This window comes from Nocardia jiangxiensis NBRC 101359 (genome assembly GCF_000308615.1).
In the GTDB taxonomy this organism is placed as follows: domain Bacteria; phylum Actinomycetota; class Actinomycetes; order Mycobacteriales; family Mycobacteriaceae; genus Nocardia; species Nocardia jiangxiensis.
Genome location: NZ_BAGB01000047.1, coordinates 454,975 through 511,766, shown reverse-complemented (window position 1 = coordinate 511,766; position 56,792 = coordinate 454,975). Strand labels below are relative to the sequence as shown.

General features: G+C 67.7%; 57 protein-coding genes (2 of these 57 only partly in view). 34 read left to right on the top strand and 23 right to left on the bottom strand.

The annotated features are described in order from the left end of the window. The 3 genes in view from ON40_RS22870 to ON40_RS22860 are tightly spaced (at most 53 nt apart) and all read right to left on the bottom strand, a layout consistent with a single transcriptional unit that may run on beyond the window. Positions 1-233 carry the beginning of a DUF2293 domain-containing protein gene (locus tag ON40_RS22870; protein ID WP_040825809.1) on the bottom strand. The gene continues 802 nt to the left of window position 1, outside the view, so only the first 233 of its 1,035 coding nucleotides appear in the window; it begins with the start codon at positions 231-233; its stop codon lies off the left edge, out of view. A 53-nt stretch (positions 234-286) separates the two neighbouring features. Continuing rightward, entirely contained in the window at positions 287-1,417 is a 1,131-nt protein-coding gene (locus ON40_RS22865) for an Rv3169 family protein (protein WP_051193413.1), read from the bottom strand. A 5-nt stretch (positions 1,418-1,422) separates the two neighbouring features. Continuing rightward, the gene (locus ON40_RS22860; protein ID WP_040825807.1) at positions 1,423-2,559 is read right to left on the bottom strand and encodes a phosphotransferase family protein; all 1,137 of its coding nucleotides are present in this window, start codon (positions 2,557-2,559) and stop codon (positions 1,423-1,425) included. A gap of 287 nt (positions 2,560-2,846) precedes the next feature. Here ON40_RS22860 and ON40_RS22855 point away from each other — a divergent pair, with 287 nt between their 5' ends. From ON40_RS22855 to ON40_RS22825, 7 genes are all read left to right on the top strand, one after another. Continuing rightward, complete coding sequence (locus ON40_RS22855; RefSeq protein WP_245567942.1) at positions 2,847-4,199, top strand: DoxX family protein; 1,353 nt, start codon at positions 2,847-2,849, stop codon at positions 4,197-4,199. Between the two features lie 119 nt (positions 4,200-4,318). Then, the gene (locus ON40_RS22850; protein ID WP_040826059.1) at positions 4,319-4,726 is read left to right on the top strand and encodes a PPOX class F420-dependent oxidoreductase; all 408 of its coding nucleotides are present in this window, start codon (positions 4,319-4,321) and stop codon (positions 4,724-4,726) included. Between the two features lie 64 nt (positions 4,727-4,790). Beyond that, entirely contained in the window at positions 4,791-6,056 is a 1,266-nt protein-coding gene (cobA, locus tag ON40_RS22845; protein ID WP_040825805.1) for a uroporphyrinogen-III C-methyltransferase, read from the top strand. A gap of 393 nt (positions 6,057-6,449) precedes the next feature. After that, a complete protein-coding gene (locus tag ON40_RS22840) occupies positions 6,450-7,043 on the top strand; it encodes a hypothetical protein (protein ID WP_245567941.1) in 594 nt (197 codons plus the stop codon). Between the two features lie 300 nt (positions 7,044-7,343). Then, positions 7,344-8,801: an aldehyde dehydrogenase family protein gene (locus ON40_RS22835; protein ID WP_040825803.1), complete on the top strand. Its 1,458-nt coding sequence runs from the start codon at positions 7,344-7,346 to the stop codon at positions 8,799-8,801. A 225-nt stretch (positions 8,802-9,026) separates the two neighbouring features. Further along, positions 9,027-10,475, top strand: a complete 1,449-nt coding sequence (locus tag ON40_RS22830) for an MFS transporter (protein WP_245567940.1) — start codon at positions 9,027-9,029, stop codon at positions 10,473-10,475. Between the two features lie 173 nt (positions 10,476-10,648). Next, positions 10,649-11,365 carry a Uma2 family endonuclease gene (locus tag ON40_RS22825; protein ID WP_157186379.1) on the top strand — a complete coding sequence of 239 codons (717 nt, stop codon included), beginning with the start codon at positions 10,649-10,651 and terminating at the stop codon, positions 11,363-11,365. An 18-nt stretch (positions 11,366-11,383) separates the two neighbouring features. Here ON40_RS22825 and ON40_RS22820 read toward each other — a convergent pair whose 3' ends face one another. From ON40_RS22820 to ON40_RS22810, 3 genes are read right to left on the bottom strand one after another with little or no spacing between them, the layout of a single operon-like run. After that, positions 11,384-12,379, bottom strand: a complete 996-nt coding sequence (locus ON40_RS22820; protein ID WP_245567939.1) for an SMP-30/gluconolactonase/LRE family protein — start codon at positions 12,377-12,379, stop codon at positions 11,384-11,386. Positions 12,380-12,439: 60 nt separating this feature from the next. Next, positions 12,440-13,867, bottom strand: a complete 1,428-nt coding sequence (locus ON40_RS22815; protein ID WP_040825799.1) for an aspartate aminotransferase family protein — start codon at positions 13,865-13,867, stop codon at positions 12,440-12,442. 24 nt (positions 13,868-13,891) lie between these two features. Next, on the bottom strand, positions 13,892-15,382 hold the full coding sequence (locus tag ON40_RS22810) for a CoA-acylating methylmalonate-semialdehyde dehydrogenase (protein ID WP_040825797.1): 1,491 nt from the start codon (positions 15,380-15,382) through the stop codon (positions 13,892-13,894). Positions 15,383-15,491: 109 nt separating this feature from the next. On the opposite strand from ON40_RS22810, the gene ON40_RS22805 reads away from it, so the two are divergent. Further along, positions 15,492-17,090, top strand: a complete 1,599-nt coding sequence (locus tag ON40_RS22805) for a PucR family transcriptional regulator (RefSeq protein ID WP_040826055.1) — start codon at positions 15,492-15,494, stop codon at positions 17,088-17,090. A 42-nt stretch (positions 17,091-17,132) separates the two neighbouring features. Then, positions 17,133-17,591 (top strand): nucleoside deaminase, encoded by a 459-nt coding sequence (locus tag ON40_RS22800; RefSeq protein WP_040825795.1) that lies wholly within the window; start codon positions 17,133-17,135, stop codon positions 17,589-17,591. Positions 17,592-18,018: 427 nt separating this feature from the next. Here ON40_RS22800 and ON40_RS22795 read toward each other — a convergent pair whose 3' ends face one another. From ON40_RS22795 to yaaA, 3 genes are all read right to left on the bottom strand, one after another. Continuing rightward, on the bottom strand, positions 18,019-18,750 hold the full coding sequence (locus ON40_RS22795) for a DUF7873 family protein (protein WP_040826054.1): 732 nt from the start codon (positions 18,748-18,750) through the stop codon (positions 18,019-18,021). Positions 18,751-18,919: 169 nt separating this feature from the next. Next, positions 18,920-20,353, bottom strand: coding sequence for a three-helix bundle dimerization domain-containing protein (locus ON40_RS22790; RefSeq protein WP_245567938.1), 1,434 nt, complete (start codon positions 20,351-20,353; stop codon positions 18,920-18,922). A gap of 207 nt (positions 20,354-20,560) precedes the next feature. Next, entirely contained in the window at positions 20,561-21,304 is a 744-nt protein-coding gene (yaaA, locus tag ON40_RS22785) for a peroxide stress protein YaaA (protein ID WP_040825793.1), read from the bottom strand. A 92-nt stretch (positions 21,305-21,396) separates the two neighbouring features. Between yaaA and ON40_RS22780 the strand changes: the two genes are divergently transcribed. Continuing rightward, on the top strand, positions 21,397-23,154 hold the full coding sequence (locus tag ON40_RS22780; RefSeq protein WP_040826052.1) for a proline--tRNA ligase: 1,758 nt from the start codon (positions 21,397-21,399) through the stop codon (positions 23,152-23,154). A 55-nt stretch (positions 23,155-23,209) separates the two neighbouring features. Here ON40_RS22780 and ON40_RS22775 read toward each other — a convergent pair whose 3' ends face one another. Then, positions 23,210-23,653, bottom strand: coding sequence for a ferritin-like domain-containing protein (locus ON40_RS22775; RefSeq protein WP_040825791.1), 444 nt, complete (start codon positions 23,651-23,653; stop codon positions 23,210-23,212). Positions 23,654-23,771: 118 nt separating this feature from the next. Here ON40_RS22775 and ON40_RS50065 point away from each other — a divergent pair, with 118 nt between their 5' ends. Then, complete coding sequence (locus ON40_RS50065) at positions 23,772-23,978, top strand: zinc ribbon domain-containing protein (protein WP_245567937.1); 207 nt, start codon at positions 23,772-23,774, stop codon at positions 23,976-23,978. 34 nt (positions 23,979-24,012) lie between these two features. Here ON40_RS50065 and ON40_RS22770 read toward each other — a convergent pair whose 3' ends face one another. Then, positions 24,013-24,570 carry a hypothetical protein gene (locus ON40_RS22770; protein WP_245567936.1) on the bottom strand — a complete coding sequence of 186 codons (558 nt, stop codon included), beginning with the start codon at positions 24,568-24,570 and terminating at the stop codon, positions 24,013-24,015. Between the two features lie 340 nt (positions 24,571-24,910). Between ON40_RS22770 and rimP the strand changes: the two genes are divergently transcribed. From rimP to truB, 11 genes are all read left to right on the top strand, one after another. Further along, positions 24,911-25,522, top strand: a complete 612-nt coding sequence (rimP, locus tag ON40_RS22765; protein WP_040825789.1) for a ribosome maturation factor RimP — start codon at positions 24,911-24,913, stop codon at positions 25,520-25,522. Continuing rightward, positions 25,519-26,547 carry a transcription termination factor NusA gene (nusA, locus tag ON40_RS22760; protein ID WP_040825787.1) on the top strand — a complete coding sequence of 343 codons (1,029 nt, stop codon included), beginning with the start codon at positions 25,519-25,521 and terminating at the stop codon, positions 26,545-26,547. The genes rimP and nusA overlap by 4 nt, the downstream gene beginning before the upstream one ends. A 64-nt stretch (positions 26,548-26,611) precedes the next feature. Further along, positions 26,612-26,941 carry a YlxR family protein gene (locus ON40_RS50060; RefSeq protein WP_083895838.1) on the top strand — a complete coding sequence of 110 codons (330 nt, stop codon included), beginning with the start codon at positions 26,612-26,614 and terminating at the stop codon, positions 26,939-26,941. Between the two features lie 112 nt (positions 26,942-27,053). Then, a complete protein-coding gene (infB, locus tag ON40_RS22750; protein ID WP_040825783.1) occupies positions 27,054-30,029 on the top strand; it encodes a translation initiation factor IF-2 in 2,976 nt (991 codons plus the stop codon). A 118-nt stretch (positions 30,030-30,147) separates the two neighbouring features. Then, positions 30,148-30,438, top strand: coding sequence for a DUF503 domain-containing protein (locus ON40_RS22745; RefSeq protein WP_040825781.1), 291 nt, complete (start codon positions 30,148-30,150; stop codon positions 30,436-30,438). Between the two features lie 46 nt (positions 30,439-30,484). Beyond that, positions 30,485-30,928: a 30S ribosome-binding factor RbfA gene (gene rbfA / locus ON40_RS22740; protein ID WP_040825779.1), complete on the top strand. Its 444-nt coding sequence runs from the start codon at positions 30,485-30,487 to the stop codon at positions 30,926-30,928. Between the two features lie 102 nt (positions 30,929-31,030). Then, positions 31,031-32,041: a DHH family phosphoesterase gene (locus ON40_RS22735; protein WP_040826050.1), complete on the top strand. Its 1,011-nt coding sequence runs from the start codon at positions 31,031-31,033 to the stop codon at positions 32,039-32,041. A 203-nt stretch (positions 32,042-32,244) separates the two neighbouring features. Beyond that, the gene (locus ON40_RS22730; protein WP_040826049.1) at positions 32,245-33,591 is read left to right on the top strand and encodes an MATE family efflux transporter; all 1,347 of its coding nucleotides are present in this window, start codon (positions 32,245-32,247) and stop codon (positions 33,589-33,591) included. Positions 33,592-33,685: 94 nt separating this feature from the next. Then, the gene (locus ON40_RS22725; protein WP_085997765.1) at positions 33,686-34,645 is read left to right on the top strand and encodes a metallophosphoesterase family protein; all 960 of its coding nucleotides are present in this window, start codon (positions 33,686-33,688) and stop codon (positions 34,643-34,645) included. A 232-nt stretch (positions 34,646-34,877) separates the two neighbouring features. Beyond that, entirely contained in the window at positions 34,878-35,543 is a 666-nt protein-coding gene (gene npt / locus ON40_RS22720) for a 4'-phosphopantetheinyl transferase Npt (RefSeq protein WP_040826048.1), read from the top strand. Next, the gene (gene truB / locus ON40_RS22715) at positions 35,543-36,466 is read left to right on the top strand and encodes a tRNA pseudouridine(55) synthase TruB (RefSeq protein WP_040825774.1); all 924 of its coding nucleotides are present in this window, start codon (positions 35,543-35,545) and stop codon (positions 36,464-36,466) included. The genes npt and truB overlap by 1 nt, the downstream gene beginning before the upstream one ends. Before the next feature lie 146 nt (positions 36,467-36,612). On the opposite strand, the gene ON40_RS22710 is transcribed toward truB, so the two are convergent. The 3 genes from ON40_RS22710 to ON40_RS22700 are packed head-to-tail and all read right to left on the bottom strand — an operon-like array spanning position 36,613 to position 38,819. After that, entirely contained in the window at positions 36,613-37,305 is a 693-nt protein-coding gene (locus ON40_RS22710; protein ID WP_040825772.1) for a GntR family transcriptional regulator, read from the bottom strand. Beyond that, positions 37,292-38,065: a maleate cis-trans isomerase family protein gene (locus ON40_RS22705; RefSeq protein ID WP_083895837.1), complete on the bottom strand. Its 774-nt coding sequence runs from the start codon at positions 38,063-38,065 to the stop codon at positions 37,292-37,294. Before ON40_RS22705 ends, ON40_RS22710 begins: the two co-directional genes overlap by 14 nt. 13 nt (positions 38,066-38,078) lie before the next feature. Beyond that, positions 38,079-38,819 (bottom strand): maleate cis-trans isomerase family protein, encoded by a 741-nt coding sequence (locus ON40_RS22700; RefSeq protein ID WP_040825770.1) that lies wholly within the window; start codon positions 38,817-38,819, stop codon positions 38,079-38,081. Positions 38,820-38,905: 86 nt separating this feature from the next. On the opposite strand from ON40_RS22700, the gene ON40_RS22695 reads away from it, so the two are divergent. Both ON40_RS22695 and ON40_RS22690 read left to right on the top strand, forming a co-directional pair. Further along, positions 38,906-39,871, top strand: a complete 966-nt coding sequence (locus tag ON40_RS22695) for a D-2-hydroxyacid dehydrogenase (protein ID WP_040825768.1) — start codon at positions 38,906-38,908, stop codon at positions 39,869-39,871. Positions 39,872-39,897: 26 nt separating this feature from the next. Continuing rightward, complete coding sequence (locus ON40_RS22690) at positions 39,898-41,283, top strand: amidase (RefSeq protein WP_218008839.1); 1,386 nt, start codon at positions 39,898-39,900, stop codon at positions 41,281-41,283. Between the two features lie 66 nt (positions 41,284-41,349). On the opposite strand, the gene ON40_RS22685 is transcribed toward ON40_RS22690, so the two are convergent. Continuing rightward, positions 41,350-41,847 carry a DUF3830 family protein gene (locus ON40_RS22685; RefSeq protein ID WP_040825764.1) on the bottom strand — a complete coding sequence of 166 codons (498 nt, stop codon included), beginning with the start codon at positions 41,845-41,847 and terminating at the stop codon, positions 41,350-41,352. A gap of 8 nt (positions 41,848-41,855) precedes the next feature. Beyond that, positions 41,856-43,097 carry an aspartate aminotransferase family protein gene (locus ON40_RS22680; RefSeq protein WP_040825762.1) on the bottom strand — a complete coding sequence of 414 codons (1,242 nt, stop codon included), beginning with the start codon at positions 43,095-43,097 and terminating at the stop codon, positions 41,856-41,858. Between the two features lie 178 nt (positions 43,098-43,275). On the opposite strand from ON40_RS22680, the gene ON40_RS22675 reads away from it, so the two are divergent. After that, positions 43,276-44,685, top strand: a complete 1,410-nt coding sequence (locus ON40_RS22675) for an NAD-dependent succinate-semialdehyde dehydrogenase (RefSeq protein ID WP_245567951.1) — start codon at positions 43,276-43,278, stop codon at positions 44,683-44,685. Positions 44,686-44,737: 52 nt separating this feature from the next. Then, complete coding sequence (locus ON40_RS22670; protein ID WP_040825760.1) at positions 44,738-45,796, top strand: tartrate dehydrogenase; 1,059 nt, start codon at positions 44,738-44,740, stop codon at positions 45,794-45,796. Between the two features lie 30 nt (positions 45,797-45,826). Here the strand turns inward: ON40_RS22670 and ON40_RS22665 are convergent, their stop codons facing one another. Together ON40_RS22665 and ON40_RS22660 are read right to left on the bottom strand one after the other, a co-directional pair. Next, entirely contained in the window at positions 45,827-46,225 is a 399-nt protein-coding gene (locus tag ON40_RS22665) for a nitroreductase family deazaflavin-dependent oxidoreductase (protein ID WP_040825758.1), read from the bottom strand. 449 nt (positions 46,226-46,674) lie between these two features. Next, positions 46,675-46,992, bottom strand: a complete 318-nt coding sequence (locus ON40_RS22660) for a hypothetical protein (RefSeq protein WP_157186378.1) — start codon at positions 46,990-46,992, stop codon at positions 46,675-46,677. 95 nt (positions 46,993-47,087) lie between these two features. Here ON40_RS22660 and ON40_RS22650 point away from each other — a divergent pair, with 95 nt between their 5' ends. Then, positions 47,088-47,315 (top strand): hypothetical protein, encoded by a 228-nt coding sequence (locus ON40_RS22650; protein WP_040825752.1) that lies wholly within the window; start codon positions 47,088-47,090, stop codon positions 47,313-47,315. Between the two features lie 43 nt (positions 47,316-47,358). Next, positions 47,359-47,535 carry a hypothetical protein gene (locus ON40_RS22645; protein ID WP_169541892.1) on the top strand — a complete coding sequence of 59 codons (177 nt, stop codon included), beginning with the start codon at positions 47,359-47,361 and terminating at the stop codon, positions 47,533-47,535. Here the strand turns inward: ON40_RS22645 and ON40_RS22640 are convergent. Next, on the bottom strand, positions 47,529-47,726 hold the full coding sequence (locus ON40_RS22640) for a hypothetical protein (RefSeq protein WP_040825748.1): 198 nt from the start codon (positions 47,724-47,726) through the stop codon (positions 47,529-47,531). The genes ON40_RS22645 and ON40_RS22640 overlap by 7 nt on opposite strands. A gap of 55 nt (positions 47,727-47,781) precedes the next feature. Further along, positions 47,782-48,435, bottom strand: coding sequence for a metal-dependent transcriptional regulator (locus tag ON40_RS22635; RefSeq protein ID WP_051193441.1), 654 nt, complete (start codon positions 48,433-48,435; stop codon positions 47,782-47,784). Between the two features lie 289 nt (positions 48,436-48,724). On the opposite strand from ON40_RS22635, the gene ON40_RS22630 reads away from it, so the two are divergent. After that, the gene (locus tag ON40_RS22630) at positions 48,725-49,693 is read left to right on the top strand and encodes a bifunctional riboflavin kinase/FAD synthetase (protein WP_083895835.1); all 969 of its coding nucleotides are present in this window, start codon (positions 48,725-48,727) and stop codon (positions 49,691-49,693) included. Positions 49,694-49,729: 36 nt separating this feature from the next. Here the strand turns inward: ON40_RS22630 and ON40_RS22625 are convergent, their stop codons facing one another. Then, complete coding sequence (locus ON40_RS22625) at positions 49,730-50,548, bottom strand: alpha/beta fold hydrolase (RefSeq protein ID WP_040826044.1); 819 nt, start codon at positions 50,546-50,548, stop codon at positions 49,730-49,732. 233 nt (positions 50,549-50,781) lie between these two features. Here ON40_RS22625 and rpsO point away from each other — a divergent pair, with 233 nt between their 5' ends. The 5 genes from rpsO to ON40_RS52005 all read left to right on the top strand — a co-directional run bounded on the left by rpsO (position 50,782) and on the right by ON40_RS52005 (position 56,105). Further along, positions 50,782-51,051 (top strand): 30S ribosomal protein S15, encoded by a 270-nt coding sequence (gene rpsO / locus ON40_RS22620; protein WP_040825746.1) that lies wholly within the window; start codon positions 50,782-50,784, stop codon positions 51,049-51,051. A 418-nt stretch (positions 51,052-51,469) separates the two neighbouring features. Further along, positions 51,470-53,740, top strand: coding sequence for a polyribonucleotide nucleotidyltransferase (locus tag ON40_RS22615; RefSeq protein WP_040825745.1), 2,271 nt, complete (start codon positions 51,470-51,472; stop codon positions 53,738-53,740). A 52-nt stretch (positions 53,741-53,792) separates the two neighbouring features. Next, positions 53,793-55,136 (top strand): M16 family metallopeptidase, encoded by a 1,344-nt coding sequence (locus ON40_RS22610; RefSeq protein ID WP_051193440.1) that lies wholly within the window; start codon positions 53,793-53,795, stop codon positions 55,134-55,136. Between the two features lie 212 nt (positions 55,137-55,348). Beyond that, entirely contained in the window at positions 55,349-55,471 is a 123-nt protein-coding gene (locus tag ON40_RS50055) for an Lsr2 dimerization domain-containing protein (RefSeq protein WP_083895834.1), read from the top strand. A gap of 136 nt (positions 55,472-55,607) precedes the next feature. Further along, positions 55,608-56,105 (top strand): hypothetical protein, encoded by a 498-nt coding sequence (locus tag ON40_RS52005; RefSeq protein ID WP_157186375.1) that lies wholly within the window; start codon positions 55,608-55,610, stop codon positions 56,103-56,105. A 135-nt stretch (positions 56,106-56,240) separates the two neighbouring features. On the opposite strand, the gene ON40_RS52000 is transcribed toward ON40_RS52005, so the two are convergent. Together ON40_RS52000 and ON40_RS51995 are read right to left on the bottom strand one after the other, a co-directional pair. Further along, positions 56,241-56,384, bottom strand: coding sequence for a hypothetical protein (locus tag ON40_RS52000; protein ID WP_157186374.1), 144 nt, complete (start codon positions 56,382-56,384; stop codon positions 56,241-56,243). Positions 56,385-56,693: 309 nt separating this feature from the next. Beyond that, positions 56,694-56,792, bottom strand: the end of a protein-coding gene (locus ON40_RS51995) for a hypothetical protein (protein ID WP_157186373.1). The gene runs 189 nt beyond the window's last position; 99 of the gene's 288 nt are visible here — the last part of the coding sequence; the start codon falls outside the window, past its right edge — the gene reads right to left on this strand; its stop codon occupies positions 56,694-56,696.

Sequence of the window (56,792 nt, the reverse complement as noted above, 5' to 3'; positions counted from 1 at the left end):
GTCAGGCCGCTCTCTCGCGCCCACTCCCCGAGCAGATCCGCGACATCACGCAGCCGCGCCCCGTCCACCGGCGCCAGCTTCACCAGCGAGGGCGCCCGCCCCTGCCGCCAGCGCTCGACGTGCGCCGAGGTCAGCCAGCCCAAACCCACCAGCACATCGACCGTGGACACGTACTTGTGCTGGGCCAGTGCCGCTTCCGCGGCCGTGACCACCCGACGCCGGAGTTTGGACATGGATGGAACCATAGAACACGGCCACGACAGCGCCCGCGCTCCGTCGCCTCCGGTCAGGGAGCCACGGACGTCCAATCGGCGAAACCGGTCGGGTCGTGCCGCCCCAGGCTGGCGTGTTCGAACATGCCCCAGCCCTCGGCGTCACCGCACCGGGCGCGGGCGACGTGATCGATCACACCCCACGGAATGCGCCCGGCGACAGCGGGATCGGTCAGGTCGTAACTACTGGAGGAGGACCAGTCCGCACCTTTCCAGACGCCGTGCTGCCAATCCGGATCGCCGCCGTAGCCGCAGCCGATGTGCAGCGCCATGAACGTCTGCGGCTCGATGTGCACCTCCACCGGTTTGCCGTCCGAGGCGGTCATCTCCAGCCGCGCGGCAACGGGAATTCTTGTGCCGGAACGATAGTCGATGTGCACGCGCGGCCAGCCGAGTTGCTCGACCCGACCGTCGGCCCAGATCCGGGTGGCATCGTTGAGGGTGCGGAATCCGTCCGGATTCTCCTGCACGATGACGACGATGGCGAAGTCCTCGAAGCGCAGCGGCACATACATCCACCAGAAGCCGCCCGGTCCGGATGCGCCTGCGCGCCCCGCCGGTTCGGTCTCCCCGACCGGGCGGATACCCCACGACCGGTCCCGGCTGCCGGTCCAGACCTGCGGATCCACGGTCAGATCGGTCCCGTCCACGTGCAGCGTGCCCGCCCACGAACCCACCTGGGCGAATCGGGACGCATCGATGATCGGCCGGTTCCCGGCCAGGATGAGATGCGGCTGTTCCAGCACCGCGGGAAAGGCTCCGGTCCAGGTCAGGTCGAAGCCGAGATCCTCGTGCTCGCAGACGATCCGGATGCGATCGAGTGGTTCGAGCACCTCGACGCGGTAGCCGCCGACCCGCTGGTCCAGGCCGCGTTCGGTGAGTTCGGTCGAAAAGCGCACGGCCCGTTGAGTTTCGCCGCGTCGCACGGCCGCGTACGCGTCGATGACGCCCAGGTTCGGATAAACGCCCAGACCCGTCACCAGGAAGGTGCCACCGTCCCGGTCGTGGCCGTTGAAATAGCTGCGGTCGTAGAAGTTCCGGTCGCTGGTGCCGACTCTGGCCAGCGACAACGGGGTCTGATGGATCGGATATTCGTCCAGCGGTGCGGGGGTCGGGCCGACGCCGCGGCCGTCGGATTCGCTCATACCTGTCAATCCCATTCGTAGGTGCCGTCGAGCAGAGCCTCGAGACTTCTGCGGTGCATGATGTAGTCGTCCCGGTCGGGGGTGTCGGTGTCCTCGCCGAAGTGGATCATCCGGCGCTTGACCCGGGCCATCACCACCCCATGCCGCAGTGCCGCGTAGACCAGGTAGAAGTCCAGGTCGCGCAGGCGATATCCGGCGGCCCGCTCGTAGTGCGCGACCACATCCTCCCGGCGCAGGAAATCCGGCAGTCCCGGCTGGCCGAATTGCGTTGCCAGATCCTGGAAGAACCGGTGGATGAAGATCACCCACGCCACATCGAGCTCGCGTGGGCCCAGTGCGGCCATCTCCCAGTCCAGCACGGCGACCGGATCGAACTCCTGGTAGATGATGTTGCCCGGCCGGGAATCGCCCCAGCTGAGCACGTCGGGGCCGGGATCGAGCGGCCAGTGCTGCTCGAGCCAGTCGAATGCGCGCTCCAGCAACGGGATCGGGTAGCCGTCGTCCGCGAGGGCCCAGCGGTACCAGGCGCGGGTGGCATCGACGTGCCGGCGCAGCGAGTCGCCGGATTCGGCCAGCTCCGGGAACTTCGCCGCCGGATCGGCGATGTCGTGGATTTCGGCGATGATGTCGATGGTGTTGCGGGTCAGCAGCATTCGCTGCTCCGCAGTGGCGTCGAACAGCCAGCCGATGAATACGTACGGCGGATTGTCCTCGGGGATGCGGCCCTCCACCTGCTGCATCACGAAAAACGGTGCGCCGAGCACGGATTCGTCCTTCTCGAACCAGCACAGTGGCGGCACGGGCACCGAACTGTGTTCGGCCACGCCCGCCATCACCGCGTATTGCCTTGCCAGATCGTAGGTTTCGAAGACCGGAAAGGAGTCGTTCTCCGGCGCCATGCGGGCAACATAGGAGCCGGTGAGCGTTTTCCGGTCCTTCTGCCAGGAGGCGTCGAACAGGACCGACGAACTCGACATCCCACCGGCCTGCGGACGGCGCAGATCGGTGAGCGTCGGTGCGTCGTCGCAGCCGACCTTGTCACCGAGCCATCCGGTCAGGCGTTCGGCGAGGTCGTAGAGATCCCGGGCGCTGGTGGTGAGCTGTCGCCGCTGTTCGGGATCTGGATCGGAATCGTCCGACATGATCGGGTCCTCCTGGCTTCTGGAACTGCCTGCGTGGGGTGCTTCGGACCGGTTCGGGAGGTCCGTGGCGACACGATGGAGGGAATGTAACGCGTTCTATTCGCCGCTCGTGGTGGAATCCGAGAGACGTTATTCGCCGATTCCGATGACCGGGACGGAGGTTGCCGGGATCGGGGGCAGCCTGCCTGGAATGCGGGTTGCGGCGTGTGTCGAGAGGGCCGGAAGATCGGTGGGAGGATCCGGCGGAAGTCGGTTTCGGGTGCGCTGGTTCGAGCGGGAGGTCGAGCATGAGCGACGGTGTCAAGGAGCGGGACGACATATCGGAGATCCGGTCGGGGGACGATGCTGTGACGGCGTGGAACCCGTTCACCCGCATCGTCTTCCGGTTCCTGCTGATCTACTTCGGGCTGTTCTGCCTGATGGTCCCGCAGATCACGATCGCCTTCACGGGCTGGTTCCGCACCTGGTTGCCGAGCCGGACGGGAGCATGGCAGCAGAAGCTGCTGGATCCGGTGCTCGGCTGGGTGGGGCGCACGGTGTTCGGTGCGCACGACGTGCGGATCTACCCGAGCGGGAGCGGCGATCAGGCGATCTACTGGGTGCAGTTGTTCTGCGTGCTGGTCGTGGCGCTCGTCGCGACGGTGGTGTGGTCACTACTGGACCGGCGTCGGCTCGGATACCGCACGCTCGCGGGCTGGGCGCTGCTGGTCCTGCGGCTGTTTCTGGGCGGGCAGATGCTCCTGTACGGATTCGTCAAGGTGATTCCGACGCAGATGGCCGCACCGTCGTTGGGCACGCTGCTCGAACCGTACGGGCAGTTCACGCCGATGGCGGTGCTGTGGAATCAGGTGGGGTCCTCCCAGCCGTACGAGATGTCGCTCGGACTGGCCGAGGTGCTGGCCGGGCTGCTGCTGTTCATCCCGCGCACCGCCGTGCTGGGCGCGATGCTGAGCCTGGTGGACCTGGCCCAGGTGTTCCTGCTCAACATGACCTTCGACGTGCCGGTCAAGATTCTGTCCGCCCATCTGCTGCTGGCGAGTCTGATCCTGCTCGCACCGGAGGCGCGGCGGCTGTTCACCGTGTTGCTGCTCGGCCGCGCTGCCGGACCCTCGACCACGCCGTATCCGTTCCACACCCCGCGATCCCGGCGGATCGCAGCGCTGGTTCAGGTACTCCTGGGGATCTGGGTGGTGATCGGTCTGTGTCACCTGCAGTGGCTGACCTGGCACCAGTACGGCGGCGGCCGGGAGAAGCCGCCGCTGTACGGCATCTGGACCGTCACGCGGTTCACCCGGGACGGACAGGACGTGCCACCGCTGGTCACCGATGCCGATCGCTGGAATCGGGTCATCTTCGACTATCCGGGCGTGCTCGAATTCCAGCACATGGACGGCGCCCTGGAGGGCCTGCCGGCCACGGTCGATCCGGCGGCGCACCGGATCACGATCAAGGCCGTGCCGAACAATCCCGGGCCCACGGGCGTCCTGACCTTCCAGCAGCCCGCGTCCGACCGTGCGGTGCTGACCGGTGAATTGAACGGCCACCCGGTGAGCATCGCGCTCGAACACCTCGACGCGGACCGATTGCCGTTGCGCCGCACCGGATTCCGCTGGGTCCAGAACAATCCGCGGCACCCCTAGTGCAGCGAGCCGACGGGGCCGAGTCCGCCCGGAGGTCCCGGCCGCGATCCGCCCGGTTCGGCGCGCAGACGACACAGCGTCCGGGAATTCCGTTGCGGCGCGCCGGGTTCGCACTCGATATGACAGCCGACTTCTCCGAGAATCTGAAAAAACTCCTGGACGACACCGCCGTCTTCGCGACCCTGGCGACCGTCGGCCGGGACGGACAGCCGCACCTCACCGTGATCTGGCTCGAACGTGACGGTGACGAACTGGTCTACTCCACGACCGTCGATCGGCAGCAGTACAAGAACATCGTGCGCGACCCGCGGGTGACGGTCATGATCGTGCCGCCGGGCGACCCGTACGTCTACGCCGAGATCCGCGGCAGCGTCACCGTGACTCCCGATACCGCCCGGGAGCTGCCGGATCGGTTGTCGCACAAGTACACCGGCAAGCCTTACGCGGAGTTCAACCCCGCTTCGGTCAACGACGGTGAGCGGGTGATCGTGCGCGTCGCCCCGACGGCGGTGCGTGGACGTCTCTGAGCGCCGCCGCCGGGGTCGTGGGTGGTTGCCGGGTTCGCATGCGCGGGCCGTAGGCTCGAAACTTGTGCCGAACACGCAGGACGACCAGCAAACAGGTGACCCGAACTATGTCGTCGGGCTCGATCTCGCGGGCCGCCGCGTCGTCGTCGTGGGCGGCGGCTCGGTGGCCCAGCGGCGGCTGGGGTTGTTGATCGCCTCCGGGGCCGATGTCCAGGTGATCAGCCGGACCGTGACACCGGCCGTCGAGGGGATGGCCGCCTCGGGGCAGATCGGCCTCGAATTGCGCGACTACGCCCCGGGCGACCTCGACGGGGCGTGGTACGCCGTCGCCTGCACCGACGAGCCCGAGACCAATGCCGCGATCGTCGCCGAGGCGACCGAGCGGCGCATCTTCTGCGTGCGCGCCGACAACGCCCGGCTGGGCACGGCGGTCACCCCGGCCACCGCCCGGTACGACGGTATGACTCTCGGCGTGCTGGCCGGGGGACGTCATCGTCGCTCGGCCGCGGTGCGTAACGCGCTGCTCGAGGCGTTGCAATCCGGTGTGGTGACCGGTGATTCCGAACCCGCCGCCCCCGGTGTCGCACTCGTGGGTGGCGGGCCCGGCGATCCGGATCTGATCACCGTGCGCGGCCGGCGCTTGCTGGCGCGCGCGAATCTCGTTGTCGCCGACCGGCTCGCACCGCCGGAACTGCTCGCCGAACTCGCTCCCGACGTCGAGGTGATCGATGCGGCGAAGATCCCGTACGGGCGGGCCATGGCTCAGGAGGCGATCAACTCCGCACTCGTCGAGGGCGCCAGGGCAGGCAAATTCGTCGTGCGGCTCAAGGGCGGCGACCCGTACGTGTTCGGGCGCGGCTACGAGGAACTCGAGGCGTGTGTGGCCGCGGGTGTTCCGGTGACGGTCGTTCCCGGCGTCACCAGCGCCATCTCCGTGCCCGCGTTGGCCGGGATCCCGGTCACCCACCGCGGCGTGACGCACGAGTTCGTGGTTGTCAGCGGTCATATCGCACCCGATCACCCGGACTCGCTGGTGGATTGGCCGGCGCTGGCCCGGCTGCGGGGCACGCTGGTGCTGTTGATGGCGGTCGAGCGGATCGAGAAGTTCGCGGCCGCGCTCCTGGACGGTGGCCGTCCGGCCGATACGCCCGTCACCGTGGTCCAGGAGGGCAGTCTGCGCACCGAGCGCGTCCTGCGCGCGGATCTGGCCACGGTCGCCGAACGGGTGCGTGCGGAGGGCATCCGTCCGCCCGCGATCATCGTCATCGGCCCGACCGCCGGTTTCGATGCGGCGATCCCGGACTCCGCCCGGACCGCGGCAGCGGAGTAATCCTCGCCGAGTATCGCGGCAGGCCAACGGATTTCGCCTGCGATCAGCGGTTATGTCCGCGTCATCGCGAATTCTCGCGGTTTTCGGGGCGGTATTGTACGACCAGAATTCTGTGTGACATGGATCACATATTCAGTTGTGTCAGACTCACCACAACGCGAGGTAACCGGGTTACTGTGTGATCGGTAGATTCCCCCGTGGGGCGATGCGGCGCTACGGTCACCAGCCCTGACCTGCCGCACACTCTTCGGTGCGATCCCGGTATTGCGAGTGACCCTCACCCCCGGGTGGAGGCTCGTCGAGCATGCCGGTCGTCGCGACGGCGGGGTGCTGCGTTGTGGCCCGGCCCAAGGACCTGCCGCGATCTTCACGTTCGAGAAGCGGGATGGAAATATGGCTGTTCGTTCTGTCGATCCCATTGACCGAGGTGTCTGGGAGGTTGCCCGCTGGCGGGCTCATGTACGTAGGCATCCGTTGCGCTACCACCTGGTCGTCATCGCGCCGACCGCCGCCGAGGTGGTCCGGTACGCGGGCGGGTGGGTGTTCGACCGGGCGAGCGCCGGTTGGGAGGTGACCGCCCTGGTCGCCGAATGCTCGAATGTCCGCCCGCTCGGAATCCTCGGTGCGACGGTCCTGGACCTGGAGCAGGCGCTGACCGTCCTCGAGCGTGATATGCACCCCAATGCGGTCGCGGTGGCCTCGCAGACGTATCTGTCCGACGACCGAGTGTGCGCCGGTGTGCACGAATATCTCGACAGCCGGCCCGTCGAGGTCGCGCTGTGGGGGGAGGGGCTGCCGACGGAACTGGACGACCGGATCGAGCCGGTGTCCCATCGAATGAGCAACGCGGCGCGGGTGTTCAAGACGTGCGCGTTGGCCGCGGCGGGTTTCCCGGGTGAATCGCCCGAGCAGACCGAGGCGTTCCGCATTCGCGAGCTGCCGCCGCCGAGCTGTCGATGCGACGGAGATCTCGTCTCCGCCAAGTGAATTCGCGGGAAGATCTCGCAATGTCCTTGTGTCCGTGTCCGGATGGCGTTCGCGTCGTCCGGTAGCGGGTCGGGATCGGCCGTGTGACCGATCGCCCCGGCACTGCTGTGCCGGGGCTACCGGTTTTTGTAATCCCTTGTTGCCGAACGCCATTCGCGTGTGCGCCTGAGTTCGGGCCGCTTACTCCCGGATGTCGTGAGAGCGGTGGTGCGTGACCGGGCACGCTGACACATGTCACTGAGAAATGATATTCTCGCACACGAGAATCAAACTTCCATTCCGTAAGAGTGAGGTACTGCGATGACGTTGCAGTCGGTATTGGACGATCTACGCAAGCTGCCCGGTACGGGTGCGGTCATCCCGGTCATCGATCCGGTGACCGAGGAGCCGATCACCGAGTTCACCGATTGCGGTCCGGAGGCCGTCGACGAGGCGGTGTCGCGGGCGCGGGCGTCCTTCGAATCGGGCGTCTGGCACGCCATGCCCGGCCGCGAGCGCGCGAAGATCATGTGGCGCATCGCAGATCTGATGGACCACTACGCCGAGGATCTGGCCCAGCTGGATTCGCTCAATACGGGTATGCCGCTGGCACAGGCGCAGATGATCGTCCCCACCTGCGCGGAATTCTTCCGCTACTACGCGGGCTGGTGCACCAAGGTCAACGGCACCGCGCACGAAGTGCAGATGACCGGCGGAATCTCCGGCGCCTACGCCGATATGCACGCCTACACGCTCAAGGAGCCCTACGGCGTGGTCGGGCTGATCTTCCCGTGGAACGGCCCGGTCTTCAACGCCTGCGCCAAGATCGCTCCGGCGCTGGCCGCGGGCTGCAGCAGCATCGTCAAACCCGCCGAGGAGACGCCGCTGTCGGCTCTGCTGCTGGACCGCATCATCGCCGAGGCCGGGGTGCCCGAGGGTGTGGTCAACCTGCTCAACGGTTACGGCTACACCGCGGGCGCGGCGCTGACCGCGCACCCGGACGTGGAGAAGGTCGCCTTCACCGGTTCGACCGAGGTCGGCAAGGAGATCGTGCGGGCCTCGGCGGGCAACCTGAAGAAGGTCATGCTCGAACTCGGCGGGAAGTCGCCTGTGCTGATCTACGACGACGCCGATCTGGACATGGCCATCATGATGGCGGCGATGGGCATCTTCATCCACTCCGGTCAGGGATGCGTGTGCGGGTCGCGGATCTTCGTGCAGCGCGGGGTCTACGAGCGGGTCGTGGAGGGCATCGCGACGGTCGCGAAGAACCTCAAGCTCGGCGGGCCCGAGGAGGAGGGGGCCATGATCAGCCCGCTCATCAGCGCCAAGCAGCTCACCCGCGTGCTGGGATACCTCGATGAGGGCAAGCGGGACGGTGTCGAGATCGTCACCGGCGGTGAGCGGCTCGATCGACGCGGCTACTTCGTCCAGCCGACCGTGCTCACCAATGTCGACCCTGCGACCAGCCGCCTCTACAAGGAGGAGATCTTCGGGCCGGTGGTGACGATCCTGCCGTTCGACGACGATGACGAGGCCGTGGCGCTGGCCAACGACACCACCTACGGTCTGGCCGCGACTGCCTGGACCACCAACCTCGGCCGCGCCCACCGCATCGCCAAGCGCCTGCAGGCGGGCACGGTCACCTTGAACTGTCAGCTGGTCTTCGACCACGCGGTGCCGTTCGGCGGGTACAAGCAGTCCGGTTGGGGGCACGAATTCGGTCGCGAGGGCGTCGAGGCGTACATGCAGACCAAGTCGGTCTGGGCTCAGCTGTAGTGAATTGCGCCAACGGTCCGTCCCCGCTCGTTGTGAGCCGGGACGGACCGTCGGCGTGTGCGGAGTTGCGTGTCGTGTGCAACCGGTGCGATGGTGCCGGGATGCTGGAGGAATGGGAGCCGAACATGGCGGATGCGGCCGGAACTGGCGCGTTTTTGACATGGCCGGTATCGGTTACAGTGGCTCACTGTGCCAGATAACCCCGCTGCGACAATGGACCATCCGATGACCCAGCGGGCGTTCGGGCTGCCGATTCTGATCCTCAGCGGGTTGAATCTGATGGTGATCCTGGACGGGACCATCGTGATCCTCGCGCTGCCCCGGCTGCAGGAGCAGATGGGGCTGTCGAGCTCCGGCAGCGCCTGGACGGTGACCGCATACGGTTTGACCTTCGCCGGACTCATGCTGCTCGGCGGACGGATCGGAGATCTGTTCGGGCGCAAGCGAGTTCTGATGGTCGGCGTCGCGGTGTTCACGATCTCCTCGCTGGTGTGCGGGTTGGCGCAGGACGAGATCATGCTCATCCTCGCCCGCGGTGTCCAAGGGATCGGCGGTGCGATCGCGGCGCCCTCGGCGATGGCTCTGGTGGTCAGTACCTATGCGGCCGGTCCGGTGCGCACGCGGGCGATCGCGATCTTCGGCTCCATGCAGGCCATCGGTTCGGTCGGCGGATTGGTGATCGGTGGTGCGCTCACTCAGCTGAACTGGCGGCTGGTCTTCCTGATCAACGTGCCGATCGGAATCCTGATCGTGCTCGGCGCTGTCTTCGTGCTGCGCGATACCACTCATCACCGGTCGGCCCTGGATGTGCCCGGGTCCGTGCTCGGAACCGCGGCCTGCGGTGCGGTCGTACTCGGTGCCACCGAAGGCCCCAACTGGGGGTGGACGAGTCCGGTGATCCTCGGTTCGCTGATCGCGGGGGCCGTACTGTTCGTGGCGTTCATCGTCGTGGAACGCTCCGCGGAGAATCCGGTGTTGCCGCTGTCGCTGTTCAAGAATCGTGACCGGTCGGTGACATTCGTCGCGCTGCTGCTCGGCTCGGGCGTACTCGGTGGTATGACCTACTTCGTCGCACAGTTTCTCCAGAACGTCGTGGGCTACAGCCCGCTGATCGCGGGTGTGGCTTCGATTCCGTTCACCCTGGGGGCAGGCATCGGCACGGGGGCGGCATCCAAGGCCGTCGTCATGGTCAAGCCGCGCTGGTTGCTGGTGCTGGCGGGAGTCTTCCTCGCCGCCGCGGGTATCTACGGATCGACGCTCGACGGCAGTGTCCAGTACTGGCCGACGCTGCTGATCCTGTTGCTGGCGGCGGGCTTCGGCGTCGGGCTGGTGATCGTCACCGGACCGCTGTGCCTGCTGGTCGGTGTCCCGGTCGCCGAGATCGGTCCGCTCTCGGCGATCGGCCAGATGATCTTCGCCCTGGGCACGCCGCTCTCGGTCGGCATCCTGACTCCCATCGCTGCCTCACGCACCCTGTCCATGGGCGGGCGTACCGGCCGCGTTGCGTCGATGACCGCCGATGAGATCAACGCGCTCAGCAGCGGCTACACCCTGGTACTGCTGATCTGCGGCGTCTGTGCGTTCGTCGTCGGCCTGATCGGCTTCACTCTGCGATACACACCCCAGGAGCTTGCGCTGGCTCAGGATGCCGAAAAGGAATCGCAGCAGACTTAGGGGTTCGATGTCGCACCCTTTTCCGGTAGACGCACTCGATGCGTGGCGGTGTACCCGGCAAGTCGTTGCGTAAGGGGTGCGGCTGTGGATCGGTGCTGGTCGGGGGCCGTTGGGTCCGGTTAGGGTGGGGCCTGTCGGGGGAGTCGGCCCTCGCGCAGGGGATGGAGGGGACGATGTCCGTGGGGATGATGGCTGGTGAGTTCGGCGAGCAGTCGGAACTCGAGCGGGGCGGGTGGTCCTGTGCGCAGCTGAGTGCGCTGGATCCGCCGTACGAGTGGGAGCTGGTGGAGGGGCAGATCGTGGTGCGCGGCCGAATCGGGTACCGGCACAGACTTGTTCGTGATGCGCTGGTGCGGGCGTTAAGGTCGGCGCGGCGCGCGCCGTATGCGGTCCACGCCGATCAGCGCATGGCGCTCGGCGAGTTCAGTGTCCTGCGACCGGATGTCGTGGTGGTCGACGAGTCGGCCGTCGAGATGTATGCCGCCGACGGAATTCCGGCCGCTGCCGCGGTGCTCGTGGTGGAGATCGTCCCGGACGATTCCAGAGGAGACGACTGGTACCGCACGCCGCGGTTGTACGCCGACGCGGGGATCGCCAACTTCTGGCGGGTCGAGCGTGGGCGGGACGATCGTCCGATCGTCTATCAGTACTGGCTCGATCAGGAATCGCGCGAGTACGTCCCGGCGCCTACGCCGATCCACAGCGGCACGCTGTCCACCGCGGTGCCGTTCCCGGTCCGGGTCGACCTGTCGGCGATCTACACGCCCAGGCCGGACGGCCGCGCGTCGCGCGGGTCCGGTGGTCATGGTCCGTCGATGCGGCCGCGTTCTGGTACCGGGTGTGTTGGCGGACAACGTTATTCGTCAGCTCCGGTCGCGACCCGGCGGTGAGTGCGAATGTCGCGGCGATCAGGGAGCGAGCCGGACCTCGGCGATCGCGGATTCGGCGAGGCTGCTCAGGTACAGGGTGCCGTCTCGTTCGGCGACTCCGGTGACCATCGCATAGGGATCCGCTTCGCGTTGCAGATCGTGGACGAGCGCGCCGTCGAAGTCGAATGCCTGCACCCAGGCGGTGCGCACCGGTTTGGGCTGCAGTCCCGCCGGTATCGCCCAGACCAGTCGGCGCAGGATGCCGGGCAGTGGAAGGAGCATGTCCAGCAACGGATTTCGCGGTGTGACCAGGGCGACCCAGATCAGACCGTCACTGCCCAGGCCCATGTTGTCGGGGAGTCCGGGCAGATTCTCGACGAGGTAGTCCGAGGTTCCGGCCTGCGGACCGGACAGGTGGTATCGCGCGATGCGATAAGCCGCGGTCTCGGCGACCAGCACCTGCGAACGGTCCGGGGACAGGACGATGCCGTTGGCGAATTGCAGTCCGTCCAAGAGGGTTTCGACCCGGCCGTCGGGTGTGCGGCGGAACAGGCGTCCGGTACCGGAATGCTCGAAGAAATCACCCAGATAGTCCTCGAACGAGTATCGGCGGGTGGAGGCGGAGAAGTAGATCGTGCCGTCCTCGTCGGCGACGACGTTGCTGGCGAAGGTGAGCCGCTCCCCGTCCACCTCCTCGACCAGGACCTCCAGTCTCGCGTGTGGTGCGCTCAACCGCAGCAGCCCGCGTTCGGAATCACAGATCAGCAGGGAGCCGTCGGGATCGGCGTGCAACCCCAGCGGCCGTCCACCGGTGTCGGCGATCTGCTCGATCGCACCGTCGCGCGGATCGACCGCCAGGATCGCCCCGCCGCTGATTCCGGTCACGAGCCGGCCGTCCGGTGCGAGCACCACGTCCTCGGGGACGGCGCCGGGCAGGTCGATCAGCCGCGGTTCGGGCATCGGCGGCGTGCTGCGGCTCTGGCGGGCGCGCGGGGTGGCCTTCGGCGGCGTCCAACGTTGGGGGCGGAGCGGCATAGCCGAACCGTACCGCCCCGACGGTGGGCTGCGGTGCGTTTCCCTCTGTCCGAGCGGAACTCAGGCGGCGTGTGCGTCGGCCAGGGTGAGCGCTTCGTCCAGGATCGCCAGCCCCTCCTTCGCCTCGGCCTCGCTGATCGTGCACGGCGGCACGATGTGCAGGCGGTTGGCATTGACGGCCAGAAGGAGTCCGGCCGCGCGGCAGGCCGCGTCCACCTCTCGCAGCACGGTGGCGGCGCCGCCGAAGGGCACCAGCGGTTCACGGGTCTGCTTGTCGCGGACCATCTCCAGAGCCCAGAACACGCCGAGGCCCCGCACCTCGCCGACGCAGCGATGACGTTCGGCGAGCTCGCGCAGCCCGGGGCCGAGCACCCGTTCGCCCATCTCGGCGGCATTCTCGACGATGCGTTCCTCAGCCATCGCCGTGATGGTCGCCACGGCAGCCGCCGTGGCCAGCGGGTGCCCGGAGTAGGTCAGCCCGCCTGGGTACACGCGGTCGTCGAAGGTCGCCGCGATATGCGGGGCGATCGCGACGCCGCCCAGCGGTACATAACCGGAGTTGACACCCTTGGCGAAGGTGAGCAGATCGGGTACGACCGCGCCGGATTCCCCAGTGATGGAAGAGGATTCGGCAGCATGTTCGATGGCGAACCATCGTCCGGTGCGCCCGAAACCGGACATCACCTCGTCGGCGACGAAGACGATTCCGTAGCGATCGCACAGCTCACGGACTCCGGCCAGATACCCGGGCGGTGGCACCATGATCCCCGCGGTGCCCGGGACCGACTCCAGGATGATCGCCGCGATCGTCTCGGATCCTTCCAGCAGGATCGTCTGCTCCAGGTGTTCGAGCGCGCGTTCGCATTCCTGTGCGTCGGATTCCGCATGGAACTGCGAGCGGTACCGGAACGGCCCGTGGAAGTGCACCACTCCCGCAGCGCCGCGATCATTGGGCCAGCGTCGCGGGTCTCCGGTCAGATTCACCGCCAGATCCGTCCCGCCGTGATACGAGCGGTACCGGGCCAGCACCTTGGTTCGGCCGGTGTGCAGTCGCGCCATCCGCACCGCGTGCTCGACCGCGTCGGCGCCGCCGTTGGTGAAGAAGATGCGGTTCAGCTCGCCCGGGGTCCGCTCGGCGACGAGCCGGGCCGCCTCCGATCGCGCCGCATTGACATGCTGCGGCGCGATCGTGCACAGCTTGGCGGCCTGCTCCTGCACGGCGGCAACCACTTTCGGATGCTGATGACCGATATTGGTGTTCACCAGCTGCGAGGAGAAATCCAGCAGGCGATGGCCCGCACCGTCCCAGACGTAGCAGCCCTGCGCGGCACTGATCGTCATCGGATCCAACTGCCGCTGCGCCGACCAGGAGTGGAAGACGTGCCTGCGGTCCAGTTCGTAGGCGCGCTCGGCCTCGGCGCGGGCGGCGGTGAGGCTCATGCCGTTGGGCAGCGGTGTGTCCGCGATCGGTGTGGTGTCCTGCGTCATCGTCCGGGATTCTCCTCTCGGTGGTCAGCTGTTCTGTGGGAAGCCGAGATTCAGGCCGCCGTGACTGGGATCGAGCCAGCGGGAGGTGATGGCCTTGGTGCGGGTGTAGAAGTGCACCCCGTCCGTCCCGTGCGCGTGGGAGTCGCCGAACAGCGACGCCTTCCAGCCGCCGAAACTGTAGTAGGCCATGGGAACCGGGATCGGCACGTTGATGCCGATCATGCCGACCTCGACCTCGTTGTGGAACCGTCGGGCCGCGCCGCCGTCGTTGGTGAAGATCGCGGTGCCGTTGCCGTACGGGTTCGCGTTGATCAGCGTCAGCGCCTCGTCGTAGGTCGCGACGCGGACCACCGAGAGCACCGGGCCGAAGATCTCGTCGGTGTAGACGCTCATTCCCGGTGCGACGTTGTCCAGCAGGGTCGGTCCCAGCCAGAATCCGTCCGCTCCGCCGTCGGGCTGCACATCCCGTCCGTCGAGCGCCACCGTCGCACCCTCGGACTCTCCGGCGGTGATATAGGCGGCGACCTTGTCCCGGTGCGCTCGGGTCACCAGCGGGCCCATATCGCTGTCGCGGGTACCGTCGCCGGTCTTGATCGTCCTGGCGCGCTGGGTGATCCGCGCGATCAGGTCGTCGGCGATCTCACCGACGGCCACCAGGACGCTGATCGCCATGCAGCGCTCACCGGCCGAGCCGAAGCCGGCGTTGACCGCGGCGTCGGCGGCCAGATCCAGATCGGCGTCGGGCAGCACCACCATGTGGTTCTTGGCCCCGCCCAGGGCCTGCACGCGCTTGCCGGCGGCGGTGCCGCGCTGGTAGACGTAGCGGGCGATCGGCGTGGAGCCCACGAAGGAGACCGCCTTGATCGCCGGATTGTCCAGCAGTTCGTCCACGGCGGTCTTATCGCCCTGGACCACGTTGAACACCCCGTCGGGCAGGCCCGCCTCGGCCCACAGTTGCGCGAGCCACAGCGCCGCCGAGGGATCCTTCTCGCTCGGCTTGAGCACCACGGTATTGCCCGCCGCGATGGCCACGGGGAAGAACCACATCGGCACCATGGCCGGGAAGTTGAACGGCGAGATGATCGCCACCGGGCCCAGCGGCTGCTGGATCGAGAAGATGTCCACCTTGGTGGAGGCGTTCTCGGTGAAGCCACCCTTGAGCAGATGCGGTATGCCGCAGGCGAATTCGACGACCTCCAGGCCGCGGGTCACCTCACCGAGCGCATCGGAGAGCACCTTGCCGTGTTCGGCGGTGATGATCGCGGCCAGATCCTGCTTGCGCTCGTTGAGCAGTTCGCGGAAGCGGAACAGGATCTGGACCCGTCGGGTGAGCGAGGTATCGCGCCACGCCGGGAACGCCGCGGCGGCCGCCTCGACCGCCACCCGGACATCGGCGGTGTCCGCCAGCGAGACCTGTCCGCTGACCTGGCCGGTGGCGGGATTGGTCACCGGCGCGCTCGCCTCGCTGGTACCGGCGAACGGCTTGCCGTCGACCCAATGCGCGATGGTCTGCATATCTCTCCTCGAATCCGGACCGGACTGATGCTTCCACTGTGTCCCCGCGCGACCGGAATGGCGACCGACGAAATGTCGGCTTCGAGCCTGGATGTATTACGATTCATCGGTGTTGCCCACCGTCGCGGAAATTCTCGACATGCCCGTGGTCCGGGCCGGAGAACCTCGGGTGATCGGCGGCGCACAGGGCCTGGACCGGCCGGTGCGCTGGGTGCACGTCAGCGAGACCGCCGATCTGGCCACCCTGGTCTCGGGCGGAGAGCTGATCCTGACCACCGGCCAGCCGCTGGCCTACGGCGCCCCGGCGACGGGCGCCTACCTGGAATCGCTGGCCGCGGCCGCAGTGGCGGGGCTGGTCGTGGAGCTGGGCCGATACGTCACCGAACTGCCGACCTTCGTCGCGACCGTCGCCGATCGGCTCGGGCTCCCGGTGGTCGCGTTGCGGCGGATCACCCGATTCGTGGAGGTCACCGAGGCGGTGCACCGGATGATCGTGGCCGACCAGTATGCCGAGCTGGAGTTCGCCCATTCGGTGCACGAGACCTTCAGCACCCTCAGCGTGCGCCGCGCATCGCTCGAGGAGATCGTGAAAACCGCTGCGACCCTGCTGGATTCGTCGGTGGTGCTGGAGGATCTCGCGCACCGGGTGCTGGCGGTCTCGGCCAGGGGCACCTCGGCGGCGGCGCTGCTGGAGAACTGGGAGACCACCTCGCGCATGCTGCCCGACGATGTGGACAGCGCCGTCCCGGTCGGCCCGCACACCCAGCGCTGGGGGCGGCTGCTGCTGCGCTCGGAGAGCATCCCCTCGGCCAGGGCGCGGATGGTCCTGGAGCGGGCCGCACAGACGCTCACCCTGCACCGGATGATCGAGAAGGATCGGTTCGGGTTGCATCGCCAGGCGCAGACCGGGCTCATCGAGGATATGGTCGCCGGCCGGGTGATCGACGAACAGGAAGCGGTGGCCCGCGCCGCGACGCTGGGTCTGGCGCGTCGCGCCCGCTACGTACCGGTGACGGTGCGGGTGGCCGCGGTGAGCGAGCCGGATCCGCTGGCCCGGCAGCGTCGCGCGGCGACACTCCTGGACGCCGCCGGTCACGGCGTGGCGTTGAGCCGGGCGACCGCACTGAGCGCTGCGGACGAACAACAGCTCACCCTCATCCTGGGCATCGGCCGGGACGGCGAGCTGGACCCTCGGTTGGAGCAGGTCTGTGCCGCACTGGCCGCGGAGCTGCGCCGCACCGACGGCGTGCAACGGATCGCGGTCGGCGTGGGCGCGGATTCGGAATCGCTGCTGGACGCCGCGCGCGAACTCGCCCACGCCGCGCACGTCGCCGAGATCGCGTTGGCACTGGAATCGACCGCGCCGCGCTCGTTCTACCGCAGCGGCGATGTGCGGCTGCGCGGGCTGTTGTCGCTGATCCGCAACGAACCCGGCGTCCAGCGGTTCGCCGAGACGGAGCTGAGCGCACTGCTGCGCCACGACATCCGCCACCGCGGCGACCTCACCCCGACGCTGCGCCGATTCCTGGATCTGGCGGGCAACAAGACCGAACTCGCCCGGCGAATGAACATCTCGCGCCCGGCCCTCTACGACCGGCTGGCCCGCATCGAGCGCATCCTGGGCGTGGATCTGAACGACGGCGAGATCCGCACATCCCTGCACACCGCCTTGCTGATCCGAGATCTGACCGCAGGGTTCCGCGAGTGATGAGACGAACCACCGGCTGTGACCGGCGACCGGTAAGGCAGCATGAGCTTCATGATCACCGCCGAACGCATGCTGGACGTAGCCATCGAACAAGCCCGGCTCGGGCTCTCGCAGGGCGGCATTCCGATCGGAGCCGCACTGTTCGACGCGGAGGGAAATATCCTGGGCCGCGGGCACAATCGGCGGGTGCAGGACGATGATCCGAGCCTGCACGCGGAGACCGTCGCATTCCGCGATGCCGGGCGGCGACGGGACTACCGCGACACCGTCATGGTGACCACGCTCTCGCCGTGCTGGTACTGCAGCGGTCTGGTGCGGCAGTTCGGCATCGGCGCGGTTATCGTCGGGGAGTCGCGGACCTTCACCGGCGGACACGAATGGCTCGCCGAACACGGGGTGTCGATCACGCTGCTCGACGATTCGCGCTGCGTGGACATGATGACGAGCTTCATCGCCGAGCGCCCGCAACTGTGGTTCGAGGACATCGGCGTGACGCAGTAGCGGTCACCGATCGAGGAGAGCGAGGTGGCACCCGGCGGCTTTGCCATCCGCCGGGCGCCGTGGTGCCGCCCAGTTCGCACTCGGACGATGCGGGAACGGATCAGGTTCTCGGCGACGCGTCCTACCGTTGGACCACCTCCGCATGAGAGCGCGGAGAGCCGGAGATGAGCCGGCACCTCGTCGCGGTCGTCCGTATCCCTGCATCCTCGAGTTCGGCGGCGAATACTCAATCTGGAGCGAGAGTCTGAGCTTGTTGCGGCTGCCTCTACCGATTGGGCTACCCGGGCCCGTGCCCGGGGCGGGGGTCGAACCCGCACTGATACCGCGAATCAGATTCATGTTCAGTTTGAGCTTTGCGCTCCTCGCGCTTCCCCCGTCTACGAGGCAGGGGAATTCCTTGGGGATCCGGGCAGGCCCGGATCCGGTACTAGCGGAACAGATACCCGAACACGACCTCGCCGACCTTGCGGTCGGTCACCTCCGTCGCGTTGGCCTCCTCGCGGGCGAATTGCACTGCCTGACGCAGCTTTTCGATCCGGTCGGCGAGCTCGTTGACGCGCCGGGCAGGCAGTGCGCCGGAGAACTTGGTCGTGGTCCAGTATCCGATCGCGATGTCCTCGTAGTACACCTCGACCTGCGCCGGGTGCTTCTCGGTGGCCTCGGCCTTGACGTGGTTGCGCGGCACCTTCTTGGTGCGGATCGTGCGCACCGCATCGGTTCGCCAGGTGTCCGAGGAGTCATCGAACACCCACGCCTCGGCGGCATCGAGCACCGGCAGCTTCTTGGTGAAGGTCAGCAGTTCGCCGAGCTGCTTCTCCAGGAACAGCAGATAGGTGACCGGAACGTCGCGCAGCAGCGTCTCGCCCTCGACGGTCACATCGGCCGTGGCCTGGCAGTTGGTCCAGTCCTTGGTCGCGGTGACGTCGAACAGTCGGGTCAGGGTGTCGGCCGTGCGGCGCAGCACATCCTCCGACTTCAGTTGCACGCGAGTCGATTCGGGCGGCAGCTGCTCACCCTCCTCGTCCTTGGGCTGGTAGGATCGCGAGATTCCGGCCAGCAGGGCCGGCTTGTGCAGTCCGGACTGCACCTCGGCCAGTTCGCGCAGCGCGCCGCCCTTGACGCCCTTCTCCACCGCGATGATCTGATTGAGCTTGGTCATGATGATGCCTCCCTCCGCACCGTTCTCGTACCGTGCAGCAGTCGTCGGAAAACCTTGTGCCACACCTGGAGTCATTACCGAGTGCGAGCGACGAACAGACGGTACGCCGAACCGCGCGAAGGGCGCATCCGAATTATCGGACCACGATCATCGGATCAGGTGTGGACGGTCAGTTGTAGGCCCGCGCCACGCCGTCGAGCAGATGCTGCAGGGTGTCGTAGCTGGGCGTATCGACCACATCGACCACCTGTGGGGTGACCGGGGCGTGGTATTCGGTTGCCACCGAGGCGAACTCGGCCGGATCGCCGGTGCGGAAGCCGTGTTCGGCGGCGAGTTGCTGGAGTTCGGGATCGGTGGACAGCAGCTTGCCGAGACGGTCGCCCTCGGTGTTCAGCGGTACCAGGGTGTGCCGGGACAGCACCGTCGGTGACGGATACATCAGCACCATGTCGGGGGTGATCTTGCCCGCTACCGACGCCTCCACGAACTGCGCCTCGTAGATCAGCACCATGGGCATCGGGCCCATGCCGCCGGACAGGTACTCGTCGAACGGTCCCTTACTGGAATTGTCCGAATAACCCTGGTCGACAAAGAGTTTCGACACCTTCTGCACCGCGTTGTCCTCAGCGGTGGCACCGCGCACGATCGTGTTGTCGTTGGCCACATAGCTGGCGATCGCCAGATACATCGCGGCGGAGTTGGAGCTGCGCGGGTCGGTGGTGGAGACCAGGATGTTCTTCGGCACCGGATAGGTGGTGTTGCCGGGCAACTGATTCCACTGCGTTCCGGCGCCGGCCAGATCCAGATAGCGCTGCATGTCCAAGGTGGGTACCGGGCCCGGCCGCACGACACCGGCCGCGGTGAGCAGATCCACGATGGGCTTGAAGGTCGCGATCGCCATCGGCGAGGAGAAGGGCGTGTACCGGGTGGTGATGTTGCGTTCGCGCAGAATCACTTCCGCCGCAGGGGTACTCGATGGGAAGGCGAAGTCGAACTTGTTCAGGTCCACCGACGTGGCGATCTGGCGGGACCCGGCCGGTTCGACGTGTACTCGCAGTCCGTGCCGGGCCAGTTCGGAGACCACCTTCGGGTCGTTGAAGTAGGCGAGCTTCTCCGAGCCGATCACACCGTGCAGGGTTGTCACCGAAGGTGTTGCGGCCGTGGTGGATTGGTGTGACCCACCGGTGCCGAAGGCGAGCGCCACCACGACCACGACGACGATCGCCGCGGCGACCGGGCCGATCAGATTGCGTCCGCTCCAGGGCGGCGGGAGCAGATCCATTGCCGCGGAACGCAATCGGTCCGCGATGCCGGATCCGGCGGTCCGCGGTGCACTCGATTCCTGTTCGGCCTCCGTGGGCTCGGCGCCGGGTTCGGGCTCGCCGTCCAGCGATCGGCGCGCGACGCGCTCGACCAGGATCGGGATGAAATCGCGGATGGCGTGTCCGTCGAAACGACTGCGCGCGGCGCCGATCGCGGTGTGGACATCCTGCTCGGCATGGGTGTCCGTATAGTCCGCGACCAGTCGATCGGTCAATTGCCGCAGTGCTTTGTCTTCGCGTTCGCGTGCGACCTTGTCTTCACGTAGGGAATGGGTACCCACGCCGAGCTCCTCGACATCACAGGGAATGAATGCGCGGCATTATCCGGTGCGTCCCGGAGACATTACGGCACAAACGCTGCCGTTCCCAAGCGAGACAATAAGTTACGCGGCAGTTGCTGCGGAAATGCCTGCATGCTTTGGTATTTCGCGAAAATAGTTGCGTTTTCCGATGTGCCACGTTCAATTTCGCGATACCGGAAATTCATCTCAGGTGAGGACGAGGAGTTCGGTGGAGGAGGCGATTTCGATACGCAGTCCCGCTTTTTCGGCGATCCGTGCCAGACCCGCGATATCGGTGGGCTCGGCGCGGCTCAGGACCAGCGCGCGGGCCAGCAGGCCCTTGTGATGCTTGTTGAAGTGACTCACCACCGTGCGGCTGCCGTCCGGACGTTCGGTGAGCACGGTCGCGGTGACCGCACCGGGGACGCGGCCCAGCTGCTGATAGGTGCCCGAGCGCAGATCCACGACCAGCTGCCCGGCGGCCTCCTCCCGCAACGCGGGAGTCAGCACCGGTTTCCACAGCGAGGCCAGCGTCGCCATCCCGGGCAGCTTGGATCCGCCCGAGAGGCGATAGGCCGGAATCGGATCGCCCGCGCGCACCACGCCGAACAGCGCCGAGCCGATGGCCAGGCGGGCACGGGCCTTGCCGCGCTGCGCGGGCGTGAACGCTCCGGCATCCAGCGCGTCGTAGAGCACTCCGGTGTAGCGCTCGAGCGCGGGCCGGGTGGGTGAGGTGCGCAGCGCGGCATTGCGCGCGATCTCCGTATCGGCGGCTTTGCCCAGGCCCAGGGCCGCACGGGCGGCCGCGGGGTCGGCGGCCAGCTCGACAAGGTGGGTGATCAGCTTGTCGCGCACGGCGGTCAGCTGCGGCAGGGACAGCTCGTTCAGGTCGAGCGGACCGAGTTTTCCACCGTCGGACTTGGTTTCGGAGGGAGGCAGCAGCACCAGCACGAGCCGATACGGTACCGGCGCGCAGCGCGGGCGTGGGGAGGGGAGTGGCTCGCCGATCCGCGTGGCAGGAGCACGGTCTACTCTGTGCATCCGTGATCACCCGTCTCTCACACCTGTTCCTGCGCACCCTGCGTGACGATCCCGCCGACGCCGAGGTGCCCAGCCACAAGCTTCTCGTCCGTGCCGGATACGTCCGCCGGATCGCGCCGGGCGTCTACTCGTGGCTGCCGCTGGGGCTGCGGGTGCTGCGCAAGGTGGAGCAGGTGGTGCGCGAGGAGATGGACGGTATCGGCGCGCAGGAGATCTCGCTGCCTGCGCTGTTGCCGCGCGAACCCTACGAGGCCACCAATCGCTGGACCGAATACGGTGACGCGCTGTTCCGGCTGCAGGATCGCAAGAAGGCGGATTACCTGCTCGGACCCACCCACGAGGAATTGTTCGCACTCACCGTGAAGGGTGAGTACAACTCCTACAAGGATCTGCCCGTCACGCTGTATCAGATCCAGACCAAGTACCGCGACGAGGAACGTCCGCGCGCCGGAATTCTGCGCGGCCGCGAATTCGTCATGAAGGATTCGTACTCGTTCGATCTGGACGAGCAGGGTCTGCGGGCCAGCTACGACGCACACCGCCAGGCTTATCAGCGGATCTTCGACCGGCTCGGGGTCAGCTATGTGATCGTCGCGGCGACTTCCGGGGCGATGGGCGGCAGCGCGTCGGAGGAATTCCTGGCCGACAGCCCCGTCGGCGAGGACACCTATGTGGTCTGCCGCGAATCGGGATATGCCGCGAATGTCGAAGCGGTGATCACTCCCGCGCCCGCGGAGATTCCGCTCGACGGTCAGCCGGCCGCGCAGGAGCACGACACTCCCGGCACGCCCACCATCGCCTCGCTGGTCGACTGGGCCAACGGCGCCGGGATCGCCGAGCAGTACGGGCGGCCCGTCACCGCCGCGGACACCTTGAAGAACGTCATGGTCAAGCTGCGTCACCCGGACGGCAAGACCGAGATCCTGGGCATCGGCGTCCCGGGTGACCGCGAGGTGGACGACAAGCGCCTGGGCGCCGCGCTCGAACCCGCCGAGGTCGAACTGCTCACCGAGGACGACTTCAAGGCCAACGCCTTCCTGGCGAAGGGCTACATCGGCCCGAAGTCCTTGCAGGCCAACGGTGTTCGTTATCTGGTCGACCCGCGCGTGGTCACCGGGACCGCCTGGATCACCGGCGCGGACTCGCCCGGACGCCATGTGGTCGGCCTGGTCGCCGGACGCGATTTCACCCCCGACGGCACGATCGAGGCCGCCGAGGTGCGCGACGGCGATCCCTCGCCCGATGGCCGCGGCACGCTGGTCGCCGCGCGGGGTATCGAGATCGGGCACATCTTCCAGCTCGGCTACAAGTACACCGACACCTTCGAGGTCGATGTCCTGGGCGAGAACGGCAAACCGGTCCGGCTGATCATGGGCTCGTACGGCATCGGCGTCTCGCGCATGGTCGCGGTGCTCGCCGAACAGATGCACGACGACAAGGGCCTGCGCTGGCCGCGCGAGGTGGCCCCCTTCGACGTGCACGTGGTCATCGCGAACAAGGACGCGGGCGCTCGCGCCGGTGCGGAACAGGTTGCCGCCCAACTGGATTCGGCCGGTCTCGAGGTCCTGCTCGATGATCGCACCGCGTCGCCCGGAGTGAAGTTCAAGGACGCCGAACTTCTCGGCATGCCCCTGGTCCTGGTCGTCGGCCGCGGCTGGGCCGACGGCAAGGTCGAACTGCGCGACCGCTTCGCCGGAACCGGTGACGAGATTCCCGCGCAGGACGCGGTTCAGGCGGTCCTGGACAAGGTGCGCGGCTGAGAGCTACCGGTCGACGCCCCGGTCTGGTCGTAATCGACGAGGCCGGGGCCCGGATCTAGCTCTGCGTAGGTCTGCCCGGGAACGCGACCGTGGCCGGATTCGTGCCCAGGATCTTCTGCCAGGTGGCCAGGCGCACCGAACACTCGGTCAGGGCTTCGGTGCCGGTGCGGCGGACGGCCGGGGAGTCGGCGCGTTCGATGGCCGAGCGCCAGGCGATCGCGGTATCGGTTTCGACCGTGACGGCGAGTTTGGCCGCCGGAATCGGATCGTTCACCGTGAACGGCGGCGGGTAGGCCGCGGCGGGGCCGGGGACCGATGCCCCGGTGGCCTTCAGTGCGTCGATGGTGGCGTCGCGGCGCGCGCGGTGGGCCGCGGTGAAGTCGACGATGATCTGGTTGCGGTCCGCGGCCGCGTAGGCCGAGATGACGCCGTAGGCGTAGACGGCGGCGTATTCGGCGTTGAGCGCAGCGGTCAACGCCGACTGATCAGCGGTACTCATCAGGATTCCGCCTTGGATACTCCGGTTGCATGAGAACGTCTTTCGATAGTATGTTCGAGTGTGTGAGGTGGTGCACATACCGGCTGCGGCCGGGACGCGCCGCCGATCCGGTGTTGTCATGACGTGCGGTCGGTGTTTCGCGAGAACCAAGCGACTCGAACTGCACGAGAGGAACTTCCGGTGCGAGGCTTGCGGATTCGCAGACAGTCGGGACCGGAACGCTGCCAGAGTGATTCTGGCCGTGGCAGAACGGGGCCACGTCGGTGTCGAGGATGTAAGACAATCGGATCACCTCCTCCGGGTGGGTGGTTCGGTTGCGGTCTGAGCTGGAAATCTCCCGCCTTCAGGCAGGAGAGCCGTTAAGTCAGCAGAACCTCCACGTGGGCGGCGCAGGACGCGCTGATCGAGGCCAGCAGCCCGGCGCGGTAGGCGGAAATCGTCGGCGCCGCGTCGGCGGCCGACTTCTGTGCCGTGGCGATCCGGGTGCGCACGGCATCGACGGTCGGTGGCGGCGACGGGGCGACCGGGGGCGTGACCGGCGGGCTGGCCGACTTCGGTTTGGTGCCGTCGCCGTACAGGCCGATGGCTCGATCGATCTCGGCGCGCAGGGCGTCGGCGTGGGCGGTGCGCTGGGTCGCGACGACGGTCAGCGCGGCAGCCTTGTCGGGTGCGGTGGCCGCGGCGGCCCTCGCCCACACCGCGTCGGTGCGAGCCGAAACCTCGTGCGGCAGTAGTGCGTCCGGCTCTAGTGGCTTGTCCTTGGCGCAGGCCGCGGCGCTCAGGGACATGATCGCGAACGCACCGCCGCCCGCGACGCGCAGCAGCGCCCGGCGGTCGAGTGCGGCGGTCCGAATTCCTGCATCGGCGGCGGGTGGCGCGGAACTGCCGGGTGGATGGACGCGATGACTGGTCGGCACGCGTACATCGTGCCAGTCATCGTCCCGACCGGGGACGGCGGGCGCGTCGCGGCCCGCGCGGCGACGACGCCGAGCCGACTCTCGTCCGGTCCGGAGCGGGTTCGCTGTGCGGATTCGCGCCCGGCTCGCACCCGAAGCGGCGAACCGCGCCGACGAGAGCCCACGGCGGCCGCTGTGAGCACGGGAAACCTGAGAACGGTGGCTGGTCCTTTACACTCTTGCAGCGCGTTACGCTAGACCTCCGGTGGAGTATTCCGCCGACGCCGCGCGCCGACCATGCTCGACCAGGACCGATACCGACAACTCCAACCCGCCACAACTGAACCAGGAGCCGCCCCACATGCCGATGCCGACCGAGGAAAGGGTGAGCCAGCTCGTTGCTGAGCTCGTCGAGAGTCGAGGGTTCGATCTCGAGGGCGTTGCTGTGTCGGGCGCGGGCAAGGACCAGGCGCGAGTCGTGGTCACCATCGATAGCGATGCCACCGTCGATCTGGACGCGGTGGCGGACCTGAGCACCGATGTCTCCGAAATCCTGGACGAGGCGGGTGATTTCGGTGAAACTCCGTATCTGCTCGAAGTCACCACCCCCGGGGTGGACCGTCCGTTGACCCATCCACGCCACTGGCGCCGCGCTCGCGGCCGCAAGGTGCGCATCACCCTGCGCCCCGATGCGCCCGTTCCCGAGGACACCGGGAAGTTCGAGGCCCGAGTCGGTGAGACCACCGACACCGAGGTGGCTCTGGTACTCGGCGGACGGCGAAAGCCCCACCGCGTCCACATCCCGCTCGCCGATATCGAGCGCGCCGTGGTCCAGGTGGAATTCTCCGCGCCGGGCGCGGCGGAGATGGAACTCGCCGGGGGAGTCGCCCCCGGACGCCCGGCGCCCGGGGCACAGGACGACCAGGGAGCAATCCAATCAGCGCCAGCTTCGACCGAAGGGACCATGGCATGAACATCGAAATCGAAGCCCTGCGCGCGATCGTCGCGGACAAGGGCATCGCGATGGAGACCGTGATCTCCGCGATCGAGTCCGCCCTACTCACCGCCTACCGGCACACCGAGGGTCACGAGCCCAACGCGCGCATCGACATCAACCAGAAGTCCGGTGTGGTGCGGGTGATGGCTCGCGAACTCGACGCGGACGGCAACGTCATCTCCGAATGGGACGACACCCCCGAGGGGTTCGGGCGCATCGCCGCGACGACCGCGCGTCAGGTGGTGCTGCAGCGGTTGCGCGATGCGGAGAACGAGAAGTCGTTCGGCGAATTCTCCACGCACGAGGGCGATATCGTCGGCGGCGTCGTGCAGCGCGACGCCCGGATGAACGCCCGCGGAACCATCGTGGTGCGGATCGGCAGCGAGGTGCACGGGACCGAGGGGCTGATCCCGCCCGCCGAGCAGGTGCCGGGGGAGAAGTACGAGCACGGCGATCGGATCAAGTGCTACGTGGTGGGCGTCTCGCGCGGGCCGCGTGGTCCGCAGATCACGCTCTCGCGCACGCATCCGAATCTGGTGCGGCGGCTGTTCGCGCTGGAGGTGCCCGAGATCGCCGACGGCTCGGTGGAGATCGTCGCGGTCGCCCGCGAGGCCGGGCACCGCTCCAAGATCGCCGTGCGCACCACCGTGTCGGGCGTGAACGCCAAGGGCGCGTGCATCGGCCCGATGGGCCAGCGCGTGCGCAACGTGATGAGCGAGCTCGCGGGCGAGAAGATCGACATCATCGACTACGCCGAGGATCCGGCCACCTTCGTCGGGAATGCGCTGTCCCCGTCGAAGGTTGTCTCCGTCACGGTCGTCGACGAGGAGGGCCGTGCCGCGCGGGTGGTCGTCCCGGATTTCCAGCTGTCGCTGGCGATCGGCAAGGAGGGGCAGAACGCCCGCCTGGCCGCGCGCCTGACGGGCTGGCGGATCGATATCCGCAGCGATGCGGCGCCGGATCCGGCAGGCCCGATGCGTTCGGAGGCCCAGCGCGGGTGAGAGATTTCTCGCACGGGATGACAGGTTGGTAGCTAACCAGAGGGCTGGATGCGGGGTTCCGGACATGACAGCGGTACAGTGGACGTTGGCTCAGCGCGAGTCTTCGGCACCGCCGCGCACCGGACCCGTCCGGACGTGCATCGGATGCCGGAAACGCGAGCTGGCCGCCGATCTGTTGCGGATCGTGGCGCAGACGTCCGGAACGGACAGCGTTGCGATCGTTCCCGATCCGCGGCGCAGACTTCCCGGAAGGGGTGCCTGGTTGCACCCCTCATCGGCTTGTCTGAGCAATGCGGAACGGCGTCGATCGTTCGGCAGAGCACTACGAGTGTCCGGAAAACTGGATATCTCAGCCCTGGAGCACTACCTCGAGAACAGGCACGAGCACTCATGAGCACACCGTGAAGTACCAGCGATGAACGTCCATCGGAGATAACCCGAGGTCGTGCGGGCCCCCCGTCCACAGGTGACGGGCCGCCACGCTCGACCTCTCAGTGAGGAGAGCAGTGGCAGGCAAGGCCCGCGTGCACGAGTTGGCCAAAGAACTCGGTGTCACGAGCAAGGAACTACTCGCAACGCTCAAGGAGCAGGGCGAGTTCGTGAAATCGGCGTCGTCGACGGTGGAAGCACCCGTTGCGCGTCGTCTGCGGGAATCGTTCGCGTCCAAGTCCGCACCCGCCAACGGCAGCGGCAAGTCCGGCGGTCCCCGTCCCGGCCCGGGGCAGTCCGCGCGTCCGGGTCCCAAACCGTCGTCCGGCGCGACGCCCGGTCCCCGTCCGGGACCGCGTCCCACCCCGGCGCCCGCTCCGCCCCCGGCGCAGCAGCCCGAGGCTCCGGCCGCCAAGGCCCCGGCGCCGGCCCCCCGGTCCGAGAACGCTCCGGCGGCCAAGCCGGGTCCCTCGGTGAAGCCGGGTCCGGCCGCCAAGCCCGCGCCGCAGGAGCACGCTCCGCGTCCGGGTGCGGATCGGTCCGGTCCGCGTCCGGCTCCCGGTGGCCCGCGTCCGGGTCAGCAGCAGCGTCCGGCCGCCGCGCAGGGCGGTGGCCCGCGTCCCGGCGGCCCCAAGCCCGGCCCGAAAACCCCTCGGGTGGGCAACAATCCGTTCTCCTCGGCGCCCGAGCGGCCCGCGTCGCGTCCGGCTCCCGGGCCCAGCGGCCCGCGTCCGGGTCCGTCGCAGGGCGGCGGTCCCCGGCCGACGCCCGGTCAGCGTCCCGGCCCCGGTCAGGGCGGTCAGCGTCCGGCCGCGGCGCAGGGCGGTGGCCCGCGTCCGGGTGGTCCGCGTCCCAGCCCCGGCTCGATGCCGCCGCGGCCGAATCCGGGTGCGATGCCGCAGCGTGCGGCACGTCCGGGTCCGAGCGGCGCCGGTCGTCCGGGTCGTCCGGGCGGTGGTCCCGGTGGCGGCGGCGGTCGTCCCGGTGGCGGCGGCGGCGGTTACCGCGGTGGCGGTGGCGGCGCCGGCACGGGTGGTCCCGGTGGCGGTGCCGGTGCGGGTGCTCCCGCAGCCGGTGGCTTCCGGGGACGTCCCGGTGGCGGCGGCGGTCGTCCCGGTGGTCCGGGTGGTCGCGGCGGTGCCGCGGGTGCGTTCGGACGTCCCGGTGGTGCGCCGCGTCGCGGCCGCAAGTCCAAGCGTCAGAAGCGCCAGGAATACGACTCGATGCAGGCGCCCGCCGTCGGCGGCGTGCGGCTGCCGCGCGGTAACGGCGAGATCATCCGGCTCGCCCGTGGTGCGTCGCTGTCCGACTTCGCCGAGAAGATCAACGCCAACCCGGCCTCGCTGGTCCAGGCGCTGTTCAACCTCGGTGAGATGGTCACCGCGACCCAGTCGGTGAACGACGAGACGCTCGAGCTGCTCGGCGGCGAGATGAACTACGTCGTGCACGTGGTCTCCCCGGAGGACGAGGACCGCGAGCTGCTGGAGAGCTTCGACCTCACCTACGGCGAGGACGAGGGCGGCGAGGAGGACCTGCAGGTCCGCCCGCCGGTGGTCACCGTCATGGGCCACGTCGATCACGGTAAGACCCGACTGCTGGACACCATCCGCAAGACCAACGTCCGCGAGGGCGAGGCCGGCGGAATCACCCAGCACATCGGCGCGTACCAGGTCCTGACGAACGTCAACGACGAGGACCGCCTGATCACCTTCATCGACACCCCGGGTCACGAGGCGTTCACCGCCATGCGTGCCCGTGGTGCGAAGTCCACGGACATCGCGGTGCTGGTGGTCGCCGCCGACGACGGCGTCATGCCGCAGACGGTGGAGGCGATCAACCACGCGCAGGCCGCGGACGTGCCGATCGTGGTGGCGGTCAACAAGATCGACAAGGAGGGTGCGAACCCTCAGAAGATCCGTCAGCAGCTGACCGAGTACAACCTGGTGGCCGAGGAGTTCGGCGGCGACACCATGTTCGTCGACATCTCCGCCCGGCAGAACATCAACATCCAGGGTCTGCTGGAAGCGGTCGTGCTGACCGCGGACGCGGCGCTGGATCTGCGGGCCAACCCGGATATGGACGCGCAGGGTGTCGCCATCGAGGCGCACCTGGACCGCGGTCGCGGTCCGGTGGCCACGGTGCTCATCCAGCGCGGCACCCTGCGGGTCGGCGACTCGATCGTCGCGGGCGATGCCTACGGGCGTGTGCGCCGCATGGTCGACGAGCACGGCGAGGATGTCGATGCGGCCCTGCCCTCGCGGCCGGTCCAGGTCATCGGCTTCACGTCGGTGCCCGGTGCGGGTGACAACCTGCTCGTCGTCGAGGAGGACCGCATCGCGCGGCAGATCGCCGACCGGCGCAATGCGCGCAAGCGCAACGCACTGGCCGCGCGCAGCCGCAAGCGGATCAGCCTGGAAGATCTGGATGCCGCTCTGAAGGAGACCTCGGAGCTGAACCTGATTCTCAAGGGCGACAACTCGGGTACCGTCGAGGCGCTCGAGGAGGCCCTGCTGGGCATCGAGATCAGCGACGAGGTGCGCCTGCGGGTCATCGACCGCGGTGTCGGTGGCGTCACCGAGACCAACGTCAACCTGGCCTCGGCGTCGAACGCGATCATCATCGGATTCAACGTTCGCGCGGAGGGCAAGGCGACCGAGCTGGCCAACCGCGAGGGCGTGGACATCCGGTACTACTCGGTGATCTACCAGGCCATCGACGAGATCGAGAAGGCCCTCAAGGGCATGCTCAAGCCGATCTACGAAGAGGTCGAGCTGGGGCGTGCGGAGATCCGGGCGATCTTCCGCTCCTCGAAGATCGGCAATATCGCCGGTTGTATGGTCACCGCGGGTTCGGTCAAGCGCAACGCCAAGGTGCGCCTGCTCCGCGACAATGTCGTGGTCGCCGAGACCACGCTGCAGTCGTTGCGCCGGGAGAAGGACGATGTCATGGAGGCTCGCGAGGGCTTCGAATGTGGTATCACCCTGGGCTACAACGACATCAAGGAAGGCGACGTCATCGAGGCCTTCGAGCTTCGGGAGAAGCCGCGGGACTGAGCGGATCCAGTACCTGTCACATCGTCGTCGTTCCGCGCCCGCGGTCGGGTCTTCCGGCCGCGGGCGGCGGGACGGCGGCGGTGGGATCGGCACCGCTGAAAAGCAAAGAGGTGAGCCCTTGTTCATCGGAGCGCTCGAGTTCGACATCCTGCTCGGCGACGTTCATTCGCTGAAGCAGAAGCGTTCCGTCATCCGCCCGGTCGTGGCCGAGCTGCAGCGCTTCGGTGTCAGCGCGGCCGAGGGCGGAGAGCACGACAAACATCGCCGTACTCTGCTGGGCGTCGCCCTGGTCAGCTCCGAGATGGGTCATCTCACCCAGGTGCTGGACAAGTGCGAACGCCACGTGGCGGCGCGTCCGGAGCTAGAGTTGCTGGCAGTACGCCGCAGGATCTTCGGGCCAGAGGACTGACCGGCGGCATCGTGTCCGCCGCTAGTGGATACTTCAGGAGGACGCCATGGTGGATCAAGCCAGGGCACGCCGACTCGCGAAGCGGATCGTCTCGATCGTGGGTACGGCGATCGAATACGAGATCAAAGATCCGAGACTGAGTTTCGTGACGATCACCGACGCCAAGGTGACCGGTGATCTGCGCGAAGCGACCGTCTACTACACCGTGCTGGGCCAGAACCTGCAGTCCGAGCCCGACTACGCGGCCGCGGCCGCGGGTCTGGACAAGGCGAAGGGCGTACTGCGCTCCAAGGTCGGCGCGGCGACGGGGATCAAGTTCACCCCCTCGCTGGCCTTCGTGCTGGATACCGTGCCGGACGCGGCACGCGAGATGGAGGAGCTGCTGGCTCGGGCCCGTGCGGTCGACGAGCGGGTGGCTCAGGTCGCCGCGAACGCGACCCATGCCGGTGACGCCGATCCCTACAAGACCGAACCGGACGAAGAAGACTGACCGCGGTTTCGTGGTCGCCGCGGTGGGAAGCCGGTCTTATAGCGGTGCTCGGTGTGATCGCACCGAGGCCGCCCCACCGCCAGAGGAAACGTGGTCGAGACCATGACAGCAGTAACGCCGACAGCCGATCTCGCTGCGGCCGTGCAGGTTCTGGACGCGGCGCGGTCGGTGACCGTGCTGTGTCACGTTCAGCCCGACGCCGACACCATCGGCAGTGGGCTGGCACTCGCGCAGGTGTTGCACCGGCGCGGGACGCCGGTGCGGGTCTCCTTCGCCGCGCCGGCCGAATTACCGGTCTCGATGCGTTCGCTGCCGGGCACCGAACATCTGGTGCCGCCGGAGCAGGTGCCCGCCGAGGTGGACGTACTGGTCGCCGTGGATTGCGGCAGTGCCGGTCGACTCGGCGCGCTGGCCGGCCGGATCGCCGGTGCGGCAACGACTCTGGTGCTCGACCATCATCGTTCCAACACCTGTTTCGGCTCGGTGAACGTGGTGGATCCGACCGCGGAGTCGACCACCGCGCTGCTGGCCCGGATCCTCGATGCCTGGGGTGAGCCGATCGATCACGACATCGCGTTCTGCCTGTTCGCGGGTCTGGTCACCGACACCGGATCCTTCAAGTGGGCGGGCCCCGGCACACACAAACTTGCCGAGAGATTGCTGGCAACCGGTATCGACGGTGCGGGCATCACTCGGACGTTGATGGACACCCATCCGTTCGGCTGGCTCGGCATGCTCTCCCGAGTTCTGGGCACCGCGCGGATCGAACCGTCCGCCGCCGACGGCGCCGGTCTGGTCTACGTCTTCGTGCGCCGCGAGGATATGAGCGGGGTGCGTTCGGAGGAGGTCGAGAGCGTCATCGACGTCATCCGCACCACGGCCGAGGCCGCGATCGCGGTGGTGTTCAAGGAATCTCGCACCACCGCCGAACTCTGGACGGTCTCGCTGCGCTCGCGTGCCTCGGGCATCGGCGCGGACGACGGCGTCGACGTGGCGCGCGTCGCGACGGTCCTGGGCGGTGGCGGTCACCGCTACGCGGCCGGTTACACGACCACCGGAAGTCCCGAACATCTCGTGGCGGCCCTCCTGACAGCGCTCGACGCTGTCGGTTAGCCGACCGGATTCCACGGCATCGACCGGGATAGTGCCCGGTAGCGGACTTGTCGGACCTCTGTGCGATGGTGGTGTCGGCTTTGTCGGGCGATCGGGAAGGGCTGTGGTGGACTCGATCGGAGGGGCGCTGTCCGGTGGTCCGGATGGGTGCGTCGATTGTGTGAGGGGCGGGCGCGGTGTCCGGTGACGCGGTGCGTGAGCAGGTGACGGGGCAGGACGTCGCACAGGCAGAACTCCCGGCGGCCGGTCCCGGGCGGATTCTGCGGATCGCGATTCCGACGTTGGGCGTGCTGGTGGCCGAGCCGATCTATCTGCTGTTCGATATGGCGGTGGTGGGGCGGCTGGGTGCGCTGGCGCTGGCGGGGCTCGCGGTCGGCGGGCTGATTCTCGGACTGGTCAGCACGCAGCTGACGTTCCTGAGCTACGGCACGACCGCGCGCGCGGCCCGCCGGCACGGGGCGGGGGATACTTACGGGGCCGTGGGCGAGGGAGTGCAGGCCAGTTGGCTGGCGATCGGGATCGGGGTGGCGATCATCGTGGTGCTGCAGGTGCTCGCGGGGCCGATCACCCACGCGGTCGCGGGGCGGGCCGATATCGCGGACGAGGCCGTGCGCTGGGTGCGTATCGCCTGCTGCGGCGTGCCGATGATCCTGCTGGCCAATGCCGGGAACGGCTGGATGCGCGGAGTGCAGCGGATACGTCGTCCGCTGGTGTATGTGATCGCGGGACTGGTGATTTCGGCCCTGCTGTGTCCGACACTGGTGCACGGACTGCTGGGCGCGCCCCGGATGGGGCTGGCCGGATCGGCGACGGCGAATCTGGCCGGGCAGCTGGTTTCCGGCGGGTTCTTCCTGAGTTCGCTCGTGCGGCAACGGGTTCCGCTGGCTCCGCAGCCGGAGATCATGCGCGATCAGTTGCGGCTCGGCCGGGATCTGATCATGCGCAGCTTCGCCTTCCAGGCGTGTTTCGTCTCCGCGGGCGCGGTGGCCGCACGATTCGGTGCGGCCTCGGTCGCGGCGCATCAGCTGGTGTTGCAGCTGTGGAACTTCCTGAGCCTGACGCTGGACTCGCTGGCGATCGCGGCGCAGACGCTGGTGGGCGCGGCGCTGGGCGCGGGCCACGCGGCCGGTGCCCAGCGGCTGGCGCGGCGGATCACGGCCTGGTCGACGCTGTTCGCGGTCGTGCTCGCGGTGATCTTCGCGGCAGGCAGCGTCCTGGTACCGGAGTTGTTCACCGGTGATGCGCAGGTCCTCGATCGCGTTCACGTGATCTGGTGGTTCTTCGTTCCGCTGATCCCGGTGGCCGGGGTGGTCTTCGCCCTGGACGGTGTGCTGCTCGGCGCGGGCGATGCGGCCTATCTGCGCAACACCACGATGCTGGCCGGTCTGCTCGGTTTCCTGCCGATGATCTGGCTGTCGCTGGTGTTCCACTGGGGGATCGCCGGAATCTGGGCGGGGTTGAGCGGTTTCATCGTCGCGCGCCTGGTCGCGGTCGGTATTCGGGCGGTGTCGGGCCGCTGGGCGCGGGTCGGTGCGGAGCTGCCGTCGTAGCACGGTTGGCCTGTGGGCCCGGGGGCATGGGAATGTGGAGGGGGACAGCCGCGGTTACGCAGGGGACGCGGGCGAGCAGAGAGGTGTGTGCCGGGTGGTTCCGAAGCTGATGGCGGTGAGCGATATCCATGTCGGGCATCAGGGCAACAAGCCAGTGGTCGAGGCGATTCGCGCCGACTCGCCAGAGGACTGGCTGATCGTCGCCGGGGACGTCGGGGAGCGCAGTGACGATATTCGCTGGGCGCTGAGCGTCCTGCGGGAGCGGTTCGCCAAGGTGATCTGGGTGCCCGGCAATCACGAACTGTGGACCACGGCAAAGGACCCGGTGCAGATGCGTGGCGCGGCGCGCTACGACTATCTGGTGTCGCTGTGCCGCGACCTAGACGTGCTCACGCCGGAGGATCCGTTCCCGGTGTGGGAGGGCGAGGGTTCGCAGGAGTTCGGCGGTCCGGTGACGCTCGCGCCGATGTTCCTGCTCTACGACTACTCCTGGATGCCCGAGGGCGCGTACACCGCGACCGACGCGCTGCGCATCGCCCGGGACCGCAACGTCGTCGCGACCGACGAGTTCCTGCTCTCCCCGGATCCGTACATCACCCGCGATGCCTGGTGCGAGGCCCGGGTGAAGTACACCCGCCGCCGTCTGGACGATCTCGAACCCGGCACCCCGGTCGTGCTGATCAACCACTTCCCGCTGAACCGCGAACCCACCCGGATGCTGTTCTATCCGGAATTCGCGCTGTGGTGCGGCACCGAACTCACCGCCGATTGGCACACCCGCTACAACGTGGTCTGCTCGGTCTACGGCCACTTGCACATTCCGCGCACCACGTATTACGACGGGGTTCGCTTCGAGGAGGTCTCGCTCGGTTATCCGCGCGAATGGAAGCGTCGCGGTCTGCCCGACAAACTGCTGCGCCAGATCTTGCCTGCCCCGAATTACGGCCCGGACGATCTGAACCAATGGGGCGGCCACTTCAAGGTCACCCCGGAGATGGCCGAGGCCGCCGAGAAGATGCGTCAGATGGCCGAACGCCGCCGCGGCCTCGCCTGATCGGTACAGCCGAGGTGGTTCCACTGTCCTGAGACATCGCGACGGATGGGCCGGATCTCGGAGGATGTATGCCCGGGCAGCGCATCCGGGCCCTCGGCTAGGCTCGTGGAGCAGGTGAACAGCGATTCAGGAGGCGGTCATCGAGGAGTCGGCGAGCGAGATGCGCGAGGCAGGCGGCGTGTCCGATCACGGTGGGGCCGGTGAACGTACCGAACGCGGCGGACCCGCACGCATACTCGGCAGAATCCTGCCCAGCGGTGTGGCCACGGCGGAACTGGTGCAGTATCCCGAGGGTCTGCGGGTGCATCCGGGCGAGGAACATCTGATCGCCAAATCGGTGGAGAAGCGGCGGCGGGATTTCATCGGCGCTCGGTATTGCGCCCGGCAGGCGCTGGCGCAACTGGGTGAGCCGGAGGTGGCGATCGGCAAGGGGGAGCGGGGTATGCCGCTGTTCCCGCGCGGTGTCGTCGGCAGCCTGACCCATTGCGACGGATATCGGGCCGCGGCGCTGGCGCATCGGTTGCGCTGGCGGTCGATCGGGATCGATGCCGAACCGCACGGTCCGCTGCCCGAGGGCGTGCTGGACTCGGTGAGCCTGCCCGCGGAACGCACCTGGCTCGCGGGTGCGCTCCCGGCGACCGGCCTGCATCTGGACCGGCTGCTGTTCTGCGCGAAGGAGGCCACCTACAAGGCGTGGTTCCCATTGACGTTGCGCTGGTTGGGATTCGAGGATGCGCACATCACCTTCACCATCGATGACGACGGCTCCTCCGGTGGTTTCCACACCGAACTGCTGGTGCCCGGGCAGACCACCGACGGCGGCGCACCGCTGCAGTCCTTCGACGGACGCTGGCTGATCGCCGAGGGGCTGATCCTGACCGGCATCGCGGTCGGCTGATGGGGCGCGAACCCGCGCTGGTGGATGCGCTCGGCGGCCTGCTGCTCGTTGACAAGGCGGGTGGTATGACCAGCCACGACGTGGTATCCCGCTGCCGAAAGATCCTGCGCACCCGCAAGATCGGCCACGCCGGAACGCTGGACCCGATGGCGACCGGTGTGCTGGTGCTGGGCGTCGAGCGCGCCACGAAGATGCTCGGTCTGCTCAGTCTCACCACCAAGGCGTATTCCGCGACGATCCGGCTGGGACAGTCCACGGTGACCGACGATGCCGAGGGCGAGACCCTCGCCACCACACCGGCCGCTCATCTCGCCGACGCCGATATCGCTTCCGGCGCAGCACGATTGACCGGCGATATCGAACAGATCCCGGCCACGGTCAGCGCGATCAAGGTCGACGGTGAGCGCGCCTACGCCCGCGCCCGCGCGGGAGAAGACGTGCAACTCGCCGCGCGCCCGGTCACGGTCTCCCGCTTCGATCTACTCGCCCGACGCGATATCGACACCGGTACAACCACATTCGTGGACCTGGACGTCGAGGTCGAATGCTCCTCGGGCACCTACATCCGTGCCCTGGCCCGCGATCTGGGTGAAAGTCTCGGCGTCGGAGGTCATCTCACCGCTCTGCGCCGGACCCGAGTGGGTCCGTTCACCCTGGACCACGCCCGCACCCTGGAATCCCTGGCCGAGGATCCGACCCTCAACCTCGACATCGATTCCGCTGCGCGCCTTGCCTTCCCACACCGCACCATCACCCCCGAGCAGGCCGAATCCCTCCGCGACGGCCGCTGGCTGGACCCGATCGGCCAACGCGGCGTCCACGCCGCCCTCACCGAGGACGGCCGGGCGATCGCACTGCTGGAAGAGAAGGGCAAGCGCTCGTCACCGGTTCTGGTGGTCCGGCCGCGCGGCCTGATCGACTGAGCCACAAGGATATCCCCGCCCGGCCCGATCTGCCGCAGCCTCTTGATCCTGGACCTCGGTGATGACGTCGGCCTGGCCCAGCGTGCTGCGCGCTTCGTAAAGGCGGCCGTTGTTCATGGGGGCCGAGCGTTGTGCCGCTACAACTTTCAGCTCACGTCCGGCTCGGCCTCCGGCTCGGGCTGTTGCAGGGGGCGGAGGCGTTCGACCGCGTCGTGCATGTGGTCGATCAGCAGGGTGCGGGCGCGGGCGGGGGAGCCCTCGCCGATCGCCTCGCGCAGCTCGACGTGTTCGCGGGCCTGGTCACGGATGTCCGGGTAGGCCGTTTGCAGGGCGCCCAGGCACATGCGGGTCTCGATCAGCAGGGTGCGCGCGGCGCGGGTGAGGCGGGTGCTGGCGGCGCTGTCCACCAGCGCCTCGTGGAATGCCTGGTCGGCGGCGGAGACCCCGACGGAGTCACCGCGTTCGGCGCAGGTCAGCATGTCGGCGACGCTGGGGCCGAGGGCCTCGTAGGCGATGGTGCGACGTCCGTCCAGGATCAGCTCCAGCGCACCGCCTTCGATGGCGGTGCGCGCCCGGTAGACGTCGATCACGTCCTCGGGGGTCAGCTCGATGACGAAGATGCCCCGGTGCCGGATGCTGTGCAGCAGACCCTCGGATACCAAGCGCTGCATGGCTTCTCGGACCGGGCCGCGCGAGACGTCGAACTGTGCGGCGAGATCGGCCTCGACCAGCTGTGCGCCGGGGCCGAGGGCGCCGTGCATGATGGCGTCGCGCAGCCGGTCGGCGATCATCTCGGCGGTGGACTGCCGATTCACCGGCTCGAATTCAATGACCGACATGAATCAGCCTTTCGGACAATAGCTTTCCCAGCCCCGACGGTTCGATGACGGAGTCCGGTGTGGCGGCACCGGGCGGCGCTGCGGTGTCGGGAGCATATCCGGCCAGGCGCAGTCCTTCCCAGATGGTCACCTGATTGGCCGTGAGCACCGGCTTGCCCAGAGCCGCCTCCAGCTTCGGCAACACCTCCAGGGTGTGCATGGCGGTATCGGGAATCAACAGCGCCTGCGCATCGGGATGATCGTTGGCCACGGCCAGCTCGAGGACCTGTTCGGGGGACAGTGTGCCGACCTCCGCGGCGGTGTCGATGCCCGCACTGGACATCGACAGGACCTGAATCCCTTCGGCAGCAAGGAAATCCACGAACAGCCGGGCCACGTCGTCGGGATAGCTTGCGCACACCGCGACCCGCGTCACCCCGATCGCCCGCGCCGCGTTCACGAACGCGAAGCTGGTGCTCGACGCGGGCACTGCGGCGGCCTCGGCGAGCCCGCGGACCTGCTCGCGCGCACCGTCCGGTCCGTAGACGAAACTGCCCGAGGTGCAGGCCCACACCACCGCGCTCGGCGCGTACCCGGCCAGCAGTGCGGCCCCTTCGCGCAGCCGGGCCGGACTGCCGAGATCGAGCAGTTCGGGCACCGCGTGCAGGTCGGTGCCGTAGATGTGCGCGACGTGCAGGTCGACGCCCAGTATCGCCGCGGCGCGCGGATAGTCGTCCTCGGCGGCGTGGTCCGGATAGATGAAGCCGATCGCGGGTGTCATGGGTCTCCTTCGGTCAGAAAACGTTCCGGAGCCATTTGCCTGGCCCCATCATCGGCAGTTTCATCCGGCCCAGGCACGCCCACATGGTGAGCTGGTTCGCGGTGAGCACGGGTTTGCCCAGCGCCTGTTCGAGCGGCTCGATCAGGTCGTAGGTGGGCAGATTGGTACAGCTGACGAAGATCGCCTGAGCCTGTGGGTCGTCGGCGTTGATGATGCGTTCGGCGATGGTGCGGTAGCTGACCTTCCAGATGCCGCCGCCCAGGCCGAGATGGTCCGAGCGGATGACCTCGCAACCGGCTTCGTCGAGGAAGTCGTGCAGTTTGTGGGTGAGCACCTCGTCGTAGGGGGTGATCACCGACAATCGGCCGATCTCGAGTTTGGTGATGGCCTCGACCAGTGCCCCGGACGTGGTCACCGCATCGGCGGCCCCGGCGCGGCAGATGGCATCGACGAGCGACCGCTCGTACTCCAGCCCCTTGATGAAACTGCCCGAGGTGCACAGATAGGCGATGACCTCCGGATCCACATGCAGCACGTTGCGGGTGGCTGCGGTGAGATGTACTGCGTCGGAAACCAATTCGGCCATCTCGACCGAAACCGGCACAGGTTCGTACGGGGTGCGCGCGAGATGCAGGCTCACCTCGAGCGGCGCCCAGCGCCATAGTTCCCGCTCTAACGCGAGATCGAACGGCGCGATGATGCCGATGCCCCGCTGGGCCACGGGCCCGTCGAATTCGGGCAAATTCAGTTCCACGAGGGCCCCTCTCGCGTCCAGCCTGGTAGTCCTCCGCACACGATCGGATTGTTGACAATCATACGATGTGTTTTTAGTCTGTCAATGTGAAAGAGGGCCCAATAGTCACCGTTCTGCACGATGGCACTCGGCCCGATGCGCAGCTGATGCGCCCGGTCGAAGAGCGGGCCGAGGTTCGCTACACGGCTGCGGATGGGTTCGCCGAGGCGTTGCGCGGTGCCGAAGCACTGTTCGTCTACGACTTCCTGACCACGGCGTTGCCGGGCGCATGGCCCGCAGCGGACCGCCTGTCATGGTTGCATGTCGGCGCGACCGGTGTCGATTCGGTGCTGTTCGACGAGCTCATCGCCAGTGATGTCACCGTCACCAACACTCGCGGCGTTTTCGACACTCCCATCGCCGAATACGTTCTCGCGCAGATACTCTCCTTCGCCAAGGACCTGCCCGAGTCGCAGCGCCTGCAGCGCGATCACCTCTGGCGTCATCGCGAATCCGAACGGATCGCCGGTGCGTCGGTGCTGATCGTCGGTACCGGATCGATCGGCCGGTCGATCGCGCGGCTGCTGCGTGCGGTGGGTATGCGGGTACGTGGGCTTGGGCGTCGTTCGAGCACCGACGACCCCGATTTCGGCGGTGTCGGCACCGATCTGCATGCCGAACTTCCCGCGGCGGATTATGTGGTCGCGGTCGCACCGCTGACCACGCAGACCCGGAACATGTTCGACGCTCGTGCTTTTACGGCTTTCAAACCACATGCCCGTTTCATCAACGTCGGTCGTGGGGAATCAGTAGTGACAGACGATCTCGTCGCGGCACTGCGGGCCGGTGCGCTGGCCGGTGCGGCGCTCGATGTCGTCGATCCCGAGCCGCTGCCACCCGGCCATGCGCTGTGGGATCTGCCGAATGTTCACCTCACGCCCCACAATTCCGGTGATTTCGTCGGATGGCGTCGCGAGATCGTCGCGGCGTTCGCCGCCAACTTCCGGAAGTGGATCGATGGCCGGCCGCTGGACAACGTGGTCGACAAGAGGCTGGGTTACGTGCCCGCCTGAAGGGAGTCAGCATGACCCACCCCGATATCGATATTCCTACCGAGCCCGCCGCCATGACGGCGGTCGAACTCGTCACGGCATATTCGGCGGGTGCGTTGTCACCGGTGGAAGCGACCCGCGCGGTCCTGGATGCGATCGCCGCTCGCAACGATTCGGTCAACGCGTACTGTCTGGTCGATCCGGACCGCTCGATGGTGCAGGCCAAGGAGTCCGAGGCACGCTGGCATTCCGGGCATGTACAAGGTCTGCTGGACGGGGTGCCGATCTCGATCAAGGACATCTTCCTGACCGAGGGCTGGCCGACCCGCCGCGGTTCCACCTCGATCCAGGCCGATGTGCCGTGGCCGGTGGACAGTCCGGTGGCCGCGCGGCTGCGCGAGGACGGCCTGGTGTTCGTGGGCAAGACCACGACCCCGGAGCTGGCGTGGAAAGGGGTCACCGACAGTCCGCTGACCGGTATCACCCGCAATCCGGTGGATCCGTCCAAGACCTCGGGCGGTTCGTCGGGCGGTAGCGCTGCGGCGGTCGCCGCCGGCATGGGCCCGATTTCGGTCGGCACCGACGGTGGTGGCAGCGTGCGGATTCCGGCCTCGTTCTGCGGCATCGTCGGATTCAAGCCGACGCACGGGCGCATCCCGCTGTATCCGGCGAGCCCGTTCGGCCCGCTCGCGCACGCGGGCCCGATGACCCGGACCGTCGAGGACACGGCGTTGCTGATGGACATCCTGTCGCTGACCGATCCGCGCGATCCGACCGCCCTCGCGCCCACCGTGACGACGTTCCGCAGCCATCTCGCTCGTGATGTGCGCGGCTGCACGGTCGCGTATTCGGGCACGTTGGGGTATGTCGACGTCGATCCGGAGGTCGCGTCGGTCGTGGACGCGGCGGTGCGTCGCCTGGACGAGGCGGGCCTGCGCGTGGTGGCTGCGGACCCCGGATTCGCCGATCCGCTGGAGGCTTTCGAACTGCTCTGGGCCGCGGGCGCGGCGACGATGCTCTCGAAATTCCCCGAGGGCACTCGCGAACGCGTCGATCCCGGCCTGGGCGAGGTATGGGACCAGGGCAACACCTACTCCGCGGTCGACTATCTGGACGCTCGCGCCGTCGCCGCCGAGATCGGCATCGTGATGGGCGCCTTCCACACCGCCCACGACGTCCTGATCACCCCCACCATGCCCATCCCGGCCTTCGAGGCGGGGCACGACGTCCCTCCGGGCAGCGGCCTGCGCAGCTGGCCGCAGTGGACCGGCTTCACCTATCCGTTCAACATGACTCAGCAGCCCGCCATCTCCATCCCGGCGGGTACCACGGCCGAGGGGCTGCCGGTGGGCCTGCAGATCGTCGGGCCGCGTCACTCGGACGATCTGGTGCTGGCCGTGGCCCGCTTCGCGGAGACGGTCCTGGGCTCCTGATATTCGCTGAGAAGCCCGGCCCGCCGATAGCGTTGGCGGGCCGGGCTTTTCGCGTGAACGTCCTCGTTACTCCGCGCGGGCGAAGGACAGGGTTTCCCCCTCGACGCCACGCAGCCACAGGTTGTTGCAGGCGGTGGCGAGGGCGGGCAGGCCCTCTTCGATGGTGGCGAATACGTTGCCGGGGACCCAGCCCACATCACCGTTGATCAGCAGGTTGTTGCGGCCGTAGAAGAGCGCGAGATCCGTTGCGCCCTGGGCGTGATGCGCTTCGGAGCCGGGTTCGTAGCCGTAGGCCGGGTTGCCGATCTCCCAGGGTTCGAAGTCGAACAGGCAGACGTCCCCCGGGATCGGGGTGATGGTCGGGTTCTCGCGGTGGGGCGCGGCGGTGATGCGCGGGACGAGGGTGTAGACCTCGTTGCGGGCGTACTTGGCGTGAAACGCGTCGGCCTCCTGGGGCAGGGCATCCCACACCGCGGCGCAGGTGAGAGGGGCTTCGTCATCGAGAAGCCTTGCACGGCAGGAGATTCCGGCCTTGGTGAGAGTGATGGTGAGGTATCGCGCCATGGAATCTCCTAGATCTCGTCGAGGACGTCGGACCACAGGGCCAGTGCATCGTCGACCTGGCTCTCGGACACCACCAGCGGCGGAATCATCCGCACGACATTGCTGTACGCGCCGCAGGTCAGCAGCAGCAGACCCTTCTCCGCGGCCAGCCGCTGCGCCGCGCTCGCGGTGGCGGTGTCGGGTTCACCTGCGGGCGTGGTGAATTCGGAGCCGACCAGCAGACCCAGACCGCGCACGTCGCCCACCGCCCCGGTGGCGGCCTTGCGTACGCCCTCGATCAGCTGACGCCCGCGCACTGCCGCATTGTCCACCAGCCCTTCGGATTCGATGACCTCGAGCGTCGCGATGGCCGCGGCACAGGCGACCGCGTTACCGCCGTAGGTGCCGCCCTGCGAACCGGGCCACGCCTTGCTCATCAACTCCTCCGACGCGGCGATACCCGAGAGCGGGAAGCCGCTGGCCAGACCCTTGGCGATGGTGATCACATCGGGCCGCACGTCGAAGTGCTGGTGGCCGAAGAACTTTCCGGTGCGTCCGAATCCGGTCTGGATCTCGTCGAACACCAGCAGGATGCCGTGCCGGTCGGCACGTTCGCGCAATCCCTGGAAGAACGCGGTGTTCCCCGGGATGTAGCCGCCCTCGCCGAGCACCGGCTCGACGATGAACGCCGCGGTTTCCGCCGGAGCGCTCAGCGTCTGGAACAGGTAATCCAGTTCGCGCAGTGCGAATTCCGTCGCCTGCTCCTCGGACCAGCCGTAGCGGTACGCGGTGGGGAACGGCGCGACGTGCACCCCGCCCATCAGCGGGCTGAATCCGGCCGAGAACCGTGTGCCCGAGGTCGTCATGGTCGCCGCGGCGACGGTACGACCGTGGAATCCGCCGTGGAACACGATGACGTTCGGCCGCCCGGTGGCCTGCCGGACCAGACGCAGTGCGGATTCGATCGCCTCACTGCCGGAATTGGCGAAGAACAGCGAGTTCAGGCCCGCGGGCAGCACCGTGCCCAGCTTCTCGGTGAGTTCGAGCAGCGGACGATGCATGACGGTCGTGTACTGCCCGTGGATGAGGCTGCCGACCTGTGCGCGGGCGGCCTCGACGACCCGCGGGTGGCAGTGCCCGGTACTGGTCACCCCGATGCCGGCGGTGAAATCCAGATACCGGCGGCCGTCGGTGCCGTACAGGTAACACCCTTCGCCGTGGTCGACCGTGACGGGAGTGGCTTGCTTGAGGACGGGGGAGAGCTCGGACATGGTTAGCCGCCTCGGAAAGTCGGTCGGATTGTCTGTTGTAGGATTGTTGACAATATGAATATCATGGCGGGCAGGGCCGCAGCAACGGTCTGCGGGGATTGAGGAGCGCGCAGTGACACACACCAGCGAGGATGTGAACGAGACCGAGCGTCTGGCCATCGAGAGCGTCCCCACGGGACTGTTCATCGGCGGTGGCTGGCGCCAGACCGCCGCACGGCTGCCGGTCGAGGATCCGGCAACCGGTCGGGTGTTGTGCGAGGTGGCCGACGCCTCGCCGGATGACGGCCTGGACGCCCTGGCCGCGGCGGCCGATGCGCAGGGCGACTGGGCCCGCACCCCGGCGCGTGAACGCAGTGATCTGCTCATGCGCGCCTACCGCCTGCTGCTCGAGGAGACCGACCGCCTCGCGCTGATCATGACCCTGGAGATGGGTAAACCGCTCGCCGAGGCGCGCGGCGAAATCTCTTATGCCGCAGAGTTCTTCCGCTGGTTCGCCGAGGAGGCGGTCCGCTTGGACGGCGGCTACATGCCCGCGCCCGGCGGCGGTTCGCGTTTCCTGATCACCCGTCAGCCGGTCGGGCCGAGCCTGCTCATCACGCCGTGGAATTTCCCGCTCGCCATGGGCACCCGCAAGATCGGCCCGGCCCTGGCCGCGGGCTGCACCTGTGTGGTCAAACCCGCCGAGCAGACCCCGCTGTCCATGCTGGCCCTGGCCGATGTCCTGGTGCGTGCCGGACTGCCCGCGGGCGTGGTGAACGTGGTGACCACTTCGGATCCGGCCGCGGTGATAACGCCGATGATCATGGACGAGCGCTCCCGCAAACTCTCCTTCACCGGATCCACCGCCGTGGGCAAGATCCTGCTCGAGCAGTGCGCCCGCACGGTCATGCGGACCTCGATGGAACTCGGCGGCAACGCGCCGTTCGTGGTGTTCGAGGACGCCGATCTGGACGAGGCCGTGGAGGGCCTGCTTGCGGCGAAGATGCGCAACATCGGCCAGACGTGCACCGCGGCGAATCGAATTCTGGTACAGCGCAACGTCATCGATGATTTCGCCCGCCGCCTGACCGAGCGGATGGCCGCCCTGCCGATGGGCCGCGGCACCGAGCCGGACGCGGTGGTCGGCCCCCTGATCGACAGCGACGCGGTGACGAAGGTGACCGATCTGGTGGCCGATGCGAAACAGCGCGGCGCCACCGTGCTGCTCGGCGGCGAAGCCGACGGCCGTCCCGGAAACTTCTATCCCGCAACGGTTCTCACCGGCGTCCCGGACGAGGCCGCGATGTGCCACACGGAGATCTTCGGTCCCGTAGCGGCTCTGACCGCCTTCGACACCGAGGCCGAGGCGGTCGAACGCGCCAACGACACCCCCTACGGCCTGATCGGTTACGTATACACCGAGAGCCTGCGGCGCGGTCTGCGCGTGAGCGAGGCGCTGGAAACCGGTCTGGTAGGACTGAATCAGGGCGTGATCTCCAACCCCGCGGCCCCGTTCGGCGGGGTGAAGGAGTCGGGCCTGGGTCGCGAGGGCGGATTCACCGGAATCGACGAGTTCCTCGAGACCAAGTACATCGGCGTGAAGGTGTGAGCGTCGCGAACAGTACGCAGGAATACATCAGTGACACTGTGAGGGAGATTCGTTGAGTACCTACCGAATCGCGACCATCCCCGGCGACGGCATCGGGGTCGATGTGACCGCGGAGGCCGTGCGCGTCGTGGACGCGGTACTGCCCGGCATCGAGTGGACCGAATTCGACTGGTCGTGCGAGAACTATCTGCGCACGGGGTCGATGATGCCGCCGGACGGCCCGGTCCGGCTCGCCGGATTCAACGCGATTCTGCTGGGCGCGGTGGGCTTTCCGGGCGTCCCGGACCATATCTCGTTGTGGGGCCTGCTGATTCCACTGCGCCGCGCCTTCGGGCAGTACGTGAATCTGCGCCCGGTGCGGCTGCTGCCGGGCACCGAATCGGCGTTGCGCGACCGCACCGCCGAGGATCTGGACATCCTGATCGTCCGGGAGAACTCCGAGGGGGAGTATTCCGAGATCGGCGGCATCCACAATCCGGGCCGCCCGGAGGAATTCGTGCTGCAGGAATCGGTGTTCACCCGCGCGGGTTGCGAGCGGATCATCCGATACGCGTTCGAGCAGGCCGCCCAGCGCGGCGGGCGGTTGTGCTCGGCCACCAAATCCAACGGCCTGATCCATTCGATGCCGTACTGGGACAGCGTCTTCGAACGCATCGCGACCGAATATCCGGCGGTGCAGACCCGGCAGATGCACGTCGACGCGCTGGCCGCGGAGATCGTGCTGCATCCCGATCGCCTGGACGTCATCGTCGGGTCGAATCTGTTCGGCGACATCCTGTCCGACCTGGCCGCGGCCGTCACCGGCGGGCTCGGACTGGCCCCCTCGGGCAATATCAACCCCCAGCGCGATACGCCCTCGATGTTCGAGGCCGTGCACGGCAGCGCACCCGATATCGCGGGACAGGGCATCGCCAACCCGGTCGCCCAGATCCTCGCCGCCGCAATGATGCTCGATCATCTGGGCGAACGCGCGGCCGCGGCCGCCATCGACCGTGCGGTCTGCGATGTACTGGCCGAGGGCGCGGTCCGCACCCCGGATCTCGGCGGAACCAGCACCACCACCGACATCGGCACGGCGATCGCCGAACGCGCGGTGAGCCTGATTCCCTGACCTCGCCGCGCGCGTCGCCCGACGGGCCGCTCAGTCCGTCGCGATATCGGCCAGGAACAGCTTGACCCGGGCTCCGGCCACGCGCGCGGCCAGCGGCAGCCCGGGTCCGGCCTCCTCGCGGTCGACGATGCGGGGATTGACGATTCGCCACCGGCGACCGAGGATCCGCACCTCGGCCCCGTCGGCGGCGAGCACGTTCTTCACCCAGTCGGTGCGGCCGTGCCCCAGGGCGACGCACAGTTTGCCGTCGAAGCGGAAGGCGTTGACCGGCGTCGAATACGTCCGGCCGGATTTGCGGCCCCGATGTTCGACGACGGCGAACCAGGGCAGGTAGGGGGCCAGCGGGCGCACCATCGGATTCACGTACCGGGTCTGGATGCGATCCAGCCATTCGGGGAACAAGCTGATTTCGCGGTCTGGAGTGGACATACAACCACCTCGTCGGTGCGGGCGCGGGCGTCCGCGCCGGATTTTCGAGTCCGATGAGAAAATACGGCAGATCCACAACGACCGCAGCACCGAATACCTGATGGTGTTCGGTGGCTGCCTACGGGCCTGCCGGGTACTATCTCGGATACGACCGCCGCCGGTTGCTCGAGAAGCATCTGAGCCGCTTTCGGGCACCGGCGGCGGCGAGTCCTGTCGCCAATTCGCTGATGGCGCAGCGTGATTCCCGCATCCCCGCGGCAAATATTGAGATCACGAGAACACCGCCGTGGCGGCAGCACGGCGCATCATTCGGACTTCCGCTCGGTCACCGCACCCGGGAAGCGCTGGGCCGGTTGGCCTTCGGGCTGAGCAAGGCCTGCCGCAGTTCGGCCGGATCGCCTTTCTCGAATTGTGGCTGTGCATGCTCGTGGTCGGCAATTCGGTCCACCTCAACGCCGCTCGCCGGTGAGGTCGCCAGCGGTCAGAGCCTGCCCGGCTGGGCGGCCCCGGCCACCGATCGGCTGCTGCGCGGTCTGGGCCGGGCCGATCGCTGGGGGATGTTGCGGCATCGACAAACTCTCCACCACGCGGGGCAAACCCGAGGATGCGCTGATCGATATCGCGAACTGGGCGACCGACGGCGACGCGAACGAACAGGCCGACGCCGACGCCATCTTCTGCGAGGCGTTCCTGGCCGATCTACGCCGCGCGTACTCCGGCTTCAATCGCAGCCGCCGCACGCTCGATTGCGCTGTGCTGCTGGACAATGCGCACACCCCGGGCGGACAGCGGTTCCTGTTCGCCCTGCAACAGGCGCGCGATCGCGCCGCGGATCCCGATCCGCTGCCGGTATTCGCCACTGGTGGACGAGGACTGGCGGCACGGCAATATCGACGAATCTCCTTGGAACCCTTGGTATCTGCTGGACATCAGCCATTCCGATGCCGATCACGTCTCCCGCGGCACCGAGACGTACCTGTCCCAGGACGCCGGTGCGGACAATCTGCTGTCTCGGATGGGTGCACAGATCTGCGTCGACGACCCCGATGTCATCTACTTCGCCGTCCGCCGGGTGGTGTCGGGGGGGTAGTCAGGCGGCGACAGCCGACGATGTCGTGCAGATGCTCGAGGGGATGCATGGTGTGAACGGTGTGCGCGGCGCCAGCGGCAATATCTCCTTCGATCCGGAGAACGGCGGTCTGGAGGACAAGCCGATCCCGATTCTGCAGCTATTGCCCGGCCAGTCGCCCAAATTCGTCCGGTTGATCTGCCCTGCGGGTGGTATGAACTGCACCGTGAGCCTTCACTGACGCGGCAGCACGACCGGGCCGTGCCCGCCGATGCACGCCCACCGGCCGTTCTGCTCGTGCGGGAACTGCCAAGGGGTGTGGCAGTGCAGTGTCGGCGGGGGAGCGGGAATCATCGGACCGGCGGCGGCCGAGCCTGCCACGCACAGGGAAGCGGCCAGGCCCGCCAGGGCGGCGACGGATCGACGAGTCATGGTCGATATGTCGTGTCGGCCCGCGCATTCGTTTCCGGGCGTGGGCCGCACCCGGTCAGGATGTGAGCCAGATGGCCTCGGCGGCAAGGCTGCCCAGATCCACGGTCTGATCACCGATCTGCACCGCGATGGTGCCCGCGAAATCCCGGCGCTCCACCACCGCGATCGGCGTGTCCAGCGCGATTCCGACCGAGTCGAAGTACCGCAGCATCGCCGGATCGAAATCGGAAATCCTTGCCACGCGGCCGTTTTCACCGGCCTGGAAATCGCTGAGCTGCCGGGCGGGCGGAGTGGGCACCGCACCGTCCACCGACGGGATCGGATCGCCGTGCGGATCGCGATCCGGGTGACCGAGTTTGGTGTCGATACGTTCCATCAGCGTCTCGGAGACCGCGTGCTCGAGCACCTCGGCCTCGTCGTGCACCTCGTCCCAGCCGTAGCCGAGCTCGTTGACCAGGAACGTCTCGATGAGCCGATGGCGGCGCACCATCGTGATGGCCGCGCGGCGGCCCTCCTCGGTCAACGTGATCGCCCCGTAGCGGGCATGTTCGACCAGGCCCTGATCGGCCAGCTTGCGGACCGCCTCGGACACCGTGGACGCCGAGACGCCGATGCGCTCGGCGAGCAGTTTGGTCGTCACCTTCTCCTGCGACCACTCCTGCGTGGTCCAGATCACCTTGAGGTAGTCCTGCGCGACCGAGGACAGCACCGGCGCGACACTTCCCCCGGATCCGGCCTCGGCGTGCGGGGAGTTCTGGGATACCGGTGACGCGGCGGGGGCGACGAGCTCACGTCGGGTGGCGATATCTCGTTTTCCGGGCACGTATCGAGCTTAGCCGGGCAGGTCGGAACGACCGAGTCGCAGCGGCGCGGGCGGATGGGCGATCCCCCGAGGAGATGACGTGAGCGTGACGCCCGACGGATCTGCGTCCGGCGCGGCTGTGAACATCCACACCGCGGAATGCCCGTCCCGAGCGGGCGTGACTAGGCTGCCGTGTGTGCAGAGATGGCGAAGTCTCGAGGAGATGCCCGCTGACTGGGGCCGGTGTGTCCTGACGATCGGGGTGTTCGACGGCGTGCACCGCGGTCATGCCCAGTTGATCGGTCGCGCCGTGAAATCCGCGGCCGTGCGCGGTGTTCCCTCGGTCCTGATGACCTTCGATCCGCACCCCATGGAGGTGGTCCGCCCGGGTTCGCATCCGGCGCAGCTCACCACGCTGACCCGCCGCGCGGATCTGGTGGAGGAACTCGGCGTCGACGTGTTCTGCGTGATGCCCTTCACCCACGAGTTCATGAAGCTGACCCCGGCGCGTTATGTGCACGACCTGCTGGTGGAGAAGCTGCACGTGTGCGAGGTCGTGGTCGGGGACAACTTCACCTTCGGCAAGAAGGCCGCGGGCACCGTGGCGACCATGCAGGAGCTGGGCGGGCGTTTCGGCTTCGAGGTCGACGGGGTCAAACTGGTCGGCGAACACGCGGTCACCTTCTCCTCCACCTACATTCGCGCCTGCGTGGACGCCGGTGACATGGCCGCCGCGGCCGATGCGCTGGGCCGCCCGCACCGGCTCGAGGGCGTCATCGTGCACGGCGACGGCCGTGGCCGCGATCTGGGCTATCCGACCGCCAACGTGGCCCCGCCCATGCACGCGGCCATCCCCGCCGACGGCGTGTACGCCGGATGGTTCACCGTGCTGACCCCGGGTGCGGTCGTCGGCACGACCCAGCCGGGCAAGCGGATGATGGCGGCGATCTCGGTCGGCACCAATCCGACCTTCTCCGGCCGCACCCGCACGGTGGAGGCGTTCGTGCTGGACACCGATGCCGATCTGTACGGGCAGCACGTCGCGGTGGATTTCGTGGAGCATCTGCGTCCGATGCGCGCCTTCGCCTCGGTCGACGAGCTGACCGCCGAGATCGCCCGCGACGTCAACCGCACCCGCGAGTTGCTCGCCGAACCCGGACGGTAGTCCGCAACCGGCGTCCTGCGCGGCCTCGAAAACCGTTCACGCCGAGATGAATTCGGCGATATCAGCATTGAGCTGCGCCGCGTGGGTGACGTAGAGCCCGTGCCCGGCGGCGGGGTATTCCTTCAGCTCGGCGTCCTTCAGCAGTTGCACCGCGACATGGCTGGTCGGCCCGATCGGGATGGACTGATCGGCCAGGCCGTGCAGCAGCAGCACCGGAAGGGTGATCTCGGCCAGATCGGGACGCAGATCCGAGTCGCCGATCGCGCGCTGCATCGTCTTCGCGGCCCACGGAGCGGCCGACAGACAGCGCCGGACCTCCTGGTCGATGAGCGCCGGGGACACGTCGTTGCCCAGATGGGTCGCGAAATAGCCCTGTGCTCGATCGGCCATCCACTTGGCCCGGTCGGCGCACAGCGCCGCGATGGAGGCGTCGATCGCGGCCTGCGGAATACCGGCGGGATGGTCCGGGCTCCAGCTCAGCTTCGGCACCGCCGCGGCTACCAGCACCAGCCGCCGAATCCGGTCCTGACCGTGGCGAGCGAGGTAGTGCACCGCTTCGGCGCCACCGCCGGAATGCCCGATCAACACCGCATCGCGGATGTCGAGGTGTTCCAGCAGTGCGGCGACGTCGTCGGCGCGGGTGTCGTTGTCGTAGCCGTCGGCGGGACGATCGGAGCGGCCGTGTCCGCGTCGGTCGAGCAGAATGCAGCGGTAACCCCGCTCGACGAAGTACGGCACCTGGTGCTCCCACATATCGGTGTTGAGCGACCATCCGGCCAGGAACACGATCGGTGCGCCCGATCCGTACACCTCGTAGGCGAGGGTGGTGTCGTCGGTGCTCTGGAAGTACGGCATCGTCATCTCCTGTTCTGTGGTGTGCCACCGATATTCGCGGTCGGAGGGAATGAACGCGATTACCTCCGGAGTAATCGTCGCGACCGGTCCGGCGGCCGCTCCGGACACCGATTCGGATCGCCGCAGGTGATCCGGTAGGCTGGCTCGTCGGGTTTGCTGTGGTTCGCGGCGGCGCCCGCCCGGGATTCGGTTCCCGGTCCCTCGAGCGCGGACTGAAACATCAGGAGTGATTCGTGGCTCTGACCACCGAGCAGAAGTCGGCCATCCTCAAGGAATACGGCCTGCACGAGACGGACACCGGTTCGCCGGAGGCCCAGATCGCGCTGCTGTCCAAGCGGATCTCCGACCTCACCGAGCACCTGAAGGTGCACAAGCACGACCACCACACCCGGCACGGCCTGCTGGCCCTGATCGGTCGTCGTCGTCGCCTGTCGAAGTACCTGCAGGCCAAGGACATCCAGCGTTACCGTTCGCTGATCGAGCGTCTGGGCCTGCGTCGCTAGGACTGTTCGCGATGTCGGAGATCGCCCGGTTTCCGCAGCGACACAGTGAGGCACTTGACAAGGCAGCCGATGGGGAGGCTTACAATCTCCCCGTCGGCTAGTCGTGCATGCGGACCTCGTGAGGTTCCGGTACGGCGGTGCCACATGCCGTACGCATCCGTCCTCGTGGCGTCGGTCCTCGGTAGTGGCCTTTCGGCAGGAGACGACTCCGCCGTGGGGCTTCGATCGATGGCCGCCTCCGCGTCGCCGCTTCCAAGGGGGAACCGGTCGGGTGTACGCGTAGCAACCAGGAGGGTTGTCGCGCGCCCAAGCCTGGGTACGGCCTGATCCCTCAGCCGGGGACATGGCTGAGGGCTGAACAGCCGGATCGCGCTCACGTGCGCTTGATCCGGCGAAGACGAGAGGTTGAGAAGAGAAAATGACAGACACAGTGAGCTCGGCCGTAGAGGTCGAACCGGGTGTGTTCGAGTCGGTCGCACTGATCGACAACGGGTCCTTCGGCACCCGTACCGTCCGGTTCGAGACCGGACGCCTCGCCAAGCAGGCCGCCGGTTCGGTCGTGGCCTACCTGGACGACGAGACCATGCTGCTCTCGGCCACCACGGCCGGTAAGCAGCCCAAGGACCAGTTCGACTTCTTCCCGCTGACAGTGGACGTCGAGGAGCGGATGTACGCCGCGGGCCGTATCCCGGGTTCGTTCTTCCGCCGTGAGGGCCGTCCCTCCACCGACGCGATCCTGACCTGCCGCCTGATCGACCGGCCGCTGCGCCCGTCCTTCGTCGACGGCCTGCGCAACGAGATCCAGGTCGTGGTGACGGTCATGTCGCTGGATCCCAAGGATCTGTACGACGTGGTGGCCATCAACGCCGCCTCGGCGTCGACCCAGATCTCCGGACTGCCGTTCTCGGGTCCGGTCGGCGGCGTGCGCGTCGCGCTGATCGAGGGCCAGTGGGTGGCGTTCCCGACCGTCGAGCAGCTCGAGGGCGCTGTGTTCGACATGGTCGTCGCGGGCCGGGTCGTCGACGGTGACGTCGCGATCATGATGGTCGAGGCCGAGGCCACCGACAAGGTCATCGCGCTGGTCGAGGAGGGTGCCCAGGCGCCCACGGAAACCGTTGTGGCAGAAGGTCTCGAGGCCGCCAAGCCGTTCATCGCCCGGCTGTGCCGCGCGCAGCAGGACCTGGCGACGCTGGCCGCCAAGCCCACCGAGGAGTTCCCGCTGTTCCCGCCGTACGGCGAGGATGTCTACACCGCCGTCGAGGGCACCGCGAAGCGCGAGCTGAACGAGGCGCTGTCGATCCCGGGCAAGCAGGAGCGCGACGACAAGACCGACGAGATCAAGCTCGCGGTGCTGTCCAGCCTCGCCGAGGATTTCGAGGGCCGCGAGAAGGAGATCGGCGCGGCGTTCCGCTCGGTCACCAAGAAGCTTGTGCGCCAGCGCATCCTGTCCGACGGCTTCCGCATCGACGGTCGCGGCCTGGCGGACATCCGCGCGCTGTCCGCCGAGGTCGCGGTGGTTCCGCGGGCGCACGGTTCGGCGCTGTTCGAGCGCGGCGAGACCCAGATCCTGGGTGTCACCACTCTCGACATGGTGAAGATGGCCCAGCAGGTCGACTCGCTCGGCCCGGAGACCACCAAGCGCTACATGCACCACTACAACTTCCCGCCGTTCTCCACCGGTGAGACCGGCCGCGTCGGTTCGCCGAAGCGTCGCGAGATCGGCCACGGCGCCCTCGCCGAGCGTGCGCTGATTCCGGTGCTGCCCTCGCAGGAGGAGTTCCCGTACGCCATCCGTCAGGTCTCGGAAGCGTTGGGCTCCAACGGTTCCACCTCGATGGGTTCGGTGTGCGCCTCGACCCTGTCGCTGCTGAACGCCGGTGTGCCGCTGAAGTCCCCGGTCGCGGGCATCGCGATGGGCCTGGTATCCGACGAGGTCACCGACGAGTCGGGCAAGACCGAGACCCGCTACGTCGCGCTGACCGACATCCTCGGCGCCGAGGATGCCTTCGGTGACATGGACTTCAAGTGCGCCGGTACCCGGGACTTCGTCACCGCGCTGCAGCTGGACACCAAGCTCGACGGCATCCCGTCCAAGGTGCTCGCGGGTGCGCTGAACCAGGCCCGCGACGCGCGCCTGACCATCCTGGACGTGATGGCCGAGGCCATCGCCAGCCCGGACGAGATGAGCCCGTACGCCCCGCGCGTCACCGCGATCAAGATCCCGGTCGACAAGATCGGCGAGGTGATCGGACCCAAGGGCAAGGTGATCAACCAGATCACCGAGGACACCGGCGCCAACATCTCCATCGAGGACGACGGCACCGTGTTCGTCGGCGCGACCGACGGCCCGTCGGCGCAGGCCGCGATCGACGCGATCAACGCCATCGCCAACCCGCAGCTGCCGAAGGTCGGCGAGCGTTTCCTGGGCACGGTCGTCAAGACCACCGCCTTCGGCGCGTTCGTCTCGCTGCTGCCGGGCCGCGACGGTCTGGTGCACATCTCCAAGCTGGGCAACGGCAAGCGCGTGGGCAAGGTCGAGGACGTGGTGAACGTCGGCGACAAGCTGCGCGTGGAGATCGCCGACATCGACAACCGCGGCAAGATCTCCCTCGTCCCCGTCGAGGAGGAAGAGGCCGGCGAGGCTCCGGCCGCCGACGAGAGTGCTGCGGTCGAGGCCGGTGCCGAGTAAAAACTCTGGTGTGACGAAGAAAAACGCTGCGGCGCTTTCGACCCCCTTGCTCCTGGACAGCGAGCAGGGGGGTTCGTCTCTGCTGAAGACGACTCTCCCTCCGCCCGGCGACAGCGGGGTGCGGCGCACCGTGCTGCCGGGCGGGTTGCGCGTGGTCACCGAACATGTCCCCGGGGTGCGGTCCGCATCGGTCGGGGTGTGGGTCGGCGTCGGTTCGCGTGACGAGGGGCCGAGCGTGGCCGGCGCCGCGCATTTCCTGGAACACCTGCTGTTCAAGGCGACTCCGACTCGCACGGCGCTGGATATCGCGCAGGCCGTGGACGCGGTCGGCGGTGAGCTCAACGCGTTCACCGCCAAGGAGCAGACCTGCTACTACGCGCACGTGCTGGACGAGGATCTGCCGCTGGCAGTGGATCTGGTGTCCGATGTCGTGCTCAACGGGTTGTGCCGGGCCGAGGACGTGAACGTGGAGCGTCAGGTGGTGCTCGAGGAGATCTCGATGCGCGACGACGATCCGGAGGACATGGTCGGCGACGCGTTCCTCACCGCGCTGTTCGGCGACCATCCGGTGGGTCGTCCGGTGATCGGCACGGTCGAGTCCATCGAGTCGATGACCGCGAATCAGCTGCGCGGGTTCCATCAGCGTCGCTACCGTCCGGACAGGATGGTCGTCGCGGTGGCCGGGAACGTCGAGCACGAGCACACGGTGGAGTTGGTGCACCGGGCGTTCGCGGGTCGGCTCGATCCGGTTCGCGAGCCCGCTCCGCGGCGCGAGGGCCGGTTCCGCACGCATACTCCGCCGCACTTGCAGTGGATGTACCGGGACAGCGAGCAGGCTCATCTGGTGTTCGGCGTCCGCGCGTTCGGGCGGCACGAAGGGGAGAAGCGCTGGCCGCTGTCGGTGCTGAACACCGTGCTCGGCGGCGGTCTGTCCTCGCGGCTGTTCCAGCGCATCCGGGAGGAACGCGGTCTGGCGTACTCGGTGTACTCCAGCGTGGACACCTTCGCCGACACCGGCGCGTTCTCGGTCTATCTGGGCTGCCAACCCGAAAACCTGGGCCAGGTGGCGTCTTTGGCGCGCGAGGTCCTGGAAGAGGTTGCTACGGAAGGGATCACCGACGCCGAGTGCGCCCGCGCCAAGGGGGCGCTGCGCGGCGGTCTGGTTCTGGGCCTGGAGGATTCGGGCTCACGCATGAACCGCATCGGACGCAGCGAACTCAGCTACGGCAACCACCGCAGCGTCTCGGAAACCCTCACCCGCATCGATTCGGTCACCACCGCCGAGGTCTCGGCGGTGGCCCGCACCCTGTTGTCCCGCCCCTTCGCGGTCTCGGTCGCGGGCCCGTACCGGCGCGCCCGGGATCTGCCGGTCTCGATACGCCGTCTGGCGGACTGATCGCCCGGAGGATCGTGGTCCCGGAAGACCGCCGGAATATTCACTGCCGGTTGGTCTTCCGGGATTTTTTTCGCGATCGGCCGATCCGGGGTGTGGTTCGTATTCGACCCTGGTTCTTGTCGGTGGTGCCGGTTATGGTGAGCGGACAGCAGTACCGGGCGGCGCGCAGACGGAGGGTGACGACGTGGCCAAGCAGGTGATCAATCCGATCGATGACTACGACGGGGTTGTCGGTGGCGGACGGGACGGTCGAGTTCTCCTTCGAGGGGGTGGACTACGAGATCGACCTGTGCGAGGGGAATGCGGAGAAGCTGCGTGCGGTTCTGTTACCGTGAATCGAGATGTCCCGTAAGGCAACGCGTTTCGACGATGACGAGGCAGAGGACTGGGAGCAGTACGGTGTCGAACCGGCCGCGCCGCCAGCCGTGCGGTAGACGGATCGGAACACCGTGTTTCCCAGGGATTCCAGCGGTGCGCCCTTACACCGCGGCCGCACCCGCGCTGGCGGCGTACGAAGGTCGGTTGTTCTGCGCCTACGTAGCCGACGGCCCGTCCAAGGATTTGCTGTTCACCACCTGGGACGAGTATCACGGCTGGAGCTGCCCGATGTCGTGCGGCGGCGAGAGCAGTTGGGGCGCACCGGCATTGTCGGCCCTGGTCGACGAGCTGCATCTGCTGTTCGCCTCGAACGACCAGGGCCGCGAGATCATCGACATGGCCTACTCCGAGCCCGAAGGCCCCGGTTCGGGCACCTGGGCGCGCACCGTGCACCAGCCGAACGAGTTCGCGAACGCCGGTGTGGCCGCTGCGGGCTCGGCAACGAACGGATACTCGGTTTCCTCCGCCGCGACGCCGGTAACCTGCTGGTGTCCACGCTGGGCCCGAATGGCTGGAGCGGTGACGAGGTCCCCGGCGCCTACGCATGGGAGGCCCCGGCCGTCGTCGTCCACGACGGTTTCGTCAATCTGATCTTCAACGCGCGCAACGAGATGAGCGATCTGCTCTGGATGGAATATCCTGTGCCGCAAGTGCATCCGGTGCCCTGAACGGGCATACGAGTCGATTCTCGCCCCGGGGTGTCACCGGACCGGCGACACCCCGGGGTCAGCCGTCCAGCCATGTTGCGATGGAGTCGAGGGGGGCGGTGTGGAGGGGTTGGTTGTCGGTGGGGTCCAGGAGGTACCAGTGGTGGGAGTTGGGCCAGTTCTGGATCAGGTGGTAACCGGCCTGGGCGGCTCGGACGGTCAATGCGTCGAACCGACCTGATTCATCGGGCTCTGGTGTGGGGCTGTGGATTCGGGGATTCTGCGGTATGGGTTCGGAGTCCTGGCTCAGGGGCGGTGACGAGGGCAGGTCCATTCGGCAGGCCAGCGGACGTGGAGCAGGGGGCATCGGGATGGTCGTGCAGCCCGTCCGGAGGGGGATTCGGCGGCGGGAGGGCGGGGGTGTCGGTTCGGCCGGGGTGAGGGCCAGAAGCAACCCAGGACCAGTAGGTCACAGCGGATCCGGCGATCACGGTGATGATGTTCGCGGTGACATCCCAGGCGGACAGGGGGCTCACCTCGGATCGCCGTTCTCGCGCAGTTCGCGGATGATTCGGTCGAGGTTGTCCAGAATTCGTTGAAACGGTTGCGGTTCGGCGGTATTCGAGATCAT

Excerpts from the sequence above, each read along its gene's own strand:
- ON40_RS22865 (WP_051193413.1), bottom strand. The coding sequence starts at position 1,417 with ATGAGCGAATCCGACGGCCGCGGCGTCGGCCCGACCCCCGCACCGCTG.
- ON40_RS22860 (WP_040825807.1), bottom strand. The coding sequence starts at position 2,559 with ATGTCGGACGATTCCGATCCAGATCCCGAACAGCGGCGACAGCTCACC.
- ON40_RS22855 (WP_245567942.1), top strand. The coding sequence starts at position 2,847 with ATGAGCGACGGTGTCAAGGAGCGGGACGACATATCGGAGATCCGGTCG.
- ON40_RS22850 (WP_040826059.1), top strand. The coding sequence starts at position 4,319 with ATGACAGCCGACTTCTCCGAGAATCTGAAAAAACTCCTGGACGACACC.
- ON40_RS22840 (WP_245567941.1), top strand. The coding sequence starts at position 6,450 with ATGGCTGTTCGTTCTGTCGATCCCATTGACCGAGGTGTCTGGGAGGTT.
- ON40_RS22835 (WP_040825803.1), top strand. The coding sequence starts at position 7,344 with ATGACGTTGCAGTCGGTATTGGACGATCTACGCAAGCTGCCCGGTACG.
- ON40_RS22830 (WP_245567940.1), top strand. The coding sequence starts at position 9,027 with ATGACCCAGCGGGCGTTCGGGCTGCCGATTCTGATCCTCAGCGGGTTG.
- ON40_RS22825 (WP_157186379.1), top strand. The coding sequence starts at position 10,649 with ATGTCCGTGGGGATGATGGCTGGTGAGTTCGGCGAGCAGTCGGAACTC.
- ON40_RS22820 (WP_245567939.1), bottom strand. The coding sequence starts at position 12,379 with ATGCCGCTCCGCCCCCAACGTTGGACGCCGCCGAAGGCCACCCCGCGC.
- ON40_RS22815 (WP_040825799.1), bottom strand. The coding sequence starts at position 13,867 with ATGACGCAGGACACCACACCGATCGCGGACACACCGCTGCCCAACGGC.
- ON40_RS22810 (WP_040825797.1), bottom strand. The coding sequence starts at position 15,382 with ATGCAGACCATCGCGCATTGGGTCGACGGCAAGCCGTTCGCCGGTACC.
- ON40_RS22800 (WP_040825795.1), top strand. The coding sequence starts at position 17,133 with ATGAGCTTCATGATCACCGCCGAACGCATGCTGGACGTAGCCATCGAA.
- ON40_RS22795 (WP_040826054.1), bottom strand. The coding sequence starts at position 18,750 with ATGACCAAGCTCAATCAGATCATCGCGGTGGAGAAGGGCGTCAAGGGC.
- ON40_RS22775 (WP_040825791.1), bottom strand. The coding sequence starts at position 23,653 with ATGAGTACCGCTGATCAGTCGGCGTTGACCGCTGCGCTCAACGCCGAA.
- ON40_RS50065 (WP_245567937.1), top strand. The coding sequence starts at position 23,772 with ATGACGTGCGGTCGGTGTTTCGCGAGAACCAAGCGACTCGAACTGCAC.
- rimP (WP_040825789.1), top strand. The coding sequence starts at position 24,911 with ATGCCGATGCCGACCGAGGAAAGGGTGAGCCAGCTCGTTGCTGAGCTC.
- nusA (WP_040825787.1), top strand. The coding sequence starts at position 25,519 with ATGAACATCGAAATCGAAGCCCTGCGCGCGATCGTCGCGGACAAGGGC.
- ON40_RS50060 (WP_083895838.1), top strand. The coding sequence starts at position 26,612 with ATGACAGCGGTACAGTGGACGTTGGCTCAGCGCGAGTCTTCGGCACCG.
- rbfA (WP_040825779.1), top strand. The coding sequence starts at position 30,485 with ATGGTGGATCAAGCCAGGGCACGCCGACTCGCGAAGCGGATCGTCTCG.
- ON40_RS22735 (WP_040826050.1), top strand. The coding sequence starts at position 31,031 with ATGACAGCAGTAACGCCGACAGCCGATCTCGCTGCGGCCGTGCAGGTT.
- truB (WP_040825774.1), top strand. The coding sequence starts at position 35,543 with ATGGGGCGCGAACCCGCGCTGGTGGATGCGCTCGGCGGCCTGCTGCTC.
- ON40_RS22710 (WP_040825772.1), bottom strand. The coding sequence starts at position 37,305 with ATGTCGGTCATTGAATTCGAGCCGGTGAATCGGCAGTCCACCGCCGAG.
- ON40_RS22705 (WP_083895837.1), bottom strand. The coding sequence starts at position 38,065 with ATGACACCCGCGATCGGCTTCATCTATCCGGACCACGCCGCCGAGGAC.
- ON40_RS22685 (WP_040825764.1), bottom strand. The coding sequence starts at position 41,847 with ATGGCGCGATACCTCACCATCACTCTCACCAAGGCCGGAATCTCCTGC.
- ON40_RS22680 (WP_040825762.1), bottom strand. The coding sequence starts at position 43,097 with ATGTCCGAGCTCTCCCCCGTCCTCAAGCAAGCCACTCCCGTCACGGTC.
- ON40_RS22665 (WP_040825758.1), bottom strand. The coding sequence starts at position 46,225 with ATGTCCACTCCAGACCGCGAAATCAGCTTGTTCCCCGAATGGCTGGAT.
- ON40_RS22645 (WP_169541892.1), top strand. The coding sequence starts at position 47,359 with ATGCATGGTGTGAACGGTGTGCGCGGCGCCAGCGGCAATATCTCCTTC.
- ON40_RS22640 (WP_040825748.1), bottom strand. The coding sequence starts at position 47,726 with ATGACTCGTCGATCCGTCGCCGCCCTGGCGGGCCTGGCCGCTTCCCTG.
- ON40_RS22625 (WP_040826044.1), bottom strand. The coding sequence starts at position 50,548 with ATGCCGTACTTCCAGAGCACCGACGACACCACCCTCGCCTACGAGGTG.
- ON40_RS22615 (WP_040825745.1), top strand. The coding sequence starts at position 51,470 with ATGACAGACACAGTGAGCTCGGCCGTAGAGGTCGAACCGGGTGTGTTC.
- ON40_RS50055 (WP_083895834.1), top strand. The coding sequence starts at position 55,349 with ATGACTACGACGGGGTTGTCGGTGGCGGACGGGACGGTCGAGTTCTCC.